The following is a 56,855-nucleotide window of genomic DNA, read 5'->3' as shown; positions in this document are numbered from 1 at the left end:
TCGCGTCGACCAGTTCCTCCAGCGTCCGCCGGGACTTCTCCCGCACCCGCTCGACACCCCGCGCCGTGAACGCGGCGGCGACCGTGCGGCGCAGCCGGGTGTGGTCCGGCGGGTCGAGGAAGCCGACCGCGCCGCGCGCCGGAATGAAGTGCGGCGCGAGCCGGGTGACCTGCCGGTCCATGACGGCCTCCCGGCCGAACCGCGGGTCGTTGGTCACCAGGCGCACGTCGTCGTGCCGGGTCACCAGCCAGGCCCAGCCCTCGCCGTTGGGCAGTTCGATGCGGGTGACCGGGCCCTCGGCCATCAGCTCCCGCAGCACCGGGTCGAAGTCGGTGCCCGGCAGGTCGAGCGCCGGCCAGTGCCGGACGGGCGGCAGGCTCTCGGTGAGCGTCTCCTCGGTCATCGGGTCGTCACGCCGCCCTCTCGTCGTCGCGGTGCCAGCGGCCCAGCGCCATCTCCGCGGTGATGCCGGGCCCGAACCCGGCCAGCAGTCCCCGCGCCATGTGCTCGGCGCCGCCGTCGTCGAACAGCCGCCGCAGCGCGTCCAGGACGACGGCGCTGGCGATGTTGCCGTACTCGGTGAGCGTCGCCCGGCTGAACCGGAACGCGTGCGGGTCGACCTCCAGGAACGTGCTGAGGTCGTCCAGGATGCGCGGCCCACCGGCGTGCACGATGTAGAAGTCCAGGTCGGACGCGTCCCAGTCGTGCGCCGCCGCCAGGTCCCTGAGCGCCGGCGCGAGCGGCTCCATGGTGGCGGGCACCCGCTTGTCCAGCAGGAAGTGGAAGCCGGTCGCACGGACGTCGTACATGATCCACTCCTCGGTCTTCGGGATCAGGTACGAGCCGTTGCGCTCCAGCCGGACGCCCTCGCCGCCCCGGCCGCGGACGACGGCGGAGGCGATGCCGTCCCCGAACAGGCCGTTGGACAGCAGCGATCCGACGCCGACATCGGTGGGCTGGTAGCACAGCGAGCAGAACTCGCAGGCGACGATCAGCGCGTTGGCGTCCGGATACGCGGTGCAGAAGTCGTGCGCCCGGTTGATCGCGGCGCCTCCCGCGGCGCAGCCCAGCTGGGCCATGGGTATCTGCCGGGTGGTGCTGTCGAAGCCCATGGAGTTGATCAGCCAGGCCGTGAGCGACGGCATCATGAAGCCCGTGCACGACACGTAGATGATCACGTCGATGTCGGTGGTGAGCAGCTCCGCGTCGTCGAGCGCGCGCTGCACGACCGCCGGGACCCGGGCCTTGGCCTCCGACTCGTAGAGCTTGTTGCGCTCCTCGAAGCCGGGGTGCTTGAGGGTCTCCTCGATGGGCTGCACGATGTGCCGTGTGCGGACACCGGTGTTCTCGATCAGCCGCAGGGCGAGGGGGAGTTGGGGGTGGTCGGCGTGACGGGAGCGGGCCAGCTCCAGCGTCTCCTCCATAGTGATCACATACTCGGGAACGGACACCGAGGGTCTGCACAACGTCGCCATGAACCGTGCCTGCTTTCGCGTTTCCCAGGGCCCCTTCGCCCCCGGTTCCGGAAGGGGTGGGTCTCGGAGAGGGTCGACTCCACGATCACCCGCCGGGGCGACGATCTCGCGCCGGACTACTCCATACCGGGGGCATGTGCCAGAGTCGAGAGCGGCAGTCCGCACCCGGCCCCAGGGAGGCCCCGATGACGCGTACGGCCCGGCAGTTACTGGAGACCACCACCCGCGCACTGGCGCCCGACCCCGCGGCGAACGCGCTCGTCGCGCGGATCGCCCGGGGCGAGGCCGGCCGGTCGACCACGCTCGCGGCCCTCGCCCTGGAGCAGTACGGGGTGATCGCCGCGGACCGCCGCGCGTTCCTGCACCTGGCGCGGCGCTGCGCCGACGCACCGGAGGTCGCCGCCTTCTTCACGACGCTGGCCGAGGGCGAGGCGCTGGCGGGGGAGCGGCTGACGGCCTTCGCGGCCGCCTGCGGAGTGGACGAGGAGCGGGCCCGCCGCCACGAACCGCTGCCGGGCTGCCAGGCCTACCCGGCGTACGTCGCCTGGCTCGCCCTGAACGGCTCACCGGCCGACGTCGTCCTGGCGCTGACCGCCAACTTCTCCGCCTGGGGCGGCTACTGCGCCACCATCGCGGCGGCCCTGCGCGAGCACTACGGCCTCAGCGACGAGAGCTGCGCCTTCTTCGACTTCTTCGCCGAACCGTCGCCCGAGCTGGACCGGCAGGCGGCGGAGGCGGTGGGGGAGGGACTGGACACGGGCCGCCTGGACGAACGTCTGGCGCACCGCTACGGCAGGCTGCTGCAGCACTACGAGGCGCTGTTCTGGTCGACGCTGGGGGAGACCGCCGGCAGTCCCTAGGGCGTGGTGCCGCTGCTGTGCGCGATGCAGGCCACGTCGATGCGGTCGGCGAGCTTCGCGAGCTCGATCGTGAGGGCGGCCACCGTGTCCTCGTCGAGCCCCTCCTCGCCGGCCTCCACCAGACGCAGCCACCGGCCGCCCACCGTGCGCAGCAGCTTGCTCACGTCGCTGGCGGCCACCTGCAAGGTACCGCGGTCGTCGACGATCAGAGGCAGAGTCACTTCGCGGTTCACAAAAAGGATCGTAGCCGCGGAACGCTCACGCTCCGTGCCATACGGTGGTGATGTTGCAGAACTCCCGGATTCCGTGTCCGGACAGCTCACGCCCGTACCCGGACCGCTTCACCCCGCCGAAGGGGAACGCCGGGTGGGAGGCCGTCATCCCGTTGACGTAGACGCTGCCGGCCTCCAGGTCCCGGACGAACCGGTCCACGTCGGCGTCGTCGCGCGTCCAGACGTTGGAACTCAGTCCGAACGGCGTGTCGTTGGCGATCAGCACGGCCTCGTCCAGGTCGGCCGCGCGGTACAGCGTGGCGACCGGGCCGAAGGCCTCCTCGCGGTGGATGCGCATCTCGCGCGTGATGCCCGCGAGGACGGTCGGCGGGTAGTACCAGCCCGGCCCCTCGGGACGTTCGCCGCCGCACAGCACCCGCGCGCCGGCGCGCACCGCGTCGTCGACGAGTTCCTCCAGGTCGGCGCGGCCCCGCTCGCTGGACAGCGGCCCGACCTCGGTGTCCTCGTCCGCCGGGTCGCCGACCTTGAGGGCCCTCATGCCCGCGACGAACCGCTCGGCGAACGCGTCGTAGACGTCGCTGTGCACGATGAACCGCTTGGCGGCGATGCACGACTGCCCGGTGTTCTGCACGCGCGCGTTCACCGCGACCTCGGCGGCCCGGTCGAGGTCCGCGGACGGCATCACGACGAACGGGTCGCTGCCGCCGAGCTCCAGCACCGTCTTCTTGATCATCTCCCCGGCGGTGGAGGCGACCGCCCGGCCCGCGGGCTCGCTGCCGGTGAGGGTGGCGGCCTTCACGCGCTCGTCGCGGAGGATGTCGTCGACGGCCGCCGAGCCGATCAGCAGCGTCTGGAAGCAGCCCTCCGGGAAGCCCGCCCGGTGGAACAGGTCCTCCAAATAGAGGGCGGTCTGCGGGACGTTCGAGGCGTGCTTGAGCAGGCCCACGTTGCCCGCCATCAGCGCCGGGGCGGCGAACCGGATCACCTGCCAGAGAGGGAAGTTCCACGGCATCACCGCGAGCACCGGGCCCAGCGGCCGGTAGCGCACCCGCACCCGGGCGGCGCCCGAGTCCCGCACGTCCGTGTCGGAGGGCTGCTCGTCGGCGAGCAGCTCGGCCGCGTGGTCGGCGTACCAGCGCATCGCCTTGGCGCACTTGGCGACCTCGGCGCGGGCCTGCTTGACCGGCTTGCCCATCTCGGTCGTGATCAGCCGCCCGAGGTCCTGCTGGTCCTTCTCCAGGAGGTCCGCCGCCTGCCGCAGCAGGCGGGCGCGTTCGTCGAAGCCCGTCGTGCGATACGTGCGGAAAGTGGCCTCGGCGAGCTGGAGCCGGCGCTCGATCTCCTCCTCGCCCATGGCCTCGTACGTCCTGAGCGTCTCGCCGTTCGCCGGATTCACCGTAGCGATGGGCATGACCGACCTCCCTGGGAGCGAACCGTGTTCCGACCTTCGCGTGCGGCAGGGGAGCGCGCAACGCGGTGCGGGCTGCAAGGGGGCGTCAGGCGCCCCCTACGGCGAGTGCTCCGCGAGGCGGTCGAGAAACGCGGTCTGCGCCGTGACGATCAGCGCGCGCGCCCGTTCCAGGCCGAGCCAGGCCACCCGGTCCAGTTCGGGGAACTCCTGGGTCCGGCCCGAGCGCGGCGGCCACTGCATGGTGAACGTGCCGGGCACCACCGCCGCCGGGTCCAGGTCGGCCTCGACCGCCCAGACGGTGACAGTCTTGCCGCCGCGCTGGCGGACCTCGCCGAGGGGGATCGCCTCCCCGTCGGGCGGCGGCACGCCCAGCTCCTCCCGGAACTCGCGGCGCGCCGCGTCCCAGGCCGGTTCGGCCGGGTCGTACTCGCCCTTGGGGACCGTCCACGCCCCGGCGTCCTTGCGGGCGAAGAACGGGCCGCCCATGTGGCCCAGCAGCACCTCCAGGCCGTCGGAGGTGTGCCGGAACAACAGCAGACCGGCGCTGCGGGCGCCCGTCACGGCCGGACCTCGGGGTGTGCCGCGAGCAGCGACTCCACCGTGTCGGCCTGCTCCGGGCGCTTGTCCTCGCGGTAGCGGACCACGCGGGCGAAGCGGAGGGTGACGCCGGCCGGGTAGCGGGTGGAGCGCTGCAGGCCGTCGTAGGCGATCTCGACGACGAGTTCGGGGCGGACGGTGACCACCCAGCCGTCGTCCTCGACGGCCAGTTCCCGCAGTTTCTCCGTCTGCCAGGTGAGCATCGCGTCCGTCATGCCCTTGAAGGTCTTGCCGAGCATCGCGAAGCCGCCGTCGGCGGTGCGGGCGCCCAGGTGCAGGTTGGAGAGCTTGCCGGTGCGGCGGCCGTGGCCCCGCTCGACGGCCAGGACGACCAGGTCGAGGGTGTGCACGGGCTTGACCTTCAGCCAGGACGCGCCGCGCCGGCCCGCGCTGTAGGCGGCGTCGAGGCCCTTGACGACGACGCCCTCGTGGCCGCGTGCCAGGGTCTCGGCGAGGAACTCCTCGGCCGCGCCCACGTCCTCGGCGCCGGAGACGAGGGCGCGGCGCACCCGCATCGGCTCCGGCACCAGCCGTGCCAGCTCGGCGTGCCGGTCGGTCAGCGGCAGGTCGAGCAGGTCGCGGCCGTCGACGGACAGCGCGTCGAAGAAGACGGGGGAGACCGGGACCTGGCGGGCCGCCGTGGCCACGTCCACGCGCGAGCCGACGCGCCCGGCGGTCTCCTGGAACGAGCGTGGCCTGCCGCCCGCGTCGAAGGAGATGACCTCGCCGTCCAGGATGAACCGCTCGCCCCGCAGCTCCAGCGCCGCGGCCCGCACCTCGGGCAGCCGGTCCGTGATGTCGTCGAGGGTGCGGGTGTGGATCCGCACGCTGTCGCCGTCCCGGTGCACCTGCACGCGGATGCCGTCGAGCTTCTCCTCGACCGCGCAGGCGCCCAGTTTGCCCACGGCCTCGGCGACCGAGGACGCGGAGTGCGCCAGCATCGGCAGCACCGGGCGGCCGACGGTGAGCCGGAACCGCTCCAGCGCCGCCGGTCCGTCCGCGAGCAGCGCCTCGGCCACGGCCGGCAGCGAGCCCGCCAGCATGACCGCCCGCCGCACATCCGCCGCCGGCACCCCGGCCGCCCGCGCCAGCCCTTCGACCGCGACGGCGTCCAAGGCGCCCTGCCGCACCTCGCCGGTGAGCAGCCCGACGAGGAACCGCTGCTCGTCCTCGGTCGCGGCGCCCATCAGCTCGCCCACCAGCCGGGCCCGCTCCGCCTGCGAACCGGCGCCGGACACCGCGCCGATCGCGGTGAGCAGCGCGTCCACCTCCCGCACGGACAGCCCCGGCTCGGGCGCGGGGTCCACCCGTCGGCTCAGCACCTTCCATCCGACGCCGAGCCGCCCCTGCGGCAGGCGTCCCGCCAGATACGGGATGACGACGGGCACGTCGTCGGGTTCCGCCTCCCGGAACAGCTCCGCGAGCAGGGCGATCTTCCGGGACCGCGCCGAGGTGGCGGCGACCTCCCGGGACACGTCGGCCAGCCGGGTCAGCAACATGCCCTCAGAGTGCACCGGAGGCGCCGCCTCCACACCCGCGGACGCTGCGCGGAGCCCCGCCGGCCCGGGGGAGGCCCGCCGCCCCACGAGCGGTGCGCCGACTCCGGCCGAGGGCCCACCCGGCTCCACGAGAGCCCACCCGGCTCCACGAGAGCGCGCCTGGTCCGCGAGAGTCTGCCCGGCCCTGACGGGCCGGCCCGGGGCTGCGACAGGTCCGTCTAGCCCCGTGACGGGTCCGCGTCCAGGCGGGACATCACCAGGTCGCCCACGATCGCCGACGCCGCGCGGTAGCCGCCGCTCGCCGCGTGGATCACCTGCTCCGCGAAGCCGATCGCGTTGCCGGCGGCCCACACGCCGGGCACCGTGGTCAGGCCCGTCGCGTCGACGACCGGGTACGCCCCGAACGGGGTCTCGTTCAGCTCCGCGCCCAGCCGCTCCAGGAGCCCGGTCCGCGGCACCGCGCGCGGGGCGACGAACAGCACCGAGCGGTCGTGCGTCGTGCCGTCCGCGAGCCGCACCCCGGTGAGCCGGTCGGCCTCGACCACGAGACCGGCGACCTCACCGGGCACGACCTTCACCCCGGCCGCGGCGAGGCGGCGCAGGTCCTGGTCGGACAGCTCCTCCTCGGCGACCTCGTGCAGGAAGAACGTCACGTCCTTCGACCACTGGGACACGATCAGCGCCTGGTGCACGCTCTGCACACCGCGGGCCAGCACGCCGAACGCCTCGTCGCGCACTTCCCAGCCGTGGCAGAACGGGCAGTGCAGCACGTCCCTGCCGAACCGCTCGGCCACCCCGGGCACCTCCGGCAGTTCGTCCTTCAGACCGGTGGCCACCACCAGCCGCCCCGCCCGCACCGTCCGGCCCGAGGCGAGGGCCACCACGAAGTCCCCCACACCTCCGGCGTCCCCCACACCTCCGGCGTCCCCCGCGCGGGTGACGTCCACCGCCCGGTCCCGGACCAGCTCCACCCCGTACCGGGCGATCTCCTCCCGTCCGGCGGCCAGGAACTCGGCGGGCGGCATGCCGTCCCGCGACAGGAACCCCTGCATGTGGGCCGCCGGCGCGTTGCGCGGCTCGCCCGCGTCGACGACCAGCGCCCGCAGCCGGGCCCGGCCCAGCACCAGCGCGGCCGACAGCCCCGCCGCGCCGCCCCCGACGACGACCGCGTCGTACACGCCGTCGTACGCGTCGCCGTGCTCGCCGTACTCGTTCTGCTTCTCGGTCACGGTGACCACCTCCACCACCGACGGTCGCCGACCGGCGAAGGATTGACAAATGCGTTTGCCGAAACTGCAATGGCCGGATGACAGACGAGACGGAAGACGTCCTCGCGGCCGTCGGGCCCCGCCTGCGCCGCATCCGCAAGGAGCGCGGCGCCACGCTCGCCGGGCTGTCCGAGGCGACCGGCATCTCGGTGAGCACCCTGTCGCGGCTGGAGTCCGGGCTGCGCAAACCCAGCCTGGAGCTGCTGCTGCCGATCGCGCAGGCGCACCAGGTGCCGCTGGACGAACTGGTCGGCGCCCCGCCGGTCGGCGATCCGCGCGTGCGGGCCAAGCCGATCGTGCACCACGGCCGCACCCACTGGCCCCTCACCCGCCAGCCCGGCGGGCTCCAGGCCTACAAGGTGCTCGAACCGGCCCGCCGGGCCGAGCCCGACCCCCGCACCCACGAGGGCTACGAGTGGATGTACGTGCTGTCCGGCAAGCTCCGGCTGGTGCTCGGCGAGCACGACGTGGTGCTCACGGCCGGGGAGGCCGCCGAGTTCGACACGCGTGTGCCGCACTGGTTCGGGTCGACGGGGGAGGGGCCGGTGGAGTTCCTGAGCCTCTTCGGGCCGCAGGGCGAGCGGATGCACGTCCGGGCCCGCCCCAGCAAGGCGTGACAGGGCGTGACAGGGGCGGCGTGACGCACGAGACTGTTCCCTGATCGGCAAGCGACCGCTTAGTATGCGGTGGACCGGTCGGACGACGCAGTCGACGTGGAGGCCCCGCATGCAGGCATGGCAAGTGCACGAGAACGGCGAGCCGAGCGAGGTGATGCGCCTGGCGGACGTGGCGCCGCCGACGCCGGGCGACGGCCAGGTCCTGCTCAGGGTGCGCGCCGCCAACGTCAATTTCCCGGACGCCCTGCTGTGCCGGGGCCACTACCAGGTCCGGCCCCCGCTGCCGTTCACGCCGGGCGTGGAGATCTGCGGCGAGACCGAGGGCGGCCGCCGCGTGATCGCCAACCCCGTGCTGCCGCACGGCGGTTTCGCCGAGTACGCCGTCGCGGACGCCGCCGCCCTGCTGCCCGCCCCGGACGCGCTGGACGACGCCGAGGCCGCCGCGCTGCACATCGGCTACCAGACGGGCTGGTTCGGCCTGCACCGCCGGGCCGGTCTGGAGGCCGGCGAGACGCTGCTCGTGCACGCCGCCGCCGGAGGGGTCGGCAGCGCGGCCGTGCAGCTCGGCAAGGCGGCCGGCGCCACGGTCATCGGCGTCGTGGGCGGCGCAGAGAAGGCCGCCGTGGCCCGCGAGCTGGGCTGCGACGTCGTCGTGGACCGGCGCGCCGAGGACGTCGTCGCCGCCGTCAAGGAGGCCACCGGCGGCCGGGGCGCGGACGTGATCTACGACCCCGTCGGCGGCGAGGCCTACGCCCAGTCCGCCAAGCTCGTCGCCTTCGAGGGCCGGATCGTGGTCGTCGGCTTCGCGAGCGGCGCCATCCCCAGCCCGGGCCTCAACCACGCCCTGGTGAAGAACTACTCGATCATGGGCCTGCACTGGGGCCTCTACAACACCAAGAACCCCAAGCTGGTCCTGCGCTGCCACGAGCAGCTCACCGAGCTGGCCGCGCGGGGCGCGATCAAGCCGCTGGTCAGCGAGCGCGTCGCGCTGGACGGTGCCGCCGCCGCCGTGCAGAAGGTCGCCGACGGCCTCACCACCGGCCGGATCGCCGTCGTCACGGAGGGGGCAGCATGACCGACGCCGCCGAACTGCGCCGCCGCACCCGGGAGTTCCTGGCCGCGCACCCGCCCGCCGGCACCGACCGCCTCGACTTCCTGCGGGCCCGCTTCGACGCAGGACTCGCCTGGGTGCACTTCCCCGAGGGCCTCGGCGGCCTCGGCACGGACCGCTCCCTCCAGGCCGTCGTGGACGCCGAGTTGGAGGCCGCGGACGCCCCCGACAATGCCCCGCGCCGCAACGGCATCGGCCTCGGCATGGCAGCGCCGACCATCCTGCGCTACGGCACCGACGAGCAGAAGCGCGCCTTCCTGCGGCCCCTGTGGACCGGTGAGGAGGTGTGGTGCCAGCTGTTCAGCGAGCCCGGCGCCGGCTCCGACCTCGCCGCGCTCGGCACGCGCGCGGTCCGCGAGGGCGACACGTGGGTGGTCAACGGCCAGAAGGTGTGGACGTCCGGCGCGCACAACTCCCGCTGGGCCATCCTCATCGCCCGCACCGACCCGGACGTGCCCAAGCACCGGGGCATCACCTACTTCGTCTGCGACATGACCGACCCCGGCGTCGAGGTCCGGCCGCTGCGCCAGATCACCGGCGAGGCCGAGTTCAACGAGGTCTTCCTCACCGACGTCCGCATCCCCGACGCCCACCGCCTCGGCGACGTCGGCGACGGCTGGCGCGTCGCGCAGACCACGCTGAACAACGAACGCGTCGCCATCGGCGGCATGCGGCTCCCCCGCGAGGGCGGCATGATCGGCCCGGCCGCGAAGACCTGGCGGGAGCGCCCCGAGGTGCGCACCCACGACCTGCACCAGCGGCTGCTGAAGCTCTGGGTCGACGCCGAGGTCGTCCGCCTCACCGGCGAACGCCTGCGCCAGCAGCTCGCCGCCGGACAGCCCGGCCCCGAGGGCGCCGGCATGAAGCTCGCCTTCGCCCGCCTCAACCAGGAGATCAGCGGCCTGGAGGTCGAACTGCGCGGCGAGGAAGGCCTGTTGTTCGACGACTGGACCATGCGCCGCCCCGAGCTGGTCGACTTCACCGGACGCGACGCCGGCTACCGCTACCTGCGCGCCAAGGGCAACAGCATCGAGGGCGGGACCAGCGAGGTCCTGCTGAACATCGTCGCCGAGCGCGTCCTCGGCCTGCCCGCCGAGCCGCGCACCGACAAGGACGTCGCCTGGAAGGACCTCGCCCGATGAGCACGACGAGCACGACGCCCGACCTGCTGTACTCGGAGGAGGAAGAGGCGCTTCGCGCCGCCGTCCGCGACCTGCTCACCGACCACTGCGACCCGGCGGGCGTCATCGCGCGCATCGAGTCGGACACGCCGCAGGACCTCGCGCTGTGGAAGTCCCTCAGCGAGGGCATGGGCCTCGCCGGACTGCTCGTGCCCGAGGAACTCGGCGGCCAGGGCGCCACCCACCGCGAGGCAGCCGTCGTCCTGGAGGAACTGGGACGGGCCGTCGCCCCCGTGCCGTACCTGACGAGCGCCGTCGTCGCCACCGAGGCGCTGCTGGCCTGCGAGGCGGGCGAACTGCTCGGCGAACTGGCCTCCGGACGGCGCCTCGGCGCCCTGGCCGTCGGACTGCACGTCGCCCCCGGCGCCGCCGTCGGGACCGCGCGCGTCGAGAACGGCACGCTGCACGGCGAGTTCACCGGCATCGCGGACGCGGCCGTCGCGGACGTCCTGCTCGTACCCGCCGACGACGGCGGCCTGTACGCGGTCGAGTCCGACGCCGCGATCGTCACGCCGCAGGTGTCCCTGGACCTGACCCGCCCCCTCGCCAAGGTCACGCTCGACGGTGCCCCGGGCCGCCGCCTCGGCGACGCCGAACCCGCCGTGCGCCGTGCCCTGCGCGCCGGGGCCGGGCTCCTCGCCTCCGAGCAACTCGGCGTCGCCGACTGGGCGCTGACCGAGACCGTGCGCTACCTGAAGGAGCGCAAGCAGTTCAACCGGCCCGTCGGCGGCTTCCAGGCGCTCAAGCACCGGCTCGCCCAGCTCTGGCTGGACGTCGCGGGACTGCGGGCCGCCGCCCGGAACGCGGCCGACGCGCTGTCCACCGGCCAGGACGCCGACGTGGCCGTCGCCGTCGCACAGGCCTGCGCGGCGCCCGTCGCGGTCCGCGCCGGCGAGGAGGCGGTCCAACTGCACGGCGGCATCGGCATGACGTGGGAGCACCCGGCCCACCTCTACCTGAAGCGGGCCAAGGCCGACTCGATCGCCCACGGCACGCCGGGCGCCCACCGCGAGGCACTGGCCGAACTGGTCGGTCTCCAGGCGCCCTGACCCCACCGCGCGAAAGCCGGCAAAGCCCGTCCCACCTGGGGCGGGCTTTCCCGTGCGCCCCGCGCCGCCGAAGTGAACGCACGGCGTCGGACCGGCCAACTCACGTGCCGGTACTGCTCCTTGGTCACCCCGGAACCTCATACTCACAGAGGTTCCGTACGGCACGACCAGGGAGGCAGCCATGGCCCTCACCACCCGACGCAGAGTTCTCACCACCCTGGGCGCCGCCCTCGCGGGCACGGTCGCCCTGCCCGCCGGCCGCGCGGCGGCGGGCGTAGACCGCCGCGGCCCGCGCCCGTTGTGGCGCGCCCACGCCCACAACGACTACGAGCACCCGCGCCCGCTCCTCGACGCCCTCGACCACCGCTTCGGCAGTGTCGAGGCCGACATCCACCTCGTCGACGGCCGACTCCTCGTCGCCCACGACCCCGAGGACCTCGACCCGGCCCGCACGCTGGAGTCCCTCTACCTCGACCCGCTCGCCGCCCGCGTCCGCGCCCACCACGGGTCCGTGTACCGCGGCCACCGCAAGCCGCTCCAGCTGCTCGTCGACCTCAAGACCGAGGGCGCGTCCACCTACCTCGAACTGGACCGCCATCTCGCCCGCTACAAGCACCTGTTCACGACCTACGCCCACGGCCGGGTCTTCCCCGGCCCCGTCACCGCCGTGATCTCCGGCGACCGCGCCGCCCGCGCGCCCATGGAGGCGCAGACCTCCCGCCGCGCCTTCTACGACGGCCGGCTCGCCGACCTCGGCAGCTCCGCGCCCGCCTCCTTCGTCCCGCTCATCAGCGACAACTGGAACAACCACTTCACCTGGCGGGGCGTCGGCGCCTTCCCGGCCGCCGAACGCCGGAAGCTGCACGACATCGTCCGCGCCGCCCACTCCCGCGGCCAACGCGTGCGGTTCTGGGCGACCCCCGACACGCCCGGCCCCGCACGGGACGCGCTGTGGACCGAACTGGTCGCCGCGGACGTCGACCACCTCAACACCGACGACCTCGCGGGCCTCGAAGCCTTCCTCGACGCCCACGACCCGGCGTAACACCACACGTTCGGAGGACAGGTCAGCCGCACGGACGAACCCTCCGCTACGCCACACTTGCGGCCGAACGCCGCGAAGCGGACGCGGCGGAGGAGGTTCGCGATGGCCGTGTCCATCTCTGTGGTGCTGTTGCTGTTCATCCTGGCGGTGATCTTCCTGCGCAGCGGGGGACTGAAGCTCTCCCACGCGCTGGTGTGCCTGCTGCTCGGCTTCTACCTGGCCAGCACGAGCATCGCCCCGACGATCCACGAGGGCCTCACGGCCACCGCCGACATCGTCAGCAGCCTGAGACCGTGAGGCCGTTCGGCCGCCCGGGGCACGGCGCCGAGAAGACGCCGATGCCGTACGGGACCGGGCGTCCGGTGCCGCCGCTCGGGTGGTTGCGCACCGAGACACCGGCCGCGCCGGGTTCCCGGGCGACCAGCGTCGTCGAACCGCCGCCGTCCAGGCCGAACGCGTCGTCCGCGCCCAGCCGCCGCAGGGTGTCGGCGACTTCGGAGATCGTCGGTCCCGTGCGGTACGCGGGGGAGCCGTCCACCGCGAGCAGCGGCAGGTGCCGCCCGCCGTCCGCGACGCCGACGGCGGTGCGCACCGCCGACGTCCGGGCGTCGGGCCCCGGCAGTGGCCGCCCGGTACTGATTGAGGCCACCCAGCGGCAGCAGCCCCTCGAGTCCGGCTACTCGATGAGACGCGAACGGATCAGGAACCGCACGCCCTCCGGTGCCTCCAGGGAGAAGCCGCTGCCGCGTCCCTCGACGACGTCCACGATCAGCCGGGTGTGGCTCCACACGGCGTACTGGCTGCGCGACATCCAGAACGGCACGCTCTCCTCGACCTGCTCCACCTCCAGCTCCGCGAGCAGCACGTCGGAGTCGCCCGTGCGGAACTCGCCCGCCTGGTAGCACATCGGGGCGCTGCCGTCGCAGCAGCCGCCGGACTGGTGGAACATCAGCGGGCCGTGCGTCGTGCGCAGCCGGCGCACCAGTTCGGCGGCGGCGGGCGTGAGCTCGACGCGCGGGGTCTCCTCGTACATGCCAACCGTCCCAGGGAAGCCGCGTCCGGGTCACCGGTCCGTCGTCGGGCCGGCACCGTGCAGCACACCACGGGCGAGGTTGCGAGGACGTTGCAACCGAGCCGAGCCGAACCGCGCCGCCGTCAGCCGCCCACGCTGTCGCGGTGGAGCACCGTGACGCGGTGGAAGTTGCAGCGGCCCAGGGCGGGTTGCTCCGGCCTGGGCGACGTCTGGTGGGCCTTCAGCGCGATGCTCACCAGGCTCATCAGCAGGGCCACGTCCGTGTCGCAGTCCAGGTGGACCGTCACCCAGCGCGAGCCGGGGACCAGGTGGATCGCGCTCGACCCCTGGAGGTCGTAGTGGAAGCGCTGGATGGCCCGCGGGGTGAGATGGAGGTCCACGTCGCGGTCGGAGTGGAAATGGACGATCTCCGCACGGGCGGTACGAAGTGCCCGCCCTGTGCCGCAACCGGCCGGTCCCGCCGAAAGGTCGGGCCAGGCCTCGAGTTGGTCCATGGCGCGCTGGGCCAGAGTCATGTGCACATCGTCGCTCCATCATCGCTTCGCAACCAGAGGTTGAGCGATTTGTAACCGTGCCGTGAGGTGGCCCGACGGCATGCGTGTGCCCGCCCCGGACAACGGGACGGGCACACGCGCGGCGCCGCCGGCACGGCTCGCGGAACTCGTCGAGTCGCCGCAGCCCCGGGACGGACGCCCGAGCCGGATGCAGGAACGGGACCGTCAGCGGGCGCCCGTCCAGTTGTGGGCGACGTCCACCACGATCCGGTCGGTCAGCGACAGCACCCGGAACGGCAGCCGGGCCCGGACGCCGAGGCCGATCTGGGTCTCGCCCTCGAAGCTGCCGGCGAACCGGGTGTCCCGGAAGGTGCGGTACCCGGTGAGGTCGACGCCCGGCAGCGGACGGCCGACCCGGCCCGGGTACGCCGCCGCGCCCGTCTCGTCGTAGGCGGGAGCGGCGACCCGGACCTCGATGACGGCCCCGCCCGCGACGGGGACGGGGCGCCCGGAGCCGTCCTGGTACACCTGGGAGACGTACCGCACCCAGTAGCCGACGCCCTGGCCGGCGCCGGGGACGTCGATGACCATCCGGTCGAAGCAGGCGTGCCGACCGGTCCTGATGTTCTTCAGAGGGTCCGAGGTGTGGGCGGCGCCCTTCTTCGCGAGGCTGCCCCAGCCGGTGGGGCAGGCCGTGGTCTGCGTGGCGGCGACCGGTGCGGCTCCGGCCGGAACGGCGGTGAACGCCAGCGCCGCGGTCATGAGCGCGGCCGTGGCCAGCGCCTTTCTGTTTCGTCCCATTGCGTCCCCCAGGGCGTCGATGTGCTGATATGCCATGAGACACCCCAGTTGGCTGAATGGTTGCGCTCACTGGCTCATTTCGTCGCGCCCCGGGCGAAGCCGTTGTAGATGTACCGCTGGAGGAACAGGAAGACGATCAGCGTCGGCACGATCACCAGCACGGTCCCGGCCGAGATGTGCTCCCAGTGCGCCCCGAACGGGCCCTTGAAGCGGAACAGGGCGGTGGAGATGGTGCCGAGATCCTCCGCCGGCATGTACAGGAACGGGATGTAGAAGTCGTTGTAGACCGTGATGCCCTTGATGATCACGACCGTGGCGATCGCGGGCTTCAGCAGCGGCAGGATGATCTTCCAGTAGATGGTGAGGGAGTTGGCGCCGTCCAGCCGTGCCGCCTCGTCCAGTGAGACCGGGATGCCCCGGACGAACTGGAGGAAGATGTAGATCGACACGATGTCCGTCCCCATGTAGAGCAGGATCGGCGCCCAGAGGCTGTTGAACAGGCCGAAGCTGTTGACCACCTGGAACGTCGCGACCTGCGTGGTGACGCCGGGCACCAGCGTGGCGATCAGGAACAGCGCCATCACGGGCTTCTTCAGCCGGAACCGGAACCGGTCCACCGCGTACGCCGTCATCGAGCCGATCAGCACGGTCCCGGTGATCGAGAACAGCAGGATGAACGCCGTGTTGGCGAACGCCGAGAGCATCTTGCCGTCGGTGAACGCGGTCGCGTAGTTGCCGAAGTTGAGCCAGTCGCCCGGCAGCGACAGCGCACCGCCGTCGGCCACCTCGGACGAGGTCTTGAGCGAGGTCAGGAAGACCACGGCGAGCGGCACCAGCACGACCAGCGACGCGAGGACCAGCGACAGGTAGGTCAGGGCCGGCGCGAGGCGGGGCCGGCGCCGCGCGGGAGCCGGCGCGGATCCGGAGACGGTCGTGGTCATACGAGGTCCACCTTGTCGTCGGGCACGAGGCGACGCTGGATCCAGGTGATCAGCAGGATGATCAGGAGCAGCACGACGGCGGCGGCCGAGGCCAGACCCGTCTTGTTGAACTGGAAGGCGAGCTTGACCGTCTGGATCACGAACGTCGAGGTGCCGGTCGCGCCGCCGGTCATGATGTACGGGATCTCGAAGACGGACAGGGACCCGGAGATCGCCAGGATGACGCTCAGGCCGATCACCGGCCGGATGCTCGGGGCGATGATGTGCCGGAACTGCTGCCACCGGGTGGCGCCGTCCAGCTGCGCCGCCTCGTAGAGCTCGCCGGGGACGGACTGGATCGCGCCGAGGAACAGCACGAAGTTCAGGCCCGTGAAGCGCCACACCGACACGCCCGCGAGGGAGGTGTTGGCCGAGGCCGGGTCGCCGAGCCAGGCGTGGTCCGGGTCGGAGCCGAACCAGGACAGCACCGAGTCCAGCGTGCCGCCGTCCTGGAAGAAGTACAGGAACACGAAACCGATCGCGACGCCGTTGATCAGGTAGGGGAAGAAGAGGATCCCCTTGAAGAAGTTCCGGAAGCGCAGGTCGAAGCTGAGGATCGTCGCGAAGTACAGCGCGATCGCGATCTGCGCGACCGACGCGGCGAGGTAGTAGACGCTGACGAAGAACACCCGGAACAGCTCGGACCGGGTGAAGATCTGGCGGTAGTTGTCGACGCCGGTGAAGTTCCGCTCGGGGCTGACGCCGTCCCAGTCGGTGAAGCTGAAATAGATCATGTTCGCCACCGGGACGTAGGTGAACGTGATCAGCAGGGTGAGCGGAACGGCCAGGTACAGCCAGGGCGTCAGGCGGCGCAGCAGCGGGCCGGACGGTGAACTCGCCGTCCGGGCGGGCCTTTTGGGCGGAGCCCCGTGGGGAGGGGCGGCGCCGCGCCGCGGCTTCGCGGGCGCCTTGGGGGTGGTCTCGGTCATCTCGGGCCTTTCGTCGTCCGCTGGGTGCGCGACGGGCGGTGGGCCCCGGCCGGCCGGCGCGGCCGGGGCCGGCTGACGGTCAGGAGCCGGCGGTCCGGGCCGCGTCGTTCCACCTCTTGTCGAGGTCCGCCAGGTAGGCGTCGAGGCTGCCCTTCTGTGCGCCGCGTGCGATGTCGACCAGCTTCTGGCGGTAGTCCTGCTTGTTCAGGCCGATCTCGGCCGCGTTGTCGATCGCGTTGACCTCACCGGTCTTCGCCTCGGACCGCTCCACGAACCTGACATCGTTGTCCACGAAGTCTCCGAGGGTTTCCGGCATGGGCGCGGACTTCAGGGTCGGCACGGCGCCCTCCTTCTCGGAGTAGCCGGACTTCTCCGTGAACCAGTCGATCCAGGCCCGCGCGGCGGCCTTGTGGTCCGAGTGGACGTTGACCGCCTGCTGGTAGTCGGAGCCGAGCGTCGCGCAGAACGTGCCGTGCTCCTGGGTGGGGAACGGCATGAACCCGATGTCGGCGGGGTCGGTGCCCGCCTTCTCGGCCGCGGCCCGCATCTGGGTGATCGCCCAGGACCCCAGGTGCATGGTGGCGATCTTCCCCTGGGCGATCATGCCCTTGGACGCCTCCCAGTTGGTGGTGCTCGGGTCCTTCTCGGACAGCCCGCCCTTCACGATGTCGTGCAACAGCGAGTCGATCACGCGCAGTTCGCCGCCCTCCTTCCAGGGCGAGACCGCGCCGGCGAGCCTGTCGCCCGCCTTGCCGTCGCAGTTGACCGTGCCGATGTTGTTGCTCCAGGCGGTCAGCGGCCAGCCGTCCTTGAAGTTCGTGTAGTACGGCACCGAGTCCGTCTTCGACTTGATCGCGCGCAGGTCCTGGAGGAACTCGGCCGGTGTGGTGGGCCAGTCGGTGATGCCGGCCTTCTTCCACACGGACTTGTTGTAGAGGAAGCCGTTGGCGGTGCCGAACTGGGCGATGCCGTACACCTTTCCGCCGACCTCGGTCTTGTCGCTGAACCGGTACTTCCCGCCGAGATCCGCGCTGGAGCCGAGCGGGGCGAAGAACTTCGGGTAGTCGTTCTTGGCGACCGCGCCGGGGATCATGAGGACGTCGCCGTAGTCCTCCGTGTTCATCCGGATCCTGACCTCGCCCTCGTAGTCCGTGAGGGCCTCGAACTCCACCTTCACCTTGGGGTAGGTCTTCCGGAACGCGGCCGCGTAGTCGTCCATCGTCCCGTCCTGGACGAGGTCGGTGCGGTGCGTCAGGACCTTGATCGTGCCCGAGACGTCGCCGGGCTCGGTGGGCGCCGTGGCGGTCTCGCCGGAGGCCGCGCCCTGGCCACTGCACCCCGCGACGGTCAGGACGGCGGTGGCCACGAGCGTGCCCGTGAGCGTCTTCTTCTTCCCCATGTGCCCAGCTCCTTCAGGAATGCGGCTCGGGTCCCCGGGTGGGATGTCGGCACTATGTCAGCGGTTGGTGAACCGGTAAAGCCGCGATTTCGAGCACGATGCCCAATCGTTACCGGGCGCGTCAAGAGTCCCGTGCCTGGGCAGGTACTTCACGAGATGAGTGGAGCCTGCATCTGACTAGACCGGTTTATGGACACGGGCTGGTCAGCGGGTTACGTTGTCCGCCGTTGTCCAACACCCCGGCCTGAGTCAGGCGATTGGAGCCGCACCATGAAGGACGTCACCCAGCTCACCGAGGGCTGGAGCCTGCGCCACGGAGACGCGCTGCTGCCGGCGCGGGTACCGGGCTGCGTCCACACCGACCTGCTCGCGGCCCAGGTCATCGAGGACCCGTTCATCGGCCTGGGCGAGACCGAGGTCGCCTGGGTGGGGCGCCGCGACTGGACCTACGTCCGGCCGCTCGCCCACGACAGCGCCCACGAGCGCACCGACCTGGTCTTCGACGGGCTCGACACCGCCGCCTCCGTCACCCTCGGCGGCCGGCCGCTCGGCACGACCCGCAACATGCACCGCCGCTACCGCTTCGACGTCACGGGCCTGGACGGCGACCTGGAGGTCACCTTCGCCTCCGCCTACGACGAGGCCGCCGCCGTCCGCGCCGTCACCGGCGAGCGGCCCAACGTCTATCCCGAACCCTCCCAGTACATCCGCAAGATGGCGTGCAACTTCGGCTGGGACTGGGGCCCCACCCTGGTCACCGCCGGCATCTGGCGTCCCGCGCGGCTGGAGCACTGGTCCACGGCCCGCATCGCCGACGTCCGCCCCCTCGTCACCGTCGACGGCACCACCGGCCGGGTCGAGATCCACGTCCGGGTGGAGCGGACCGCGCGCGGACAGGGGCGGTCCCTCACCGTCTCCGCGACGGCGGCGGGCACCCGCGCCCAGGCACACTTCACCGGCGACGAGGTGGTGCTCCGCCTGACCGCGCCCGACGTCGGCCTGTGGTGGCCGCGCGGCCACGGCGAACAGCCCCTGTACGACCTCGGTTTGACGCTCACCGACAGCCAGGGCGAGCCGCTCGACACCTGGCGGCGCCGGATCGGCTTCCGCACCGTCGAGCTGGACCGCTCCGCCGACGAGCACGGCACCGGCTTCACCCTCGTCGTCAACGGCGTCCGGATCTTCGCCCGCGGCGTCAACTGGATCCCCGACGACGCCTTCCCGTCCCGCGTCACCCCCGAGCGCTACCGCACCCGCCTCACCCAGGCCGCCGAGGCCAACATCGACCTCGTACGGGTGTGGGGCGGCGGCATCTACGAGGACGACGCCTTCTACGACGCCTGCGACGAACTCGGCCTCATGGTCTGGCAGGACTTCCTCTTCGCCTGCTCCGCCTACCCCGAGGAACAGCCGCTGCGCGGCGAGGTCGAGGCCGAGGCGCGGGACAACGTTGTCCGGCTGATGCCGCACCCCTCACTCGTGCTGTGGAACGGCAACAACGAGAACCTGTGGGGCTTTCGCGACTGGGACTGGGAACCCGCCCTCGCCGGCGACTCGTGGGGCGAGGGCTACTACCTCGGTCTGCTGCCCCGCGTCGTCGCCGAACTCGACCCCACCCGCCCCTACACCGCCGGCAGCCCCTGGTCCGGCTCCTGGGACCACCACCCCAACGACCCGGCGCACGGCACCCACCACTCCTGGGAGGTGTGGAACCGGCAGGACTACGCCGAGTACCGCGCGAGCGTGCCCCGCTTCGTCGCCGAGTTCGGCTGGCAGGCGCCCCCCGCCCTCGCCACCCTGCGCCGCGCCCTGCCCGGCGAGGACCTCGCGCCCGACTCCCCGGGCATGCTCCACCACCAGAAGGCCGAGGACGGCAACGGCAAGCTGCGGCGCGGCCTGGAACGCCATTTCCCCTTCCCCGACGGCGACTTCGACCGCTGGCACTACCTGACCCAGCTCGTCCAGGCCCGCGCCGTCGCCGCGGGCATCGAGCACTGGCGCGCCCACTGGCCGGTCTGCGCCGGCACGATCGTGTGGCAGCTCAACGACTGCTGGCCGGTCACCTCCTGGGCCGCCATCGACGGCGACGGCCGCACCAAGCCGCTCTACCACGAGCTGAAGCGGGTGTACGCCGACCGGCTCCTCACCGTCCAGCCCGCCCCCGGCGGCCTCGTCCTCGCCGCCGTCAACCAGTCCGCCGAGCCCTGGCACACCACGGTGCGGCTGCGGCGCCTGGAGGCGGACGGCACCACCCTGCACGAGCACACCCTCGACGTGGCCGCCGCACCCCGGTCCGTCGTGCGCGTCCCGGTGCCGGACGCGCTCGTGCCCGCCGAGCGGTCCACGAAGGAGTTCCTGGTCGCCGACGGCGACGGGCTGCGCGCCCTGCACTTCCCGGTCCCCGACAAGGACTTCGCCCACCCGGCTCCGCGCTACGACATCGACCTGGAACCGGTGCCCGGCCAGGGGGATAGAGTCGACGTCGTGGTGAGTGCCCGTACCCTCGTCAGAGACCTGCTGCTCCAGGCGGACCGGCTCGGCCCGGCCGCCGCGTGCGACGGCGGACCGCGGACCCTGCTGCCCGGCGAGCGGACCCGTTTCCGGGTGACCGGCGGCGGCCCCGTGGACCTCCAGGACGTCCGGTCCGCCCTCTTCTGCGTGGACACGGCGTGAGCAGCGGCCCGACGGAACGCGTCACCATCAAGGACGTCGCCGCCCGGGCCGGCGTGTCCAAGGGCGCGGTGTCACTGGCCTTCAACCACAAGCCCGGCGTCTCGGCGGCCACCCGAGAGCGGATCTTCGAGGCGGCCCGGGAGCTGGGCTGGGCGCCCAGCGCCACCGCCCGCAGCCTCTCCAACCAGCGCGTCGACACCGTCGGCCTCGCGCTGTGCCGGCCCGCCCGGCTCCTCGGCCTCGAACCCTTCTACATGGACTTCATCTCCGGCATCGAGAGCGTCCTGGCCGAGCGGTCCTGCTCGCTGCTGCTGCGCCTCGTGCGCGACCTCGACGAGGAGATCGTCCTGTACCGGGACTGGTGGCGGGGCCGGATGATCGCCGGGGGGATCCTCGTGGACTTCCGCGAGGACGATCCCCGGGTGCCCGCCCTGCAGGCCGTCGGGCTGCCCGCCGTCGCCGTCGGACACCCGTCCCTGACCGGGCCCTTCCCGGCGGTGTGGACCGACGACGCCTCCGCCGTCGCCGAGGCCGTCCGCTACCTCGCGGCGCTCGGCCACCGCCGCATCGCCCGCGTCGGCGGACCGGAGGACCTCGGCCACAGCGCCATCCGGGCCCGCGCGTTCACCGCGACGACGCGGGAACTCGGCCTGGAGGAGGCCCGGCAGATCGCGACCGGCTTCGACGAGAAGGAGGGCGCCCGCGCCACCCGCTCGCTGCTGCTCGCGGCCGACCGGCCCACGGCGATCGTCTACGACAACGACATCATGGCCGTCGCGGGCGCGGGCGTCGCCGCCGAGATGGGGTTCACCGTCCCCGACGACCTCTCCCTGCTGGCGTGGGACGACTCGCAGCTGTGCCGGATCACGCACCCCACGCTGTCGGCGATGAGCCACGACGTGCACCAGTTCGGCGCCGAGGTCGCGCGCGTCCTGTTCGACGTGATCAACTGCACGCACAGCGGCTCCCACCAGGTGCCGACGCCGTCGCTGACGCCGCGGGGGTCCACGGCGCCGGCGCCCGTCACGCCGGGCGGGTAGGAGCGCCGGGCGGACAGGAGCGGGCGGAACGCGGAAGGGCCGCGCCCCGGTCGGGGGCGCGGCCCTTCGTCGTCAGCCCTGTGCGCGGGCTCAATTCTTGGCGCAGGGCGTTCCGTTGAGCGTGAAGGACGCCGGGGCGGTGTTGGCGCCGGCGGAGGAGGCGCTGAAGCCGAAGCTCACCGAGCCGCCCGCCGGGATGGTCTCGGTCCATGGCTCGGGCGTGGCCCGCACCTGCTTGCCGGTCTGGGTGACCTTGGCGTTCCAGGCGGACCTCACGGTCTGCTCCCCGCCGAAGGCGAAGTCGAGCTGCCAGCCCTTCACCGCGGCGGTGCCGGTGTTGCGCACGGTCACGTCCGCGTTGAAGCCGCTGCCCCAGTCGTTGACCCGGTAGGAGACGGCGCAGCTGCCGGTCGTCGGGGTCTCGCCGCCGGAGAAGACGCTCGCCTCACGGGACGTCTGCTTGATGCCGTCGGCCCCGTGGAACATCCGCTGACCCCACGGGGTGAGCCGCGAGGCGTCGAAGCCGGTGGCCATGTCGAGGTACTCGACGCCGCCGCCGTTGCCGCTCCAGGACCAGCCCAGGTAGCCCAGGCCGAGCCGCTGGGTGGTGGCCATGATGGCGTCCTCGTCGGGATTGCCGTCCGAGTGGTCGTTGCCGAACTCCCCTACGACGATCGGGAGTTTCCTCGTGGCGAACCGGTTCAGGTAGTCCGACACCTCGGCCGCCGTGTCGAAGACGCCGTACATGTGGATCGAGAACACGGTGTTGCGGTCGGGGTCGGCGGCGAACACCTGCTCCGCGTTGTCCCGCATCGTGAACGACCAGTCCTGGCCCCAGTTGGGTGCGTCCACCATGATCGTGTGGTCGAATCCGGCGTTCCTCAGCCGCGCTATCGCGTTCTTCGTGTCCGAAGTCCACGAGCTGTAACCCGTATTGCCGTACGGCTCGTTGCCGATGTTGACGACGACGTACTTCTCCTGGCCCTTCACCGCGTCCTGGACCGAGAGCCAGTAGTCCACGGCCTGGGCCAGGGTGGCCGCGCCGCTCTGCTCGCCGTAGCCCGTGGTGTCGTGTGCCTCCAGGACGCACACGAGCCGGTTCGCCTTGCACTGGGAGACGACGGCCGCCACGTCCGCGGTGTCGTTCTTCGTCCAGCGCTGGCCGGAACTGAGCACGACGCGCACGGAGTTGGCGCCGAGTGCCTTGATGTCCTTCAACGCCTGCGGGGTCCGCGAGGTGTACCAGGTGTGCGCGTGGTTCACGCCGCGCATCACGAAGTCGTTGCCGTTCGCGTCCAGCAGCCGGCCGTCGCTGACGTGGAACCCCGCTTCGGCGGCCTCCTCCGCCTGGGCGGTCGACGGCGCGGCCAGCACCGAGGCCGCGACGGCCAGCAGCGCTCCCGCGGCGGTGGCCAGTTTCCTTCTCATTTCCTGCTCCCAACGTGGTCGCACGGGTGCCGAGAAGTGCGGCCCGTTTCCGTGCGGGGGAAACGGGCCGTCGTTCCGGCGTGGATTCCCGCTGTCGACCGGGCGTGAAGTGCGACTCACCCGGGACAGCGGGACGACAATTCGCCGAAAGAAATCCGCCGTTCATGCCTGGTAAAGCGAAGGGGCGGTCGTCGTGCGCGTTCCGATCGGCGACTGGGAGAGAGGCTAGAGCGAGAATGAGGGCGGGACAACCGCTCTGGCCAAACCGGTTAAGTTTAGCTGGAGTTCAGTTCCGGATCGCCGATGCGGCTCAGTTTTCGGGGAGGTTCGCCGGGGTGGGCAGCAGGGGTGACCAGATCTCCCGCAGCGGGCGCAGCGGGTCGCTCTCGGTGCGGGGCACGTCGTCCCAGATCCGGGTCGCACGGTCCCGGGTGGTGTGGCGCGGCCAGTCGGCGCCGGGGTCGAGGTCCCGTACGAACGCCACCCAGGCGCCGTGCACGGCGTCGGCGACGTGCTGGGGCGGGCGCGTGCCGAGGACGGGAGCGACGCCCTCGGCGCCGAGCAGGTCGAAGGCGAAGGGCAGGTCCGTGCAGTGGTGCGCGAGACCGGTGAACGCGGGGGCGGTGGACGGCCACCGGAACTCGTAGAGCCACGTGGGCCGTTCGCGCCGGGCGCGGGCCTCGGCGACGGCGACGGCGGGGAACCGGAACGTGGTGTCCGTGACGGCCTGGTTCAGCAGGTCGCCGGGGCCGCCGTCGTAGGTGTCCAGGAACCGCCGGACGTGCGTCTCGTCGAGGCCGTGCGCGGTGAGCATCACCCGGACGTCGTCGGGCGTGGTGTCGGGTTGCGGGATGCCGTTGAACTCGTGGGCGGTGCAGCCCAGCAGCAGTGGGACGTCCGCCCCCGCGTCGCCCGTGACGAGCGCCTCCGGTACCGGGCCCGGGACGAGCTCGCCGTCCGCGAAGGGAGCGAGGGCCAGCATGGGGAGCGCGGTGCGTTCCGGACCGGGTGCGTTCAACCGGTCCTGGTGGGCGAGGAGTTCGGCGTCGGTGAGGTCCCGCAGCGCGGCGGCCGTCGCCGGGACGCCGGTGAGGTCGGTGAACAGGCGCCGCACCGCGCCGGCCACGTCCCGCCCCTGCGGGCGCATCACGGCGCCGGACGCGGAGACGCCCGCCCGGAACAGGCCCCTGGCGGACGGCGTCGCCAGCAGCGTCAGCACGGCGCCGCCGCCCGCCGACTGGCCGGCCACGGTGACCTTGGCCGGGTCGCCCCCGAAGGCCGCGATGTTGTCGCGCACCCACTCCAGGGCGGCGATCCAGTCCCGTACGCCCCGGTTGTCCGGCGCGTCCGGCAGGCTCAGGAAGCCCTCGACACCGAGCCGGTAGCCGACCGTCACGACCACGACGCCGTCCCGGTTGAAGGCGGCGCCGTCGTACCACGGACTCGCCGCCGACCCGGCGACGAAGCCGCCGCCGTGGATCCACACCAGGACGGGCAGACCGGCGCCGGGGGAGGGGTCGGGCGTGAACACGTTGAGGTTGAGGATGTCCGGGCCCGGGACGGTCGGCTCCGGGATCGTCGTGACCTCCGCGAACGGCCGCCGCTGCGCGGTCGGCCCGTACGCCGTCGCGTCCCGCACCTCCGTCCAGGGCTCCGGCGGCACGGGCGCCGCGAACCGCAGCGGGCCGACCGGCGGCCGGGCGTACGGCAGGCCGAGGAACCGCACCCCGGTGGCCCGGCGCTCCCCGCGGACGGGCCCGTGGACCGTACGCACGACCGGGTGCGCAGGGCCACCGGGCGGCGGAGTGCGGTGCGTCATGGGGGTCCTTCCGGGCGTGCGGACGGGCGGGGCGTGCGGGACGGGCCGACCAGGGCTCGACACCGACCGGGAGTTCGACTCCGACCGGGGCTCGGCCCGGACCGGGGGTTCGACTCCGACCGGGGCTCGGCCCGGACCGGGGGTTCGGCTCGGCCCGGGGCTCGGCCCGGGGCGGCGCGTCAGGAGCCGCTGGGGGTGATCCTTCCCCGCCGAGGGCGGATCACCGCCCCGCGTGCCCACGGCACGCCGACAGCACACCGACAGCACACCGTGCCTGCGCGGTCTGCGGGTCCGTCGGCATGGGGGACCGCGCGGTCTGCGGGGCCGTCGGCATGGGGGCCGTGCGGTCAGCGGGCCCGCCGTCCCCGGTGACCGCGCGGTCTGCGGGCCGGCCCGGGTGAACGCCTCACGCGCCGGGGCCCGCTCGTCCCGGCGACGGCCCCGGAGCCGGATCGGGCCCCGGCCCCGTCACCCCTCGCCCGGCCCCCCGTCGCCCTCCCCGCGGAGGTCCTTCACCCGGCGGAGTTTGCCCACCGAGCGTTCCAGGGTCTCCGGGTCGACGACCGTGACCTCGACGCTCACACCGACGCCGTCCTTGACGCCCCGGGCGACGGCGAGGGCCGCCGCCTCCCGGTCGGCGGGGGCGGCGTCCGGCCTGGCCTCCACCTGGACCGTCATGTGGTCCATGCGGCCCCGCCGGGTCAGCCGGATCTGGAAATGCGGGGCGACGCCGGGCGTGCGCAGCACGATCTCCTCGATCTGGCTGGGGAAGACGTTCACCCCGCGCAGGATGATCATGTCGTCGCAGCGGCCGGTGATCTTCTCGATGCGCCGGAAGCCGGGCCGCGCCGTGCCGGGCAGGAGCCGGGTCAGATCACGCGTGCGGTAGCGGACGACCGGCAGCGCCTCCTTGGTGAGCGTCGTGAAGACGAGTTCGCCGCTGTCGCCGTCGGCCATGATCTCGTCCGTGACGGGATCGACGATCTCGGGCAGGAAGTGGTCCTCCCACACGTGCAGACCGTCCTTGGTCTCCACGCACTCCTGGGCGACACCCGGGCCCATCACCTCGGACAGCCCGTAGATGTCGACGGCGTGGATGTCCATGCGGTCCTCGATCTCACGCCGCATCTCCTCCGTCCACGGCTCCGCGCCGAATATGCCGACGCGCAGCGAGGTGGAGCGCGGGTCGACGCCCTGCCGCTCGAACTCGTCGAGCAGGGTGAGCATGTAGGACGGCGTGACCATGATGATCTCGGGCCGGAAGTCCTGGATGATCTGCACCTGGCGCGCGGTCATGCCGCCGGAGGCGGGGATCACCGTGCAGCCCGCGCGTTCGGCGCCGTAGTGCGCGCCGAGTCCGCCGGTGAACAGGCCGTAGCCGTAGCTGACATGGACCTTGTGGCCGGGCCGCCCGCCCGCCGCGCGGATCGAACGGGCCACCAGATCCGCCCACTCGGACAGGTCCCGCTCGGTGTAGCCGACCACGGTGGGCCGTCCGGTGGTGCCGCTGGAGGCGTGGACGCGGCGCACGTCCTCCATGGGGACGGCGAACATGCCGAAGGGGTAGGTGTCGCGCAGGTCCGCCTTGGTGGTGAAGGGGAACCGCGCCAGGTCCTCCAGGGTGCGGCAGTCCTCGGGCGCGACACCGGCCTCGTCGAACTTCTTGCGGTACAGCTCCACGTTGTCGTAGGCGTGCCGCAGTGTCGCCCGCAGCCGCCGGAGCTGGAGGTCCCGCACCTCCTCGCGGGTCAGGCGCTCGGCCTCGTCCAGCAGCCGCTCGGGCAGCGGCTCTCCGCGGCGGGGCGTGGCGGGCGTCGGGGTCGGTTCGCTGATCATGACGACTCCTGGCGTTCCGTGCTCCTGATGCTGCGGCTTCGGCCGCGGAACTCCGCGACGACCGTGTCACCGCGTACGACCGTCACGTCGTAGATGCCGCTGCGGCCGAACCGGGTCCGCTCCCGGGCCGTGGCCACCAGGACGTCGCCCTCGTACGCGGGCGCGACGAAGTCGATGTCGGCCCCGGCCGCCACGGTCACGGGACCGTGGCTGTTGCAGGCGCAGGCGAAGGCGCTGTCGGCCAACAGGAAGACGAACCCGCCGTGGGCGATCCGGTGGCCGTTGACCATCGCGGCGGTGACGGTCATGCGCAGCACGGCCGTCCCCTCGCCGTGCTCCAGCAGTTCGATGCCGAGGCTCCGGGACGCCTCGTCCGCGGCGAGCATCCGCTCGACCGGTCCCGGCCCCGGCCCCGATCCCGGCCCCGATCCCGGCCCTGGCCCCGGTGTCGCGTCCCTCGTCGCCCGCGTCACTGCGTCCACCACCGGTTCACCACCACCGTCCACCTGTTTACCGACCGAACATTCGGTTATCGTGCGGCGCAGTCAGGAAATCCGCCGGGTGCGGCGCCTGTCAAGGGCCCGGACGGGCCCGGACGGGCTGTTGCCGTCGACCGGGGTTGTCGGCATATCATGGACCGAACGAATGGTCGGTAGGGTTAGGTGGTACGGATGACCGCAGCGCACACCCGTTCCTCCACGGAGGACGAGGCTCCGCCGGAGCTCCAGGAGCATTTCGACCGCACCATCGCGCGCGACCAGCGCGTCGAGCCGCGCGACTGGATGCCGGAGGGCTACCGGAAGACGCTGATCCGGCAGATCGCGCAGCACGCCCACTCCGAGATCATCGGCATGCAGCCGGAGGGGGAGTGGATCACGCGCGCCCCGTCGCTGCGCCGCAAGGCGATCCTGTTCGCCAAGGTCCAGGACGAGGCCGGCCACGGGCTGTACCTGTACTCGGCGGCCGAGACGCTCGGCGCGGACCGCGCGGACCTCACGCGCCGCCTGATCGAGGGCCGCCAGAAGTACTCGTCGATCTTCAACTACCCGACACCGACCTTCGCCGACGTCGGTGTCATCGGCTGGTTCGTGGACGGCGCCGCGATCTGCAACCAGGTGCCGCTGTGCCGCAGCTCCTACGGGCCGTACGCGCGCGCCATGGTCCGCATCTGCAAGGAGGAGTCCTTCCACCAGCGGCAGGGCTACGAACTGCTGATGACGATGATGCGCGGCACCGAAGCCCAGCGCGAGATGGTGCAGGACGCGGTGAACCGCTGGTGGTGGCCGTCGCTGATGATGTTCGGGCCGCCCGACGGGAACTCCCCCAACTCGGCCGCCTCCATGGCCTGGAAGATCAAGCGGCACAGCAACGACGAGCTGCGCCAGCGCTTCGTCGACATGACCGTCCCGCAGGCGGAGAAGCTCGGCGTGACCCTGCCGGACCCCGAGCTGCGCTGGAACGAGGAGCGCGGCCGTCACGACTTCGGCACCCCCGACTGGGACGAGCTGACGCGCGTCATCTCCGGCGACGGGCCCTGCAACGCGCAGCGCGTGGACCGTCGCCGCACCGCACACGAAGAGGGCGCCTGGGTGCGCGAGGCCGCCGCCGCGCACGCCGCCAAGCAGGCCGCCCGGGCACGGAAGGAAGCCGTCGCATGAGCGAGTCGCAGGCACCACAGGCACCACAGGCATCGCAGGCGTCGCGTGGATCCCAGGCAGCCCGGGAGCCGCAGGTGTCCCAGGCCGACTGGCCGCTGTACGAGGTGTTCGTGCGCGGCAAGCGCGGGCTGAACCACGTCCACGTCGGTTCCCTGCACGCGGCCGACGACCGGATGGCCCTGACCCACGCCCGGGACCTGTACACCCGGCGCAACGAGGGCGTCAGCATCTGGGTGGTGCGCTCGCAGCACATCGCGGCCTCCACGCGCGACGAGAAGGACCCGTTCTTCGCACCCGCCGCCGACAAGGTGTACCGGCACCCCACCTTCTACGACATCCCCGACGACGTCCCCCACATCTAGGAGCCGGGCATGAGCGACGATCACGTCTACCTGTCCCTCGCCGAGGCCCACGACGAGGACGGGGGCGACGCGCGCTGGGCCTTCGGGACCGGCTTCGAGGACCCCCTGCACGGCGTGAGCACCGCCGTGCCCGACGGCGTGGACACCGTCGAACTCGCCGCCGCCTGCCTCGCCCTTGGCGACGACGCCCTCGTCTGCGCGCAGCGCCTGGCCGAGTGGACGACCCGCGCCCCCGAGCTGGAGGAGGAGGTCGCGCTCGCCAACATCGGCCTCGACCTGCTCGGCCAGGCCCGCCTGCTGTACGCGCGCTGCGGCCAGGTCGACGGCACCGGGCGCGGCGAGGACGCCTACGCCTACTTCCGCGACGCGGACGACTTCCGCAACGTCCGTCTCGCCGAACTGCCCAACGGCGACTTCGCGTTCTCCGTGGCCCGGCTGCTGGTGCTCTCCAGTTGGCGGCTCGCGCACTTCCAGCACCTCGCCGCCACCGCGGCCGACCCGGTGCTCGCCGCCGTCGCCGCCAAGGGCGTCAAGGAGCTGACGTACCACCGGCAGTACGCCGCGGAGTGGGTCGTGCGGCTCGGCGACGGCACCGACGAGTCCCACCGGCGCATGACGGCCGGGCTGGAGCGAGTCGCCCCCCACCTCGGCGAGTTGTTCGCCGCGTACGACGCCCGCGAGGAGGTCGTCGCCGTCCTGGAACAGGTCAGCGAGGCCGCGGGGCTCACCCTGCCCGAGGCGGCGGCGCTGCCCGGCTCCGGACGCGACGGCACGCACACCGAGCACCTGGCCCCGCTGCTGGCCGAGCTGCAGAGCGTGGCCCGCGCCCACCCGGAGGCGACATGGTGACCACCCTGACCGACGCACGCCGCGCCCGCCGCGTCGCCGAGCGGGTCCCGGACCCCGAGCTGCCGATGCTGACGCTCGCCGACCTCGGCGTGCTCAGGGACGTGCGCGTCGAGGCCGACGGCACGGTCGTCGCCGACCTCACCCCGACCTATTCCGGCTGCCCGGCCATGTCCGAGATGCGTGCCGACGTCGCCGCGCGGCTGCGGGCCGCCGGATACGAGCGGGTCCGGGTCCGCACGGTCCTGGACCCGCCGTGGACGACGGACTGGATCACTCCGGAGGGCCGCCGCAAGCTCGCCGAGCACGGCATCGCCCCGCCAGGACCCGCCCCGCGCCCGGCGCCCGGACCGGTGCCGCTGGTGCTCTCCGCCACCCGGCGCACCGTGCCCTGCCCGCGCTGCGGCTCGGCGGACACCGAGGAGACGTCCCGCTTCGGCGCCACCTCCTGCAAGGCGCTCTGGCGCTGCCTGGCCTGCCGCGAACCCTTCGAGTACGTCAAGGAGATCTGATGGAGGACGTGCTGGCCCCCACCACGGCCGCCGCGCCCCGCGTGCGCCGCCGCCCGGCCTTCCACACCCTGCGCGTGGCCACCGTCCAGCGGCTGTGCGCGGACGCGGTCGCCGTCGGCTTCGACATCCCCGCCGAACTCGCCGACGAGTTCGCCTTCGCGCCGGGCCAGTCGCTGACCCTGCGGCGCCAGGTGGACGGACGCGACGAGCGGCGCTCGTACTCCATCTGCTCGCCCGCCGGTTCGGCGCCGCGCATCGGTGTGCGGGAGGTGCCCGGCGGCCTGTTCTCCGCCTGGCTGGTCCACGAGGTCCGCCCCGGCGACGCCGTCGAGGTGATGGCGCCGATCGGCGCGTTCACGCCCGACCTGGGCACGCCCGGCCACCACGTCCTGGTCGCCGCCGGCTCCGGCATCACGCCGATGCTGTCCATCGCCGAGTCCGTCCTGACCGCCGACGACCGCTCCCGGGTCACCCTGCTGTACGGCAACCGCCGCACCGACACGGTGATGTTCGCCGACGAACTCGCCGACCTGAAGGACCTCTACCCGACCCGGTTCCAGCTCGCCCACGTGCTGTCCCGCGAGCCGCGGGAGGCCGACCTGCTGTCCGGGCGCCTCGACGCCGACCGGTTCGCCGCCCTCGTGGACGGACTGGTCGACGTGCGCGGCGCCGACCACTGGTGGCTCTGCGGACCGCACGGCATGGTCCGCGACGCCCGCGACGTCCTCACCGGTCTCGGCGTGCCCGAGGAGCGCGTCCACCAGGAGCTGTTCTACGCCGACGACGAACCGGTGCGCACCGTGCGCCACGAGGAGCCCCGCGCCGACGGCCCGGTCAGCGAGGTCACCGTCGTCCTCGACGGCCGCTCCACCACCTCCGCCCTGTCGCGCGAGTCCACCCTCCTCGACTCCGCCTCCCGGGTCCGTCCCGACCTGCCGTTCGCCTGCAAGGGCGGCGTCTGCGGCACCTGCCGGGCGCTCGTCACCGACGGCAAGGCCGACATGCGCCGCAACTACGCCCTGGAACGGGCCGAGGTCGACGCGGGCTACGTCCTCACGTGCCAGAGCTTCCCGGCGTCGGACACGCTCACGGTCGACTTCGACAGCTGAGAGGGGGGCGACTGGGCCTCGGCGTCCTTCGCCCCGGCCACGATTCCACCCCTACTTAAGTCAAGGCCGAAGAAAAGTGGTGTCAGGCTTCTTGACCGGCACCCGGCGCGCGGGCATGGTGCGGGAGAGCGCTCTCCCGCATCCTGGCGCATCCCCTCAACTCCCCTTACGAGGAGACACCTTCATGCCCGCAGTCGGCCCCACCGCGGCGAGACCGCCGCGCAGACCGCACCCCGTGCCCGCCGCCCGGAGGGGGATCGCCGGCGTCGTCGTCGCCGCCCTCCTCGGCACGCTGCTCGCCCTCCTTCCCGCGTCCGCGGCGCAGGCCGCCCCGGTGCTGCTCTCGCAGGGCAAGCCGGTCACGGCCTCCAGCCAGGAACACGCCGGAACCCCCGCCGGCGACGCCGTCGACGGCAACACCGCCACCCGCTGGTCGAGCGCCTTCTCCGACCCCCAGTGGATCCGCGTCGACCTCGGCGCCACCGCCTCCGTCCAGCAGGTCGTCCTGCGCTGGGAGGCCGCCTACGCCAAGGGCTACCGCATCGAACTGTCCGCCAACGGCACCGACTGGACCACCGCCCATTCCACGACGACCGGCGCCGGCGGCACCGAGACGGTCAACGTCTCCGGCGACGCCCGCTACGTCCGCATGTACGGCGTGACCCGAGCGACCCAATACGGCTACTCCCTCTGGGAGTTCCAGGTCTACGGCACCACCGGCGACGGCGGCCCGACGCTGCCCGGCGGCGGCGACCTCGGCCCCAACGTGCACATCATCGACCCCGCCACGCCCGACATCCAGGGCAAGCTGGACGCGGTCTTCCGCCAGCAGGAGTCCGCGCAGTTCGGCACCGGCCGCCACGCGTTCTTCTTCAAGCCGGGCACGTACAACAACCTCAACGCGCAGATCGGCTTCTACACCCAGATCGCCGGACTCGGCCTGCGCCCCGACGACACCACCATCAATGGTGACGTGACCGTGGACGCGGGCTGGTTCAACGGCAACGCCACCCAGAACTTCTGGCGGGCCGCCGAGAACCTCGCGCTCAACCCGGTCAACGGCACCAACCGCTGGGCGGTCTCCCAGGCCGCCTCCTTCCGCCGCATGCACGTCAAGGGCGGCCTCAACCTCGCCCCGGCGGGCTACGGATGGGCCAGCGGCGGCTACATCGCCGACACCAAGGTGGACGGCACCGTCGGACCGTACTCGCAGCAGCAGTGGTACACCCGCGACAGCAGCGTCGGCGGCTGGACCAACAGCGTCTGGAACATGACGTTCTCGGGCGTCGAGGGCGCGCCCGCCAACTCCTTCCCGGAGCCCCGCTACACCACGCTCGACACCACGCCCGTCTCCCGCGAGAAGCCGTTCCTGTACCAGGACGGCGGCGAGTTCAAGGTGTTCGTCCCGGCCAAGCGCACCAACGCGCGCGGCGTGAGCTGGGCGGGCACCCCGCAGGGCGAGTCCATCCCGCTGAGCCGCTTCTACGTCGTCAAGCCCGGCGCCACCGCGGCCACCATCAACACCGCGCTCGCGCAAGGGCTGCACCTGCTGTTCACGCCGGGCATCTACCACGTCGACCAGACCATCAACGTCAACCGCGCCAACACCGTCGTGCTGGGGCTCGGCCTCGCCACGATCATCCCCGACAACGGCGTCACCGCCCTGCGCGTCGCCGACGTGGACGGCGTCAAGCTCGCGGGCTTCCTCGTCGACGCGGGCCCCGTCAACTCCCCGACCCTGATGGAGATCGGCCCCGCGAACGCCTCCGCCGACCACGCCGCCAACCCGACCAGCATCCAGGACGTCTACTTCCGGATCGGCGGCGCGGGCCCCGGCAAGGCCACCACCAGCCTGGTCGTCAACAGCGACGACACGATCGTCGACCACACCTGGGTGTGGCGCGCCGACCACGGCGAGGGCGTCGGCTGGGAGACCAACCGCGCCGACTACGGCGTCCGCGTCAACGGCGACGACGTCCTGGCCACCGGCCTGTTCGTGGAGCACTTCAACAAGTACGACGTCGAGTGGTACGGCGAACGCGGCCAGACCATCTTCTTCCAGAACGAGAAGGCCTACGACGCCCCGAACCAGGCCGCCATCCAGAACGGCACCACGAAGGGCTACGCCGCCTACCGCGTGGACGACTCGGTGAACACCCACGAGGGCTGGGGCATGGGCAGCTACTGCTACTACAACGTGGACCCGACGATCCGTCAGGACCACGGCTTCAAGGCCCCCGTCAAGCCGGGCGTCAAGTTCCACAGCCTCCTGGTCGTCTCCCTGAGCGGCAACGGCCAGTACGAACACGTCATCAACGACACCGGCGCACCGACGTCGGGCACCTCGACCGTCCCGTCGACGGTGACGTCGTATCCGTGACGGCATGCTGAGTGAGTGAGCCAAGGGGGGCGTCCGACGGGCTTCGGCCGGTCGGGCGCCCCCTGCCCTGACGGTGCGCGCCGGGTGTCGCGCCACCTGCCTCGTTCGCCACACCTGAAACACGCGCCGAGAGCAACCGATTGCCCGGCCGAGCGGCCACTCCGCGGTCCGCGAAGCGCGGACCAGTGGTTCACCCGTCCCACCGGCGTCGTAGAGTTCCTCCGGCGTATCAGCAAGCACGAGACGGGGGACTCGATGAGCCGCACGCTGACCCTGGGCTACGCGACCCTTGACGGGGGTGCCGCTCCGGCGCCGGTGGCCCGCGCCATCGGCCTCCTGGAAGGCAAGCGGGGGCCCTACCACGAGGTGGCCCACGTGGAGCGGGAGTTGCCGCCCGGTGGCGAAAAGGCCTATCTCGCGGCCAGGCGCGACGGCACGCGTTCCTTCGTCCTGTGGGCGGACGCGCAGCGCACGTCCCGGGTCGCGACCGTCTCGACCGTCGCGTCCGGGAAGGGCTCCACGGCGTATCAGGTGGTGGGTGGGCAGGGCTAGTTCATCGGCACGATCGTGCGCCGGCGCCGGTTCAGGCGGGGCCTTCGTGTCCGCTGGACCGTCGGCGGTCCCGGTCAGGCCGACGCGGTGGGGTACAAGGGGCGGATCGCCTGGTGGGGCGTGTGGTGGCTAGTGTTCCCGCTGACGATATTCGTGGGCGTCGCCACCGCGCTCGGCGGGAGCGACATTCCCCACGCGCCCGCCCGGATCATCTGGCGCCAGGGCGACAGGACGCCGCTGGAATACAACGCTCACTCCAAGGCCGTGCTCCTCCACGCGCCCGACGCGGACTGGCGTCTCGGCGCCGCCCTGCTGGCTCTGGTCCGCTCGTACGAGGGCTGGCTGGGAGCCTGGGACCGGACCGAGAAGTAGCCGCGCCCCGTCGGAGTGGTTCTGCCGAAGCGGCGCCGCCCTGAAGGCCCTCGGGGCGGCGCCCTTCGCCCGTCACGCGACGGCGGTGCCGTCGAGTTCGACCAGTTGGCCGGGGACCGCCAGTCGCGTCACCCCGAGCATCGTGGAGGCCGGCGCCACCCCGGCGGCGCCCAACCGTGCCGCCAGCACGCCGTAATGCCGGAGGAGCAGGTCGACGTCGGTTGTATAGACGTTGAGCCGGACGATGTCGGCGAGAGACATGTCGGCCTCGCCGAGCACGGCCTCCAGGTTGTCGATGCTCAGCGCCAACTGCGCCGCCATGTCGCCGTCGTGCCGGGGCCTGCCGTCGCCGCTCATCGCGGTCTGCCCCGAGATGTACAGCGTCCGTGTCTGCCCGGAGACGACCTCACCCTGGTTGAAGCCCATCTCCACCGACCACGGCACGGGGTTGACCGCTGTTCGTTCCACTGCCACATCAGCTCCAGTCGACTCGTCGGAGGTACGCACGCCTTTCGGCTCGGCGCCGCCGGCATCCGACGCCGCCTTCAACGAGCCTCGCAGCGAATCACGACACCCTCGGTCACGTATTCCCCTACGGTCCTCGTATGCGCGCCGATCGGCTGGTCTCACTGGTGCTCCTGCTGCGCCGGCACGGTCGGCTGACGGCCGGCGCGCTCGCCCGTGAGCTGGAGGTGTCCACCCGCACCGTGCTGCGCGACATCGAGGCACTGTCCGCGGCCGGTGTTCCCGTCTATACCGAACGCGGCAGGCACGGCGGTTTCGCGCTGCTGCCCGGATTCCGGACCGAACTCACCGGACTGAACCACGACGAGGCCCTCGCCCTGCTGACCGCGGGGTCGGGGCGCGGCGAGCAGGTGTTCGGCCTCGGCTCGGCGCTGGCCTCGGCGATGCGGAAGGTGGTCGACGCACTGCCCGACAGCCACCGGACCTCCGCGAGCGACGCGGCTCAGCGATTTCTCGTCGACCCGGAGACCGACCTCCTCGCGCGCCGGCCGGTCACCGAGGAGGTCTCCGGCACCGCGATGGCCGAGGTCCGGCGCGCCGTGCTCGCCGGACACAAGCTGCGCAACCACTACGCGGCATCGGGCCAGGCACCGCGGTGGCGCACGGTGGACCCGATCGGCCTGGTCACGGTGCGCGACCGGGGCTACCTGCTGGCCACGAGGGCCGGCGAGGACCGCACCTACCGGCTGTCGCGGGTACTGGCCGCGGAGGAACTTCCCGAAGCGGCACAGCGACCGGGCCGGGTCGATCTCGACCGGATCTGGAGGGAACGCTCCACGCGGTTCCTCTCCGACGGCGACCACATCACCGTGCGGATACGGGTGAACCCGGTACGGCGGGAGGAACTGCTGGACACCGCGCTGGCCGTCCGCGCCGAGGAACCCGACGCGGACGGCCGGCTGCGGCTGGAGGTGACGTTCCAGGACTTCCGGCACGCCGAATGGGCGCTGTGGCAGCTCGGCACGGACGCGGAAGCCCTCGCCCCGCAGTCGTTGCGCGCCGCCTTGCACGACCGGGCCACCGCGCTCGCCGAACGCTACGCGGGCCCGTCCGCCTAGAAGAAGCCCAGCTTCTTCGGCGAGTAGGACACCAGCAGGTTCTTCGTCTGCTGGTGGTACACGCCTGACCTCGCTCCTGACCTGCGACAAAGAGTGGAAACGTCGAGTGCCAGGCTGATTCGGTCCGCACCTGGTCCGGATCTTGATGAGTGGTACGTGGTGCTAGCGAGTGGGCAGCGGTACCACATGGCACAGGTTGTAAAGACCGTCCATGGGCGTCCACGTCAGTCCAGGGCAGGTGCGTAGTAGCAGGTCAGGGCATCGCGGTCCGGGGGAGTCGGTGTAGTTGGTGACAGACTTGTGAGAGCGCCGGTGATACGGCGAAGCCCCGTCGGAAACATCACGACGGGGCTTCCGCATGGAGGGGGCTATGACAGAGTGCGGCGTCCGGCAGCACGGGCACTGACGCTTGGACTCCCGGCTCTGGAGCACCGGGAGCAAGGATGCCGGGCGTGGTAGGGCCTGGCCGACCACACGGCACACACGTTCGCTCAGCCCGCCGAACGGCTTTGCCTTCGCGAATGTGGCGAGTCCCTCGACTGGCCAGTGTGCCTTCAGAGCGCGACCAGGAGGCGGTGTCCAAACCATCGACGGAAGATCGCGGTGCCCCGTCATAGGGGCAATGCGGCCAGCGTTGCTGCCGTTCGGCGTGGCGGCCTCATCTTCGAGGCCGCCACGCCGAACGGCTCGGAGCCGTCCCGGTATCTACAGGTCGGTGCCGCTGGCTTCCTTCAGGATTTCCATGCTCTCAGGGTCCTTCGGCTCGGAGCGTCGGTACTGGGGGTGGCCAAGGTCCATCTGAAGCGCGGCGTGGAGCGGGGCCGGGTATCGCGTCCGGTCTGACCAGGAGAGCGCCTGGTGACAAAGCCGCGCCGCGGCAACCGCGAGAATCTCTCGGTCGTAGCCGTCCCGCGTGTGCATCGGGGTGATCTCCCTGGTGGTCATGCTGTACCAGGGTGCGTTCAGTTCGTTCTCCTTGCGCTCGTCGGCATTCTTCGATGCTTTCCCCGGGTCGGCGCGCCAGCGGGTCTTCCACTGCCCATGGCGCTTCTTGCCGTAGTTGCGGGGTTCGGTGAACAGGAACCAGGGGTGGCCTTCGGGCCGGGCTTCCGGGTAGTAGAGGTCGCTGGAGGTCTTGAGCGGGACGGTCTTGCCGTTCTTCTGCTTCTCGGTGACGGCGACCAGACGGGGCATCTCCGCCTGCGCGCAGTTCATGCGGATGATGCTGACCGGATTCCAGGACGGGGGCAGTCCGCTTGCGGGGAGCCAGAGGCGCGGGTCCCCGGGATCTTTTCCGAGGCCCTGCTTGTTGTTGTGGAGGCCGGGCCATACACGGCGGCTGGCGTGACCGTCGATCATCAAGGCGTAGGGCAGGCCGTCGAGTTCGTCGTGGAGCTCTTGGAGGGCGGTGCGGACGTCTTCACCGGCCTGTGCCCAGCGCTGGATTTCGCCGTCGCCGTTTTCAGTGTGAAGAGGGTAGTTGGCGGCGTGGAAGTTGCTCTGTGCGAGGGCGTAGTGCTCCCACTGCGGGTGGATGTTGCTCCAGCCGATCATGCGCCACGGGCCGCCGGGTTCAGAGGAGGGGATGATCACGCTGGCAGTGATGATCCTTTTGGGCTGGCCCTTGTACTTGCGGTCCGTGGCCTGCTTGCGGATGTGGATGCCGCAGAAGGCCATGCGGGGCAGCGGGTAGGGGTCGTCGCCGGGGTAGAGGGCGCGCTCGAAGCGGTCGTCCACGACACCGCACGAACGGTACAGGTCCAGCAGACCCATGTAGACGCGGTGATCCTCGAAGGCTTTCGCGGGCCTCTTGATGATGGTGAAGGTCTTGGTGAACGGGTCGTACTCGCGGCCGACGAGGAATTGGGACGGCACTGCAGCCTTGGCGAGCTCCCGGACGACTTGGTGCTTGGCGTCGTTCTCCGCCAGGGCGGTCTTCACTTCGGCGGGCTTCATGCCCTCGTGTTCCTCGCCGCGCACCGGGATCTCTGTTTCACACCAGGCGGCGAGGAGGACGCCGGGTTCTGCGAAGGTGCCGGCGATCCTTTGGGCGTCAGTGGCGCGCTGAGTGCCGGGGCCGTGCTCCAGCAGGGCTTCGGCGTTGCAGAAGACAGCTTCGATGCCGTCCGCGAGCGGGAAGGACTTCTTTCCGCCAGGGTCCGGATCGATGCCCTCCGGGTCCAGCCCGTAGGGGTGGGCGAGACCGTGGATCATCCGCGTGAGGGTCACGTCGCGGTACCACAGGCACAGGATGCGGAGTTTCTTGTATCCGGCCGCTTCGATGGAACGGCGAATACCCTCCGGGGAGGGCTTGCCGATGAGATCGACGTATTCGCCATCCTGCTTCTTCTGTTTCTTCTCTTTCTCCTGGGCAGCGGTGGCGGGCTCGTGGGAACGCTTGCCGAAGACATTCCCCTTCGACTTCAGGTCGAGCAGGGAGACGGCGTCACCGAAGACTCGCTGGATGTGTTCCCGCAGCAGGGAGAGATGGTAGATGCCGGCGCCGGTACCGACAGCGAAGGAGTCCGTCTTCGGCATGGTCGGCCTGACCGCGCCAGGAGGAGGAGTCAGGATGTCGATCCTCTTGCCATTTTCGTCCCTGGCGTTCAGGCGGCTGCGCTCACCGGCGACGCGTTCCTCGATGGCGTTGAGCGATGACCGGTCGGCGTCCATCTTCGCCAGGATTTCCAGCGCATGCTTGTTCGTCTGCCGCAGACCGCGCCCATCCAGGGACACAGACATGATCGGCCGGTCTGTTCCCTGGTCCACGAGAACGGTGCTGGCGTGGATCACCGTGTTGTTGATGCGCCGGATGTGAGCGTCAAGATTTAGGACGGGGTTCGGCTCGGCCGTGTAGGTGGCCATCTTCACCGACAGGCGGGACAGCGCGTACTGGACTTGACTGCGGGTGGGGTTCTCGGGACGGGCCTTGAGCGCTTCCGCGAGGTCGACCGGGTGGGCGAGGGTGGCGAAGACCGGGCCGATGGGCTGTTCCCAGGCGATCAGGTCACCGTTGCTGATGGGCCGGTACTGCACGGCCGCGACGTTGTCGGAGGGCTGCCAGCCGACGGTCCTGTGTTTCACCTGGCCGTTCGTCGCCTCGTACGCCTCACGGACCGGCTCGACTTCCCGGTCGAGGAAGGGCTTTGCCGCCAGCTTCTTGGCGATGTGCCACTTCACCGCCTCATAGGCCCAGCTGTCCGGACTGGCGGGCTTGCTGTCTTCCTCTTGGAGGATGTTCTCAGCCAGGCTTCGGCGCTCAGGAGCGACGTCCGCGACCAGTCGGGCCAAGGTGGGTGGATCCATGAAGGGGATCTCATCCAGAGGAATCCGGCGGACGATGCCTTCCAGGTAAGTGAAGACCGTCCTGAGGGCGTCGGGTTCCACGGGGTTGAGCGTCACCATGAAGGCCAGGTACTTGTCCAGGTAGACGTAGCCATCGGTGATCTGCTGGAGCACGGTGACAGCGATGGAATAGGGGACCAGGAAGGGGTCGGATTCCTGGACATCCTTGATCCATTTCGCGTTCTTTGAGGCCGTGCTCCCCAAATCCCGCCAGGCCGTGCGGATGGGCGAGTGGTAGTCGCCGAAGTCCCAGACCAGGGCGGTCATGCCGTCCAGGAGCTCGGGGGTGCACCGGATCGATGTGGTGTGCGCGGTGAGATCCCGCTGCGTGTTGCTTCGCCCCATGAGCGGGGGTACCTCGTCTCTCGGTCTCTCCGTTTGGGAGAGGATGCGGGTCCGTCTCCGCCGCGGCAAAGCGGAGACGGGAGTGGTCAGTTCAGAGCATCTCGCGGTCGAGCCCTGCATAGGTCAGGAATGCCTGAAGCGCTTGACCGTAGAGCTCATTCATGATGTCGCGCTGTTTCGGAGTCCAGTCGCGGTAGATCTGTTCGATGATCGTGGCCAGGTCGGAGCTGAACTTCTTGTCGTGGATGGAGTGGTCCACGATGTGGAGGGTCATGTCGGTCTCGCCCCGCCGGGCACGGCCGGCGAGCTGGATGAGCAGGACGAGCATTCCTGCGACGAGTTCCTTGCGCAGGTCGTGGTCCATGTTGGAGAACCGGGCCGGGGAGCGAAGGATCTTGGTGAGTTGCTTCCAGGAGGCTTCGCCTGCTGCGCGCAGGACGGCCAAGGGCTCGTCGCTGCCGCCGGCGGGAAGGGTGTTGTAACCGGCGGCGTTGACGCTTGCGTGCAGCCAGTCGGTGTCCTCGATGCTCAGGACAGGCCGGACGCACAGATAGATGTCGCGGACTGCCGAGCGCGTTCCGACGACGATGTTCAGGCCCCGGCCGATGACGGCGAGGGGGGCGATAAGGATCTCTCCGCGGTCGGGGAACTCCTTGAGCTCTTCGCGGACCATCCGGTCCACGTGGGCAGGTAGGTGCTCCTCGTAGTTCTGTTTCTCCGGCTTCTTCACCAGCAGGCAGATCCGGTGGTTCAGCCCGTCGGCCTGTGCCACCCCGGAGGCGAGGTAGGCGGCCTGCTCATAGGAGTTGACGGCGAGGATGACGCGGGCCCGTTCCGGTTCGTGCTTCTCCAGGCGGGCCAGGCGCTTGGCGAGCTGCTGCTCGTACAGGCCCCGGCCGAGATCGCGCAGTGCGTTGGGCTTCAGCTCTGGCGGGAGACCCCCGATCCTCATGGCATCCCCGCTGCTGCCCCGTACAGGCGTGGCGAGGGTGACGATGGACTCCGGACGGGTGTCGGGGAGCCACCAGCGGACCGGGGCATGGATGTGTTCCTGTACGGCCTGTGGTAGGTAGGCGGTGGCGGACAGGCCCATGACGGGACGCTGCACGCCGGCCGCCAGCAGGGCGGTGAGGCCGCCGAGTTCGCTGACGAAGGTGTGCGGATCGCCGCCGAAAGAACGTGACAGGAGTTCCGCTTCCTGCTCCTTTTTGTCCATGCCCTTGACCTGGTAGCCGTGGATGGAGCGGCCCAGCATGGCCAGGGGGTAGAGGGTGGCGACCGTGCTGCTGCGCATGCTTTCAAGGATCTTGCGGACCGATCCCAGGTCGAGATAGCGCAGGGTCTGGGCCTGCATGCGCAGCTCGTCTAGCGCGCTGTCGAGTTCCCGTAGCACGGTGCGGGTGATCAACAGGTTCACCACGGCGGCCTGCTGATGCGCATCGGGCACGAGCTCACGCAGGAGCGTGCGCATCGCGTCGCGAGTGTCGGTGAGGTGGTCCTGGCCGCGCTGCGCGGTGAGGATCGTCAGGGCTGTTTGGATGGCGTCCCAGTCGGCTCCGTCGGGAAGCTTGGCCTCCTCATCCGGTCCGGCCGCGTACCAGCGGGCGGGCATGATCTCGTCGAGGAAGGCGAACAGCTCGGGCGGAACGTCGGCGGCCGCGGTCTGGTGGGGGAACAGGAGCTGAAGGATTTCACGGTCCCTCGAGCGGGCCAGGCGCCAGCCGGTGTTGTCGCGGCTGGCCCCGTCAGGGCTGTCCGCCTCGTTGCCCGGGTTCAGCCTGAGCCCGCTGCCTGAGCAGAGCCACAGCAGCAGCATCTCGGCCATGAGCCGCGCGTGGCTGACCGGCGCTGCAAGGGACATCTCATGGACGACGGGCAGGTTCCTGGCGTCCGAGTCGATCTCCCGCAACGCGGTCGTCCGTTTCCGGGAAGCCAGAGTGAGCTCCGAGGTACAGCGGCTGATGGCGGCCGTCTGGAAGGCATCGATCTCATCGATCACCAGCGCATCGCAGGCGCGCAGCGTCATCTCCAGCACGCTCATGCCCCTGGTGCCACGTGCCTTGCCGCGGAACTCCTGCCCGTCCAGGACGACACCGATGCGTGTGCGGCCTTCTAGGAGGTTGGCGTGGTTGGTGACGATCACGGCCGCGTCGGTGGCCCGGTAGAACTGCTGGAACTTGCCGCACACCGGGGCGAAGGAGCAGGTGAGCCGGGTGGAGCCGGTGGCCGGAGAGGTCAGCGAGGTGCAGTTCTCCTCCCCGTACGGATACAGGGTGGGCGGGTCCATCAACGCCCGCTGCGCGCAGCCGGCCGACAGCAATGCGATGTCGGTCCTGGCGCGCCGGTCCCATTCGTCGATCTGGGTGGAGGTACCCAGGGCGGCGTAGTCCATGGCCCGCCGGTGCATGCTCGACGGGGACATCAGCGGAGTGCAGTGAGCGGGCTCGGCTAGGTGCTTGTTCTTGTGCAGATAGGCCAGGTCGTTGTTGATGTCCCAGGCCATGTCCAGGGTGGCGCGGACATCGGTGACGGCGAGGGCGATTCGCCGGTCGTTGAGCGCTGCCCAGGACGCCATGACCCGTACGAGTACCGTTTTGCCGCTTCCCGTGGGGGCGTTGAGGACCTGCAGGTCTCCGGACGTCAGGTCCAGTTCGGTCAGCTCGCCGTCGGTCGTCTTCATTGCCTTGAAGAAGCGCTTGAGCACCTTGTGCAGGTAGGCGACGCTCTTGTCCTGGCCGCTAAGGATCTTGGCGACATCCAGGAGTTGGTTCACTGTCGGCGCGACCCGGTCGCGCTGCGGGCGAGTGTGCACCTGCGGGAGCACCTCGTGGCCGGGCGCTTCAAGGAAGCCGGGAGTCGCCTGGATATGGATCTCTCTACTGGTCGTGCCGTGCTCTTGGCCCAGGTAGGCCGTCCTCGTCTTGAGGGTCCCTGGGCCCGCGAACGCCTGTGCCTTGGGGCGCTTGCCGAAGGTGAAGAACGGCCCGGTGACGCGTTGTGCGTAGCCGAGGAAATCCCCTCCCACCCTGGGGATCACCGCCTCGGCCAGCTGTGGGTCTCCGGCCGGCAGCCGCAGCGAACCTCCCGACCTGTCCGCGAGGTCGGGATCGGGGGCCAGGGTGCCTAGGAGCGCGAGGACGGCGGCCTTGAGTTTCTTCTCATCCGTCCATTCGGGAGCCATCAAGGCCATCACCTGACGGATCAGGTTCCGCTCGGCCACTGGCAAGCTCGCCCACTCCGACCATGCCTGCGGCTTGCGGTGGGCGAAGAACGTGGCTTCTTCGAAGCCGGCCAGGATGCGCCCCTCGTCGTCCTTGCGGGGAAAGTAGTGCGCGGCCAGAGCGAGTGCTCCAGCCAGGCCGGCTTCCTTACCCGTCATCTCCCCGCTCACGCCTTGCCCTCCTTGATCTGCGTGATGACCATCTCGAGGTAGTCCGTCGCGGTCATCGCCGCCTTCATCCTGTATGTGCGGCACACCGCGTGGAGCTGGGCCACCTGGTCCTGGCGATGGTCGGGCACTACCAGGTACTCGGCGCCGCCCTTATCGCCGCCGTCCATATGAAGTTTGCTGACCAGGTGATTCGGCCAGGTGTAGTCCTTGAAGTCAGCAGGAAAGTGCGGCTGTTCGCTTCCTTCGCGGGTGATCCACAGGTCACACTGGTCCCCGTTGGGCCACAGATGTGATGTCCAGGCGGTTCCCTCCAGGGCCGCCGCGGCGGCTCGGTGCAGGGCCAGTTCGGGTAGGCCAGGGATGACGGTGTAGCGCCACACCGGCCGTACCAGCGCCATGTACTCTGCGGCCGGCTTAGCCTGCGGCACGTGCGGTACGGCCCCGGTCCATAGGCGTGCGAACCGGCCGGACGGGACCCGGCATTCGAACGTCGGACTCAGTTCGGGGGCCGACTTCTTCCGGGCGGTCACGACGAACTCGTACGACGCGCCCGTCTCCTCGTGCCAGGGGTACAGACACCGCACCCTTCCCCTTGTGCGCGCGCCGGTGCGGGCAGTTGTCACCTTCATCGGCCACTTGCAGGCGGGGCAGGGCCACCACCAGCCGTTGAACTGCGCGTACTGGGCGATCGGCTTGTAGAAGTCGTTCGCCCGGGAGGGCAGCTTGAGCTCCGTGAGACTGCCCGTCGGCACCGTCGGGTTCTCAACCAGAGTGGTGCGGTGCCTCTGGTAGAAGGAGCCCTTGATCGCGCTGAAGACGGCTTCCTGGCTGTACTCGTCATCCAGCTTCGGTTTCGTTACCTGCCCGGTGAACTTCCCGACCTTCTGCGCGGCCCGCAGGACGCGCTGGGCTTCGTGCCGGAAGTCGAACCCGTCCTCCGTGGCAACGCCCTCGCTGTCCATGAGCCGCACGCCAGCGAGAGCCTCGCTGTCGATCCAGTCGGGCAGCAGCCCTTCCAGGGAGCCAGCCCGGTCGCCAGTGAGCCTGCCCATCAGTTCGTCGAACAGGATCAGGTGCCCCGGGCCGCATGCCGCCATCAGGATGCCGTGGGCCTCCATGAGGCGGTCCAGGCGTCTCGGCCCGTCCAGTCCCTCGCCGACCATCGCGTGCTCGCACACGGCGAACGCCTTGACGATTTCCAGCAGTGCGTGAGTCTGCTGAATGTCCGTTGTGTCGTCAGCTTGCATCACGTGCCGGACCATACGGCAGGCCACTGACAATGGGCCCTGGGAATCCGGAGGGGAGTTCAGCCAGAGCTCTCGTCGAGGCCCTCGGTGTCGATGCTGGGATACAGGCCGCGGTAGGCGTCGAGGTGGTCGGCGATGTGGCTTCGCCCGGAGTCGGTGAGGAACCACCGGTACGGTCCGTGAGTCACTCCGCCGGGGTGCCGCAACACGATGAAGCCCCGGCTCGGGGTCCGTCCATCAGGGCTTTGCCCCACCGCCAGGTAATGCGGCCCACGCCCGGCGAGGCTGCCGTCCACCCCCTGCGCTCCGGCGCGCGCGACCCGGACCATGATCTTCCAGAGCCACAACGACAGCAGCGGCGCAGGTGGTCCTGCTTCCCGGGGAGCCCCGAGGGCCGCACGGGCCACCGCTCGCCCGTGCCGGGTCATCTCCACCCGGGTACGGGGGATATCCCCCAGACCGTCGACATACAGCCGGTCCCGGTACACGACGATCAGGCCACGCCGCTCCAAAGCGGCCACCGACGATCCAGCTCCTGGGTCATGTACCCCCGCTGCGCGCAGCCCCTCCTGAATGCGGGTGTACCCGACTACATCAGACGAGGCGGAGACCGCCAACGTCATGCGCCGCCACTCGGCTGCCGGTCGCTGTTCCGCTCCCACCAAGCGGGCCTGCCGCTGTTCTTCCTCTACCTCCTGATCGTGACGGAAGATGCACGTCAGATAGGTACGTTGCCGCTTGTTGAGGGCCCTCCATACAGCCATCGACTCCTCGGAAGGCTGACGGGGACGTCGGACGGGAAGCACTGGAAGGGGGTCCTCCGGGCGGCTGCGGCGCCAGGCATCCATTACCACCCGGTCGGGGACTTTATAGACCTGGGCGATCATGTGCGCCACCCTCCCCAGGGTCTCGGGAGATCCCCACATCCAGCCGCGCACACGTCTGCCGCGTTCAAGATCGCGGATCTTCTCGGCGCTGATACGTAGGCCGTGCGCACCACGCTTGCGTCGTAGAGCTGAGGCGGCTTCTTCCGTGCTCAAGCCAGCATCACGACGCAAGTCGGCCAGATTCTCGGTACCCGGTTCGCGCCCTGTCAGATCCTGCGCACCACATCGCAGAACCTCTAGCAATCGGCCGAAAGCTCGGTCACCAACAGTCCGTGTTCCCGCTTCCCAGTGGCGTACAGCGCGTGGCGTAACCCCTACAGCGTCGGCGAGCTGTTCCACGCTCATGTCTCTGAACAGTCGTTGGCGTTGCAGGGCCTGGGGGCGGAGGGACTGTGCCATACCGGAAGCAAAACGTAGTGAACAGTTCACTGCAACTATTCACGACGGGGCGATCCTGATCCCGGCCAAGGCGGTTGCGGGCAACGACCGTCCAGAGCTTGGGGCCATCGCTGGTCGCCCCTCAGGACGCGCGCGGTCTGTGCCTCTCGGTCGCAGGGCCGGCCAGCGAAGGAGCCGCGGTGCACGACAGGGTGGCGAGGTCGCTCCGGTCTTCGCCGTCGTCGGCCACGCCGAAGGGGACCGGCGCGGGAGTAGTCGAGGTGGGTGCCGGCGGGATACACGGCCTCCACCAGCCTGCGATGCGGCGGCCGTTCGTTGTCAGACATGGAAGCGCTGTAGGAGGCGGCACTGACAGCACGGGGGCGAAGCCACCATCGCGTGAGTGACGCCGAAGGCGCCCTTGGCGGGGAGCCCCGGCTGGACACGGGGGAGGCGGGCGACTCCGCCACCTCAGAACAGTGCCGTTTTCTGATCGGGAGCAAGAGCTCGGCAGGCCAAGCCAGAAGTCCAAGATCATTCACGAAATCGCGGCCAGAAGCAAATTCAAATAGCCCCATCAACCCGAACCGGGCAGGCGCCGGTCGCGCAGTCCTCGTCCGTGGAGTCCTCGATCGAGGTCAGCTCGTAGGCCGCGAACTCCTCAGCGGAGATCCGCTCGTACGGCGCCAGGGGTCGGGTGCCGTCGACCATGATCGTGGTGCCCTTCAGGGTACCGGCGCGCCGCCGGCTCGGTCAGCGCTCCTCGGTGGCTCGCTCGTTATGGAGACCTCGTGGGCGGGCGCCCAGTCGAGCAGACTGGACGCCCGTTCCAGCGATGGCTTGGGTTCGGGCGACCGTCAGCAGCAGAACCCGCGAGTCGTGGCCCGGGGCTCGACGTCCGTGTAAGGCTTGAACCACTCGTCCCACAGGTCTTCTTCGGCCACGTCTGCTTCCAGGAAGTCGTGCGCCCTGTCGCTGACGTCGAGCAGCCCGCTCTCATTAGCGAGGAACTCCCAGTCAAAGTCGAACCGAGAGGTCGGAAGGGTCTGATAGACCTCGTCCGCGTGGACGGACTCGATACTGAACCCGCCGATGCCATCCACGGCGTAGCCGAATAGCACGCTCTCGGCCAGACAGCGCGGCTCCGGGATACCGCCGGCAAGTAGATCGGCCGCGAGGTCGTCGTACGCGCGAGCGCAGTGAAGAAGGAACCAGTCCGACTGAGTCCCCGCGCTGACCGGAACGCTGTGCTCCCAGAAGTCGGGGTCATAAGCGGCACGGTACGTCTTGTCCGCAAGGTCCCTCAGCTGCCGATGGAGAACGAATGCGGTCCTGGGCGTTACCCCAACGCTGCCGCAGTCCCCACAGCCGCGGCCCCGAGGGGACGAGCCGCAGACGGCGCACTTCGCGCAGTCCTCGGCAACATTGCAGCCGCAGCTTAGGCAGCTCCCGCAGTCGGATGCGCTGAAAAGCGAGAACACGGCCGCGTTGAGCTGTCCCAGGTTCTCCGTGACGGCCCGCGCGGCCCTGCGCGCAGCCCGGGCTCGTGGAGCGTCACGGTGTGTGTGCTCGATCTCATCCGCGATGTCAGTGATCGCCTTCCTGAGGGGGCCAGGCAGGGAAGCTGAGCACCCGTGAACCTTCGCGAGGGCGCCTACTCCTCCCTGGAGAGCCGCGTTGAGCGTGGCGGCGAGCAGCTGGGATTCGTCGTGATCTTCGAACGTCCCGATCTTCGAGAGTTCCGGTCCGCGGGGTGTCCCCCGCATGCTGAAAAGGATGGCACCGTTGCCCTTGGGCTGGGGCAGGAAGAAGAGATGCGACGGTGCGGAATGTGCCGGCATGGCTGAGCCTCCGTGTGGTGCACGGGCAACGAGTGCGGGCATGGTAGGGAACACCGCCGCAGACTCGTGCCTGCTACGTGAAAGATGAGGTGAGAGACAAGCCGGTGGCCGGGGTGCGTCCGCAGACTCCTTGGCTAAAGCGCAGCTGGTGATCTGGCTACGAGCGAGATCCCGTTGCTGGCACGCGGAAGCCTGCCACAGAAGATGCCGGGGATGCCACTGAGTTCGCGAAATCCTGAAGTCGGGGCGGGGTTGCCCGGTACCTCAACTCCTGCCCCTGCCTACCTGATGTCCTGGTTCCAGGCGCTGCTCCGGCCGTTCGGCCTCGTATTGCAGACCGTGTGTTCACAACCCCAATATGAGGTGGTCCCTCGCGCCCCGCGATGTCAGTGCGGCGGGATACCGTCCTCTTCACGCTGAGGTGAGGGGAGGACCATGGCGAGGAACGCCCGGGCCGAGCAGCTGCGGGAGTACGGCCGTTCCGTGCTGGAGGGGGCCCGTTCGGAGCAAGTCCTGCGCATGGCACGGCAGGTGAACGCCGTGTCGTACACGAGCGCGCGGGAGTACGCCGGCCGTTCGCTCTTCGAGTTGCTGCAGAACGGCTACGACGCGCATCCGGAGGACCGCCGCGACGGACGGGTCCACGTCCTGCTGGACGAGGCGGAGGGCGAGTGGGGGACGTTGTACGTCGCCAACGGCGGCACACCCTTCACCTGGCGGAACGTCGAACGGATCTGCGAGCTCGCCCAGAGCTCGAAGGAGGTCGGCGAGGGCATCGGGAACAAGGGCGTCGGGTTCCGCAGCATCCTGTTGATCAGCGAGGCACCCGAGATCTACAGCGCGGACCCCGACAGCCCGCTCGGCCCGGAATTGGACGGGTACTGCTTCCGCTTCGCGCAGAGGGCCGACGTGGAGGAGTTCCTCGCCGGTGAGGACAACGCCCATGAGGTGGCTGCCAAGTATCCGCCGCTCCAGGCGCCGCTGCCGCTGGACGATGTGCCCGCGACCTGTCGGCAGCTCGCTGCCCAGGGGTACGTAACCATCGTCCGGCTGCCCTTGCTGAGCGAGGCCGCCCGGGCCGAGGTCCGGCTGCGGATGCGCGAGCTCGCGGAGGCGAAGGTACCCGTGATGCTGTTCCTCGACCGGCTGGCTGGCCTGACGCTGGAACGGCGGGCCGCCGGTGGCGAGGCAGGCGAGTTGGACGACGGTCACGAGACGCTCGAGCTGCACGAACTGACCCGCTCCGAGGAGCGCTTCGCCGTTGCGCAGGACGGCGCAGGGCACGGATTCACCGTCTCCTGCGCGACCGTGGACCTGGGGCCGTCCGGCACCTTTCTCGTAGCCCGGGGCACCGTGGAGAAGGAACGGCTGAACAGCACCCTCGCCGAGGCCGTGGGTTCCGGACTCCTCGACGACACGTGGCAGGAGTGGAAGCGGTCCGCTGTCGTCGAGGTCGCACTCCCGCTGCCCGCCCTGCGCCGACCGCTACGCGGGCAGATCTACACCTTTCTGCCGATGGGCGAGGACCAGGCCGCGCCGTTCCGGGACACGTGAACGCCCCGTTCTTCACCAAGTTCGATCGCACCGGGCTTCCCCCCGACAACCCCCTCAACGTGCTGCTGCTCGACGCGGTCGCCGAGACCTGTCTGGAGGCCGCCGCGGTACTGCGTACCGTGCCCGAGTTGTCTATGCGGCAGCTGGCCGTGGACTTGGTGAGCTGGGAGAGTGAGAAGGGCTCGGCGGGGCGGCTCCGCACGGCGGCTCTGCGTGTGCACGGGAGCGAACTTGCCGACGTACCGCTCGTGCCCGTCCTCGCCGCGGACGGCGCCCCGCCGGAGGCGGGCTGGGCGCCGCCTCGGGGCGCGGTCCTGTGGTCGGACCTTGACCTGACCGTTCTCACGGCACACCGCGCGCACGAGGCCGGGATCGTGGTGGCGGACCCTGAGATCGGCGGGGGCCGGCTGAAACGGCTGGCCACCCTGTGCAAGGCCCTCGCGTGCCCGTGGGAGCCGGGCCCGGAGATTTTCGCCGAGTACGTGGAACGGATCGTCGGGGGCCTTCCCCTACCCCGGCCCGGTGAGTCCCCAGAGCAGTGGAGCGCGCTCTACGAGGATCTGGCCGCCCTCTTCGAAGACGACGGGCATGTCCTGCACGGCAGGCAGTTGCTGCTCGCGGAGGACTGCACACTGCGGTACACCAACCGTCCCCTCGGCAGGGCGGGTACGGGCACAAGTACCCGTACACAGGGCAAGCCGAGCGGTCAGGGTGTCCGCCGTGAGGCGTTCTTCCAGCCGGTGCGTACGGAGGCGAACCCGACCGAGGCCCCGTCCGTCCCTGCCCTGCTCGGCAAGCGGTTGTTCTCTCTGCACCCCGGGCTGGTCTGGAAGGACCGCGGCGAGCGTACGCGCGGGCGGTCCGCCCGCGCCTTCCTCGAGCAGGAGGGGCTCGTCCGGCCGTACGACACGAGGGGCTTGCTGGACCACGTACGGCAGGCGCTCAGCGCGAGCACCGATCGTCGGCTGCGGCTCCAGACCCTGCGGTTCGTCTTCCGGCTGTGGCAGCCGCGGCGTTCGCTGGGCGGGACGGAGATCTCCTCGCTCGGACTGTACGTACCGTCGGCGGACGGCCGGCTGATCAAGGCGAGCGGCGCCGTCTTCGGCCGGGGCTGGGGCCGCGTGTCCATAGGTGAGGACCTGACGGCGGTGGTCGCCGCCGGGCAAGACGTGTCGAAGAGCCTCAAGGCGATCGCCGGACGCCTCCTTGCCGCGCCCGAGGAGTTCGCCAAGCGGGGCGAGATTGAGGAGTGGCGGGCGTTCCTGCTGGAGGCCGGGGTGGCCGATGGGCTGGTCCCGGTCACGTCCTCCGACGCCTTGAGCTGGGTAGAGCAAGGTCGGGAGCTCAGCGCTCGGCAGCTGGTCCGCATGGCGAAGGTGTCTGCCGAGGTGCAGGAGCAGTGGGAGCCGTACGTCCACTGGCCCGGTGTCTGCTACCCCCGGACGCCGTACCGGGGAACCTCCGCCTGGCAGCTCCCCGGCCAGGACATCGTCGGACGCCTCGGCCAGGCGGCCCGGCTGGCGTACGCACGGCTTGTCCTGCATGGCCTGGCCAGCTGGAACGACGCGAGGTTCGCCAGCATCTGGACCAGTGCCGGCAGCCAGAGCTCCCCGGACAGGGAACGGGTCCCGACCCCGCTCGGCGCCTTCGTCCAGGAGCAGCCGTGGCTCCCGGTGCGGGGCCGCGACCGGGCCGTCCGGTTCGTCCGGCCGGCCGACGCCTGGCACTGCCCGCCCGGGCTGGAGGAGGAGCCCTCGTACGCGCCGACCGTCGACCATCGGCTGCGCCACCTTCTGGAACGCGGGAAGGCGGGCGACCGCCTGCGGGAAATGCGGCTGCCGACCTGGGACGACCCCCGGGACAGCGACCGCCTCATCGCCGCGCTGGGACGGCTCGCGGCGGAGGGCGCGCTGGGGACCGAGGACCGGCCCGCCGCGCAGCGCGCCAACGAACGCGCCTGGAGGCACCTCGTACGGCGGCCCCGTCCCGCACTGCCCGAGGGCGCCAGTCTGCTCGCTGAGTCCGAGGACCGGCTGATCAGCGTACCGCTGTCCGCCCTGGACGGCAGGGAGAGCGATGGCGATGGTGATGCCGGGACCGTGCTCTACATCAGCGGTGAACGCGACAGCCTGACGGCCCTGCTGATACGGGAGATGGCGCGCCCCCTGCTCACCCTTCCCGGTGTCTCTGCGAAAGCCGCCGAGCTGCTGACGGCCGACCACCCCACTACCGTCCGGCACACCGACGACCTGATGTTCACGGTGATCGTGGACGGTACACGGGTTAACCCCGCAAGCATGGGAGAACGACTGGCCCAGCAACTGCCCTGGCTCACGCTGGCCGTGGGCGTCCTGTGCGACCACCTGGCGCGTGGTCCCCGGGCGAGCGAGGCCGAGCTGAGCGAGCTGACGTCCCTGGTCCGGAGCGTACGTCTGCACCGCTACCGCTCCTGGGACATCGAGCTCGACGGCCGGCCCGTGACGTTGCCGGGCCGCCTCGGCGGAGTCCTGCCGCTGCCCGATCCGAAGCATCCGCTCGTCCTCGCCCCGGCAGGCGAGCCGGCCTGGTCCGAGACCACCCGCATCGTGGTGGCGGTCGCCGAGCTGCTGGGACGGCGGGAGTTCGGCGACCGGCTGCGCCTCGCCGCCCACCAGCTCGCCTCCCGCCACGCCGACCTGCGCGACCCGGGCCAGGAGGAGCTCGCCGACGCCCTGGAAGTCACAGTCCACCAGGTCGAGGAGACACGCCGCCGGATCGACGGTGCCATCGGCGTGGTCCTGGAGCGCTGCCGGCCCTTCCTCGTCCACCTGCTCGGCACGGAGACGGCGAACTCGCTGCTCCTGCCGCCGCCGGGCGACACCCGGGACTTCCAGACTCACCTCGAGGAGTACGCCGCCAAGCTCCCGGTCCCCGCATCCGAATTCATCGCCAGAGCCCGCGCGGCCCGCGGTACGGACGAACTGCGGCGCGACCTGGGCATCGGTTTCGCCGAGCTGAACGACACCCTGCCCACGATGAGCCCACCCCTGGAACCGATCAGCCACGCCGCCGAGCACGGGGAGGCGCTTCGCACCTACCTGGACCTGCGCAAGAAGGAGCTCGTCAACTGGCTGCGCTGGGCAGTGTTGGAGGACTTCGACGCACGCCGTCCGATGCCCGACTGGCCCTCGGTCCGAGCCCTGGACTGGATCACCGCGCCGGAGGCATGGGCGTACACCGTGGACACGGCCGACACGGGGATCCTGGAGGCGCACGTGGAGGAGCAGCTGGCGCTGCGCATGGGCCGCCCGGTGCCGTTGCCCCGGTCCGGCGAACGCCTGCCCGCCCTCGACCAGGTACGCGGCGCGAACCTTCGTACGATCACCGGCCTGGCCGCCGACCTCGCGGTCCTGGTCAGGGCGGCCGGACACTCGTTGCCCGCGGCCCTGACCGGAGCCGAGCCCGCCGAGGAGGTCACCACGCGGCTGGAGGCCGCGGGCGCGCTGGACTTCCGACCTCTGTCCCCCATCGACGTCGTCGGCTGGCTGGCGGCCCTCGGCCAGTGGCCCGACGGGATGGCGGTGGCGACGGATCCCGAACGGCACGGGCTGTCCGAGGCCGACCTGGACCGGGTGCGCAACGCGGCGGAACACGAGCGCCGCGAACGGGAGCGAAAACGGAGGTCGATCTCCGTCGGCGGCCGCGACTTCGACGTGTACTCCGGCGACTTCACCGCCCTCACCCGCGAACTTGACCGGGTCCTGCAGAGCGGCTCGGCGCCAGGCATCACCGCCGCCGGGCCTCTCCGCTTTACGGACCCCCGTCCCCAGACCGGGCGCACCCAGGCCACCGGTCGCACGCGCGGGCTGCGGTATGGGGGCAGCACGGACAGCGGGCTGACCACGGCCCAGCGGGAGGCCATCGGGTACGTGGGCGAGTGGTACGCGTACCAGTGGCTGTGTGCGCGCTACCCGGACCGCGTGGACGAGACTGCCTGGGTGTCGGGCAACCGCCGCAAAGCCTTCCCCGGCCCGTCCGGCGACGACGGCCTAGGCTTCGACTTTCGGGTCGGCTCCGGCAGTCGGCCCTACCTGTACGAGGTGAAGGCGACCGCAGGCGAAGGCGGCCGCTTCGAGCTGGGAGAGAGCGAGGTCCGCGCGGCCCGCCAGCACGCGGGCAACGACCGCTGGCGCCTCCTGGTGGTCACACACGCCCTCACCCCTAGCAAGATGGTCATCCAGATGCTCCCCAACCCCTACGGAAAGCGCGGCCGGGGCCGCTACCGCGAGGACGGCGGGGCACTGCGCTTCTCGTACCTGCTGTGACTTTGACGTTCAACCTCAGCGCGAGTTGAGGCGGGGCTGCACGTCAAGGTCAGAACGGGCCGAGACGAATCTGGTAGCAGTCGCTGGACGAGGGCGCCGGCCGGGTCGCAGAAGGTACAGACGCCTTCGTGGGTCGATCCGCAGTCGAAGCAGGTTCAGGAGTTCTCTTCCGGTGAGTTGGCTATCGGGGTGCTGATCACGGAGTAGGAGCCGCAGCTGCCGCAGCCGGTTAGGTCACCACCTCCTTGCGTGACGCCTCCCCGTCAATACGCCAAGGACTCCGCGGTCAAGTCCCACACTCAGGCGATCAACGAGCTCAAGGCCGTCCTGGTCATAGCCGACCCCGCCCTGCGGGAACGGCTGTCGACCCTCGGCAACGCCGAGCTGTTGCGTACCTGCGCGCGCCTCAGCCCACCCGACGGTGGGGAGACGAGGACGCGGTGGCCCAGGCCGCCCACATGACGTTGCGCATGCTCGCCGAGCGCATCGAACAGCTCACCGTGCAGATCGACGAGCCAAACCAATGCCTGGCCCGGCTCGTCGAACGCCACCCCCAGAGCTACTGGTACCGGTGGGCATCAGCCCGGACAGCGCAGTCACGCTGCTGATTACCGTGGGAGACGAACCCGAGCGGCTGGGCACGGAGACGTCGTTCGCTGCGCTGGGGAGAAGCGACTGCTCCGCCTCACCACATAGGACACCGTCTTAGGACGTTGGGCGGCATCCGGCGCGGGCATCGTTATACTCCGGATCTCCGCTTTCGAGGACGCGGAGTAGGGACGCCGTGACGACACGCGTCTTACGGCCGATGCGTAGCACACGGCACGGAAACTGCCCGCTGCGGATCAGCTCATATCCCTTGGCCCGTGAGAATCCAAGCGCCCTTGAGGCATCCTCCACGCTCCCAGTTCCGCCCCAGGTGGCGCGGATGCAATCCGTGCTATAGCGAGGGCCCAGAGTCCCTTCGATCTTCGTGTGCATTCCGAGTTCTTTCTCTTGGCGGGTAGCCCGTGCCGGCTCACGGACGTTGCACGCGCAGTTCATCGCGGTGACCGTCAATCCTCCGCGCTATTGCCGGTTTGGCTAACCGGCGACTCGGAGCTATGCAGCCCCGCTGCTCTGGTTCCCGTCCCCTCACGACTGGGGCACCTGCATCCGATGGTGACCGCGCTCAAAGACGACGAGAGCCGGTTGGTGATGCCATCAGCATTGCGCCGGAGGTCGCTCCTGCTGTTGCGGGAACTGGCGGCTGAGGCAGTCCGGCGAGGCCACGAGGTGCGGAAGGCCGGGTCGTCCTTCTACCCGCGCGAAGGGGGAGTGGATGTCGCTGTGGACGACTTCGCGTACACCGTCACCGTCAGGCGGGAGCTCCCGGAGTCCACAGATCCGGAGCGCTCCGCTCGGCTCGTCGTAGAGATCGCCCATGGCCTGACTGATCGGCCCGGTCGCTGGCGGGATCGGAAGACCCGGACGCTTGGAGAAGCCCTGGGTGTGATCCTTGGAGAGATCGAGGCACGATCGGGGGAGGACACTCGGCGCAGGCAGGATGAACAGCAGGCCAGGGCAGAACGTGAGGTCCGCTGGCAGGTTGCCATGAACATAGCGAGGGAACAGGCTGTCCGCGAGCAACTTGCCCAGGTGCTTCGTGAACAGGCCGGGTGCTGGCAAGAGGCCGCCGTGCTCAGTGCGTACTGCACGGCATTGGAACGCCGTATCGGCGAGTTGGATGGTGCTGCGGACGAGTCGGCTCTGGAATCGGCCCGACGCTGGCTGCAATGGGTAAGGGGGTACGTGAGGTCGATCGACCCCTTGTGCAGGCTCCCAGAGATGCCGCACACACACGAACCCACGCCGGAGGAACTCAAGCCGTACCTCAGGGGATGGAGCCCCCACGGACCGCAGTAACCGACCCCGCGAGACCCTTCGCTGGCAGACCCCAGCCCTTGCCTTCGCTAGCGCTCTCGCGCCATCAACCCTGCAACGTTGCGACGACCACGCGAAATGTCCCCCCGGCCAACGGGTGAAGCAACGGGAACACCAAGGTTCTTTCCCCCCGATAGAGTCTCGTTGGCCAGGAGCGTTGACGGGAGTGGGGCATGAGTAAACTGCACGTCGGGTACGTCCGCAAGGCGATCGAGGAGCGCTTCACCGGCCTCATCGACATGACGGACCAAGCACGGTTATCCGACGAGAAGCGGCATCAAGCTTTCCTTAGCCGAGGGTTGGCCGCACTCGCCGTCCAGATCGAGCACCCGTGCAGTGACCGTGCCGCGGCAGTCAGCGTCTTCGACGGCCAGGATGACCGCGGCCTGGACTCCATCGCCGTGGAACTGAGATCCGCCCAGCCACGAATCTGTCTGGTGCAGGCCAAGTGGAGCGACCAGGGCAAGGGCGGATTCGGTGAGGCCGAGGTTCACAAGATGATCCAGGGCCTGAACCTGATGCTCGACCGTCACTTCAGTAAGTTCAACAGCCGGTTCCAGCCATTCGTCCCCGACATCGAGCGGGCGTACGAGGTCGGCACGCCGAAGATCACGCTTGTCCTCGCGTTAATGCGGACGGCTCCTATCAGCCAGGACGTCCGCGAGCTCCTGGAGGAGAAGGTCGCGGAGCTGAACCAGGTCGAGGAAATGGTCGAGTACAAGATCCTCGACCTTCGTGACTTCCACCGTGCCATCCTCGGCGACGCTGCGGCGCCGAGGATCGACGCCAAGGTTCGACTGGACGGCTTCGTGCAGGAGTCGACTCCGTACAAGGCCCTGTACGGCACCATGACCGTTCCCGACCTTGCGGACCTCTACGGTGAGCACCGGCGCGGCCTCTTCGCGCGGAACATCCGTGACTCCCTGGATCTGACCGACGTCAACATCAAGATCAGGAACACTCTGCTTGAGCAGCCGGAGCACTTCTGGTACTTCAGCAATGGCATCACCATGCTTTGCGAGACGATCAAGCCGGTCGGCAAGGCGGTGCCCGGCAAGGTCGGGGACTTCCAGCTCACTGGGGCCAGCGTGGTCAACGGTGCCCAGACGGTGAGTGCCATCCATCGGGCGTACACCGCCGACCCCGACACCGCACAATACGGCCGGGTGATGGTGCGTCTGATCTCCCTGGAGGACTGCCCTCCCGGTTTCGGCGATCATGTGACCACGACCACGAATACGCAGAACCCGATCGAGGAACGCGACTTCAAGTCCCTCGACAGTGCACAGGTCTGACGGCGGAAGTGCAAAGCTCCCCGCAGGCGGTCTGATCGGCTCCCCGCTGGCGGACACGAGATGTCCCCGCTGATGGACGCGCGATCCCTCTTGGCTGTCTAAGGGCTGTCCCGTAACGGCTGGCCACGGCTGAGATGATCTTGCGGTGTCTGGTGTGATCACGGCGTCGGAGTCGTCTTGGATAGCCCCGTTT

General features: G+C 70.5%; 48 protein-coding genes and 2 pseudogenes (1 of these 50 running past the window's edge). 23 read left to right on the top strand and 27 right to left on the bottom strand.

What is annotated here, in order from left to right:
- Positions 1–403, bottom strand: the beginning of a protein-coding gene (locus ACZ7D7_RS29600; RefSeq protein ID WP_470828270.1) for a cytochrome P450. 809 nt of this gene lie to the left of the window's left edge; only the first 403 of its 1,212 coding nucleotides appear in the window; its start codon is at positions 401–403; its stop codon lies beyond the left edge, outside the window.
- 7 nt (positions 404–410) lie between these two features.
- Entirely contained in the window at positions 411–1,475 is a 1,065-nt protein-coding gene (locus ACZ7D7_RS29595; RefSeq protein ID WP_470828268.1) for a type III polyketide synthase, read from the bottom strand.
- A 185-nt stretch (positions 1,476–1,660) separates the two neighbouring features.
- Between ACZ7D7_RS29595 and ACZ7D7_RS29590 the strand changes: the two genes are divergently transcribed.
- Complete coding sequence (locus ACZ7D7_RS29590; RefSeq protein ID WP_470828266.1) at positions 1,661–2,335, top strand: thiaminase II/PqqC family protein; 675 nt, start codon at positions 1,661–1,663, stop codon at positions 2,333–2,335.
- Here the strand turns inward: ACZ7D7_RS29590 and ACZ7D7_RS29585 are convergent.
- From ACZ7D7_RS29585 to ACZ7D7_RS29565, 5 genes are all read right to left on the bottom strand, one after another.
- A complete protein-coding gene (locus tag ACZ7D7_RS29585; RefSeq protein WP_279547632.1) occupies positions 2,332–2,568 on the bottom strand; it encodes a DUF6213 family protein in 237 nt (78 codons plus the stop codon). The two genes, ACZ7D7_RS29590 and ACZ7D7_RS29585, sit on opposite strands and share 4 nt — an antisense overlap.
- Before the next feature lie 25 nt (positions 2,569–2,593).
- Positions 2,594–3,979 (bottom strand): NADP-dependent succinic semialdehyde dehydrogenase, encoded by a 1,386-nt coding sequence (locus tag ACZ7D7_RS29580; protein ID WP_470828264.1) that lies wholly within the window; start codon positions 3,977–3,979, stop codon positions 2,594–2,596.
- A gap of 96 nt (positions 3,980–4,075) precedes the next feature.
- Positions 4,076–4,540 carry an NUDIX hydrolase gene (locus tag ACZ7D7_RS29575; protein ID WP_470828263.1) on the bottom strand — a complete coding sequence of 155 codons (465 nt, stop codon included), beginning with the start codon at positions 4,538–4,540 and terminating at the stop codon, positions 4,076–4,078.
- A complete protein-coding gene (locus ACZ7D7_RS29570) occupies positions 4,537–6,075 on the bottom strand; it encodes an ATP-dependent DNA ligase (RefSeq protein ID WP_470828261.1) in 1,539 nt (512 codons plus the stop codon). Before ACZ7D7_RS29570 ends, ACZ7D7_RS29575 begins: the two co-directional genes overlap by 4 nt.
- A 218-nt stretch (positions 6,076–6,293) precedes the next feature.
- A complete protein-coding gene (locus tag ACZ7D7_RS29565) occupies positions 6,294–7,319 on the bottom strand; it encodes an NAD(P)/FAD-dependent oxidoreductase (RefSeq protein WP_470828260.1) in 1,026 nt (341 codons plus the stop codon).
- A gap of 62 nt (positions 7,320–7,381) precedes the next feature.
- Between ACZ7D7_RS29565 and ACZ7D7_RS29560 the strand changes: the two genes are divergently transcribed.
- The 6 genes from ACZ7D7_RS29560 (at position 7,382) to ACZ7D7_RS29535 (ending at position 12,643) form a co-directional block, all read left to right on the top strand.
- Positions 7,382–7,960 (top strand): helix-turn-helix domain-containing protein, encoded by a 579-nt coding sequence (locus ACZ7D7_RS29560; RefSeq protein WP_470828259.1) that lies wholly within the window; start codon positions 7,382–7,384, stop codon positions 7,958–7,960.
- A gap of 109 nt (positions 7,961–8,069) precedes the next feature.
- Complete coding sequence (locus tag ACZ7D7_RS29555) at positions 8,070–9,035, top strand: NADPH:quinone oxidoreductase family protein (protein ID WP_470828257.1); 966 nt, start codon at positions 8,070–8,072, stop codon at positions 9,033–9,035.
- Positions 9,032–10,213, top strand: a complete 1,182-nt coding sequence (locus ACZ7D7_RS29550; RefSeq protein WP_470828256.1) for an acyl-CoA dehydrogenase family protein — start codon at positions 9,032–9,034, stop codon at positions 10,211–10,213. The genes ACZ7D7_RS29555 and ACZ7D7_RS29550 overlap by 4 nt, the downstream gene beginning before the upstream one ends.
- A complete protein-coding gene (locus ACZ7D7_RS29545) occupies positions 10,210–11,301 on the top strand; it encodes an acyl-CoA dehydrogenase family protein (protein ID WP_470828254.1) in 1,092 nt (363 codons plus the stop codon). The genes ACZ7D7_RS29550 and ACZ7D7_RS29545 overlap by 4 nt, the downstream gene beginning before the upstream one ends.
- A 181-nt stretch (positions 11,302–11,482) precedes the next feature.
- Entirely contained in the window at positions 11,483–12,346 is an 864-nt protein-coding gene (locus tag ACZ7D7_RS29540) for a phosphatidylinositol-specific phospholipase C/glycerophosphodiester phosphodiesterase family protein (RefSeq protein WP_470828252.1), read from the top strand.
- Between the two features lie 102 nt (positions 12,347–12,448).
- On the top strand, positions 12,449–12,643 hold the full coding sequence (locus ACZ7D7_RS29535) for a hypothetical protein (protein WP_470828250.1): 195 nt from the start codon (positions 12,449–12,451) through the stop codon (positions 12,641–12,643).
- Here the strand turns inward: ACZ7D7_RS29535 and ACZ7D7_RS29530 are convergent.
- From ACZ7D7_RS29530 to ACZ7D7_RS29500, 7 genes and pseudogenes are all read right to left on the bottom strand, one after another.
- A pseudogene (locus ACZ7D7_RS29530) lies at positions 12,624–12,977 on the bottom strand (phosphodiester glycosidase family protein); the annotation flags it as partial. The gene ACZ7D7_RS29535 and the pseudogene ACZ7D7_RS29530 overlap by 20 nt on opposite strands.
- A gap of 45 nt (positions 12,978–13,022) precedes the next feature.
- Positions 13,023–13,379 (bottom strand): DUF779 domain-containing protein, encoded by a 357-nt coding sequence (locus ACZ7D7_RS29525; protein WP_470828249.1) that lies wholly within the window; start codon positions 13,377–13,379, stop codon positions 13,023–13,025.
- A 122-nt stretch (positions 13,380–13,501) separates the two neighbouring features.
- Positions 13,502–13,894, bottom strand: coding sequence for a luciferase domain-containing protein (locus tag ACZ7D7_RS29520; RefSeq protein WP_470828248.1), 393 nt, complete (start codon positions 13,892–13,894; stop codon positions 13,502–13,504).
- Positions 13,895–14,098: 204 nt separating this feature from the next.
- Positions 14,099–14,674, bottom strand: coding sequence for an AMIN-like domain-containing (lipo)protein (locus ACZ7D7_RS29515; protein ID WP_470828246.1), 576 nt, complete (start codon positions 14,672–14,674; stop codon positions 14,099–14,101).
- Positions 14,675–14,748: 74 nt separating this feature from the next.
- Positions 14,749–15,615 carry a carbohydrate ABC transporter permease gene (locus tag ACZ7D7_RS29510; protein ID WP_470828245.1) on the bottom strand — a complete coding sequence of 289 codons (867 nt, stop codon included), beginning with the start codon at positions 15,613–15,615 and terminating at the stop codon, positions 14,749–14,751.
- Positions 15,612–16,583, bottom strand: coding sequence for a carbohydrate ABC transporter permease (locus tag ACZ7D7_RS29505; RefSeq protein WP_470828243.1), 972 nt, complete (start codon positions 16,581–16,583; stop codon positions 15,612–15,614). Before ACZ7D7_RS29505 ends, ACZ7D7_RS29510 begins: the two co-directional genes overlap by 4 nt.
- A 79-nt stretch (positions 16,584–16,662) precedes the next feature.
- Positions 16,663–17,982, bottom strand: coding sequence for an ABC transporter substrate-binding protein (locus tag ACZ7D7_RS29500; RefSeq protein ID WP_470828242.1), 1,320 nt, complete (start codon positions 17,980–17,982; stop codon positions 16,663–16,665).
- A 270-nt stretch (positions 17,983–18,252) separates the two neighbouring features.
- On the opposite strand from ACZ7D7_RS29500, the gene ACZ7D7_RS29495 reads away from it, so the two are divergent.
- Positions 18,253–20,655, top strand: a complete 2,403-nt coding sequence (locus tag ACZ7D7_RS29495; protein ID WP_470828240.1) for a glycoside hydrolase family 2 protein — start codon at positions 18,253–18,255, stop codon at positions 20,653–20,655.
- Complete coding sequence (locus ACZ7D7_RS29490; RefSeq protein WP_470828238.1) at positions 20,652–21,695, top strand: LacI family DNA-binding transcriptional regulator; 1,044 nt, start codon at positions 20,652–20,654, stop codon at positions 21,693–21,695. Before ACZ7D7_RS29495 ends, ACZ7D7_RS29490 begins: the two co-directional genes overlap by 4 nt.
- 90 nt (positions 21,696–21,785) lie before the next feature.
- Here the strand turns inward: ACZ7D7_RS29490 and ACZ7D7_RS29485 are convergent, their stop codons facing one another.
- The 4 genes from ACZ7D7_RS29485 to paaI all read right to left on the bottom strand — a co-directional run bounded on the left by ACZ7D7_RS29485 (position 21,786) and on the right by paaI (position 27,164).
- Positions 21,786–23,123 (bottom strand): cellulase family glycosylhydrolase, encoded by a 1,338-nt coding sequence (locus ACZ7D7_RS29485; protein WP_470828237.1) that lies wholly within the window; start codon positions 23,121–23,123, stop codon positions 21,786–21,788.
- A gap of 310 nt (positions 23,124–23,433) precedes the next feature.
- On the bottom strand, positions 23,434–24,942 hold the full coding sequence (locus tag ACZ7D7_RS29480; RefSeq protein ID WP_470828236.1) for a carboxylesterase/lipase family protein: 1,509 nt from the start codon (positions 24,940–24,942) through the stop codon (positions 23,434–23,436).
- Between the two features lie 468 nt (positions 24,943–25,410).
- Positions 25,411–26,778, bottom strand: coding sequence for a phenylacetate--CoA ligase PaaK (gene paaK / locus ACZ7D7_RS29475; protein ID WP_470828234.1), 1,368 nt, complete (start codon positions 26,776–26,778; stop codon positions 25,411–25,413).
- Entirely contained in the window at positions 26,775–27,164 is a 390-nt protein-coding gene (gene paaI / locus ACZ7D7_RS29470) for a hydroxyphenylacetyl-CoA thioesterase PaaI (protein ID WP_470828233.1), read from the bottom strand. The genes paaK and paaI overlap by 4 nt, the downstream gene beginning before the upstream one ends.
- Before the next feature lie 285 nt (positions 27,165–27,449).
- Here paaI and paaA point away from each other — a divergent pair, with 285 nt between their 5' ends.
- From paaA to ACZ7D7_RS29430, 8 genes are all read left to right on the top strand, one after another.
- Positions 27,450–28,436, top strand: coding sequence for a 1,2-phenylacetyl-CoA epoxidase subunit PaaA (gene paaA, locus ACZ7D7_RS29465; protein ID WP_470828231.1), 987 nt, complete (start codon positions 27,450–27,452; stop codon positions 28,434–28,436).
- 74 nt (positions 28,437–28,510) lie between these two features.
- The gene (gene paaB / locus ACZ7D7_RS29460; protein WP_470828474.1) at positions 28,511–28,798 is read left to right on the top strand and encodes a 1,2-phenylacetyl-CoA epoxidase subunit PaaB; all 288 of its coding nucleotides are present in this window, start codon (positions 28,511–28,513) and stop codon (positions 28,796–28,798) included.
- 9 nt (positions 28,799–28,807) lie between these two features.
- Entirely contained in the window at positions 28,808–29,647 is an 840-nt protein-coding gene (gene paaC / locus ACZ7D7_RS29455; protein ID WP_470828230.1) for a 1,2-phenylacetyl-CoA epoxidase subunit PaaC, read from the top strand.
- A complete protein-coding gene (gene paaD / locus ACZ7D7_RS29450) occupies positions 29,641–30,156 on the top strand; it encodes a 1,2-phenylacetyl-CoA epoxidase subunit PaaD (RefSeq protein WP_470828229.1) in 516 nt (171 codons plus the stop codon). The genes paaC and paaD overlap by 7 nt, the downstream gene beginning before the upstream one ends.
- Positions 30,156–31,265: a 1,2-phenylacetyl-CoA epoxidase subunit PaaE gene (gene paaE, locus ACZ7D7_RS29445; protein ID WP_470828227.1), complete on the top strand. Its 1,110-nt coding sequence runs from the start codon at positions 30,156–30,158 to the stop codon at positions 31,263–31,265. Before paaD ends, paaE begins: the two co-directional genes overlap by 1 nt.
- Positions 31,266–31,449: 184 nt before the next feature.
- Positions 31,450–33,645, top strand: a complete 2,196-nt coding sequence (locus ACZ7D7_RS29440) for a galactose-binding domain-containing protein (RefSeq protein ID WP_470828226.1) — start codon at positions 31,450–31,452, stop codon at positions 33,643–33,645.
- A gap of 255 nt (positions 33,646–33,900) precedes the next feature.
- The gene (locus ACZ7D7_RS29435; protein WP_470828224.1) at positions 33,901–34,197 is read left to right on the top strand and encodes a hypothetical protein; all 297 of its coding nucleotides are present in this window, start codon (positions 33,901–33,903) and stop codon (positions 34,195–34,197) included.
- Between the two features lie 87 nt (positions 34,198–34,284).
- Positions 34,285–34,569, top strand: a complete 285-nt coding sequence (locus tag ACZ7D7_RS29430) for a hypothetical protein (protein WP_470828223.1) — start codon at positions 34,285–34,287, stop codon at positions 34,567–34,569.
- Between the two features lie 72 nt (positions 34,570–34,641).
- On the opposite strand, the gene ACZ7D7_RS29425 is transcribed toward ACZ7D7_RS29430, so the two are convergent.
- Positions 34,642–35,037: a RidA family protein gene (locus ACZ7D7_RS29425; protein ID WP_470828222.1), complete on the bottom strand. Its 396-nt coding sequence runs from the start codon at positions 35,035–35,037 to the stop codon at positions 34,642–34,644.
- A 137-nt stretch (positions 35,038–35,174) separates the two neighbouring features.
- Here ACZ7D7_RS29425 and ACZ7D7_RS29420 point away from each other — a divergent pair, with 137 nt between their 5' ends.
- Positions 35,175–36,152: a helix-turn-helix transcriptional regulator gene (locus ACZ7D7_RS29420; protein WP_470828221.1), complete on the top strand. Its 978-nt coding sequence runs from the start codon at positions 35,175–35,177 to the stop codon at positions 36,150–36,152.
- A gap of 705 nt (positions 36,153–36,857) precedes the next feature.
- On the opposite strand, the gene ACZ7D7_RS29415 is transcribed toward ACZ7D7_RS29420, so the two are convergent.
- From ACZ7D7_RS29415 to ACZ7D7_RS29385, 7 genes and pseudogenes are all read right to left on the bottom strand, one after another.
- The gene (locus ACZ7D7_RS29415) at positions 36,858–39,842 is read right to left on the bottom strand and encodes an RNaseH domain-containing protein (RefSeq protein ID WP_470828220.1); all 2,985 of its coding nucleotides are present in this window, start codon (positions 39,840–39,842) and stop codon (positions 36,858–36,860) included.
- Positions 39,843–39,933: 91 nt separating this feature from the next.
- Complete coding sequence (locus tag ACZ7D7_RS29410; RefSeq protein ID WP_470828219.1) at positions 39,934–43,233, bottom strand: hypothetical protein; 3,300 nt, start codon at positions 43,231–43,233, stop codon at positions 39,934–39,936.
- Positions 43,230–44,480 (bottom strand): restriction endonuclease-related protein, encoded by a 1,251-nt coding sequence (locus ACZ7D7_RS29405; RefSeq protein WP_392708826.1) that lies wholly within the window; start codon positions 44,478–44,480, stop codon positions 43,230–43,232. The genes ACZ7D7_RS29410 and ACZ7D7_RS29405 overlap by 4 nt, the downstream gene beginning before the upstream one ends.
- 59 nt (positions 44,481–44,539) lie before the next feature.
- Positions 44,540–45,001, bottom strand: coding sequence for a hypothetical protein (locus tag ACZ7D7_RS29400; RefSeq protein WP_470828482.1), 462 nt, complete (start codon positions 44,999–45,001; stop codon positions 44,540–44,542).
- Between the two features lie 588 nt (positions 45,002–45,589).
- Positions 45,590–45,766: pseudogene (locus tag ACZ7D7_RS29395) on the bottom strand (helix-turn-helix domain-containing protein); the annotation flags it as partial.
- Positions 45,767–46,309: 543 nt separating this feature from the next.
- Positions 46,310–46,456 (bottom strand): hypothetical protein, encoded by a 147-nt coding sequence (locus ACZ7D7_RS29390; RefSeq protein WP_402424615.1) that lies wholly within the window; start codon positions 46,454–46,456, stop codon positions 46,310–46,312.
- A 146-nt stretch (positions 46,457–46,602) separates the two neighbouring features.
- Positions 46,603–47,586, bottom strand: a complete 984-nt coding sequence (locus ACZ7D7_RS29385; protein ID WP_470828218.1) for a hypothetical protein — start codon at positions 47,584–47,586, stop codon at positions 46,603–46,605.
- Positions 47,587–48,021: 435 nt separating this feature from the next.
- Between ACZ7D7_RS29385 and ACZ7D7_RS29380 the strand changes: the two genes are divergently transcribed.
- From ACZ7D7_RS29380 to ACZ7D7_RS29370, 3 genes are all read left to right on the top strand, one after another.
- Positions 48,022–49,140 carry a sacsin N-terminal ATP-binding-like domain-containing protein gene (locus ACZ7D7_RS29380; protein ID WP_470828217.1) on the top strand — a complete coding sequence of 373 codons (1,119 nt, stop codon included), beginning with the start codon at positions 48,022–48,024 and terminating at the stop codon, positions 49,138–49,140.
- Positions 49,137–53,444 (top strand): protein NO VEIN domain-containing protein, encoded by a 4,308-nt coding sequence (locus tag ACZ7D7_RS29375; protein WP_470828215.1) that lies wholly within the window; start codon positions 49,137–49,139, stop codon positions 53,442–53,444. Before ACZ7D7_RS29380 ends, ACZ7D7_RS29375 begins: the two co-directional genes overlap by 4 nt.
- A gap of 440 nt (positions 53,445–53,884) precedes the next feature.
- The gene (locus tag ACZ7D7_RS29370; protein ID WP_470828214.1) at positions 53,885–54,052 is read left to right on the top strand and encodes a hypothetical protein; all 168 of its coding nucleotides are present in this window, start codon (positions 53,885–53,887) and stop codon (positions 54,050–54,052) included.
- A gap of 97 nt (positions 54,053–54,149) precedes the next feature.
- Here ACZ7D7_RS29370 and ACZ7D7_RS29365 read toward each other — a convergent pair whose 3' ends face one another.
- Complete coding sequence (locus tag ACZ7D7_RS29365; RefSeq protein WP_470828213.1) at positions 54,150–54,425, bottom strand: helix-turn-helix domain-containing protein; 276 nt, start codon at positions 54,423–54,425, stop codon at positions 54,150–54,152.
- A gap of 177 nt (positions 54,426–54,602) precedes the next feature.
- Between ACZ7D7_RS29365 and ACZ7D7_RS29360 the strand changes: the two genes are divergently transcribed.
- On the top strand, positions 54,603–55,349 hold the full coding sequence (locus ACZ7D7_RS29360) for a hypothetical protein (protein ID WP_470828211.1): 747 nt from the start codon (positions 54,603–54,605) through the stop codon (positions 55,347–55,349).
- A gap of 191 nt (positions 55,350–55,540) precedes the next feature.
- Complete coding sequence (locus ACZ7D7_RS29355; RefSeq protein ID WP_470828210.1) at positions 55,541–56,662, top strand: AIPR family protein; 1,122 nt, start codon at positions 55,541–55,543, stop codon at positions 56,660–56,662.
- Positions 56,663–56,855 lie beyond the last annotated feature (193 nt).

Source organism: Streptomyces sp. NPDC037054 (genome assembly GCF_055606745.1).
This window is presented reverse-complemented; position numbering and strand designations above follow the sequence as displayed.

Excerpts from the sequence above, each read along its gene's own strand:
- ACZ7D7_RS29595 (WP_470828268.1), bottom strand. The coding sequence starts at position 1,475 with ATGGCGACGTTGTGCAGACCCTCGGTGTCCGTTCCCGAGTATGTGATC.
- ACZ7D7_RS29590 (WP_470828266.1), top strand. The coding sequence starts at position 1,661 with ATGACGCGTACGGCCCGGCAGTTACTGGAGACCACCACCCGCGCACTG.
- ACZ7D7_RS29580 (WP_470828264.1), bottom strand. The coding sequence starts at position 3,979 with ATGCCCATCGCTACGGTGAATCCGGCGAACGGCGAGACGCTCAGGACG.
- ACZ7D7_RS29570 (WP_470828261.1), bottom strand. The coding sequence starts at position 6,075 with ATGTTGCTGACCCGGCTGGCCGACGTGTCCCGGGAGGTCGCCGCCACC.
- ACZ7D7_RS29560 (WP_470828259.1), top strand. The coding sequence starts at position 7,382 with ATGACAGACGAGACGGAAGACGTCCTCGCGGCCGTCGGGCCCCGCCTG.
- ACZ7D7_RS29555 (WP_470828257.1), top strand. The coding sequence starts at position 8,070 with ATGCAGGCATGGCAAGTGCACGAGAACGGCGAGCCGAGCGAGGTGATG.
- ACZ7D7_RS29550 (WP_470828256.1), top strand. The coding sequence starts at position 9,032 with ATGACCGACGCCGCCGAACTGCGCCGCCGCACCCGGGAGTTCCTGGCC.
- ACZ7D7_RS29545 (WP_470828254.1), top strand. The coding sequence starts at position 10,210 with ATGAGCACGACGAGCACGACGCCCGACCTGCTGTACTCGGAGGAGGAA.
- ACZ7D7_RS29540 (WP_470828252.1), top strand. The coding sequence starts at position 11,483 with ATGGCCCTCACCACCCGACGCAGAGTTCTCACCACCCTGGGCGCCGCC.
- ACZ7D7_RS29535 (WP_470828250.1), top strand. The coding sequence starts at position 12,449 with ATGGCCGTGTCCATCTCTGTGGTGCTGTTGCTGTTCATCCTGGCGGTG.
- ACZ7D7_RS29525 (WP_470828249.1), bottom strand. The coding sequence starts at position 13,379 with ATGTACGAGGAGACCCCGCGCGTCGAGCTCACGCCCGCCGCCGCCGAA.
- ACZ7D7_RS29520 (WP_470828248.1), bottom strand. The coding sequence starts at position 13,894 with ATGACTCTGGCCCAGCGCGCCATGGACCAACTCGAGGCCTGGCCCGAC.
- ACZ7D7_RS29515 (WP_470828246.1), bottom strand. The coding sequence starts at position 14,674 with ATGGGACGAAACAGAAAGGCGCTGGCCACGGCCGCGCTCATGACCGCG.
- ACZ7D7_RS29510 (WP_470828245.1), bottom strand. The coding sequence starts at position 15,615 with ATGACCACGACCGTCTCCGGATCCGCGCCGGCTCCCGCGCGGCGCCGG.
- ACZ7D7_RS29505 (WP_470828243.1), bottom strand. The coding sequence starts at position 16,583 with ATGACCGAGACCACCCCCAAGGCGCCCGCGAAGCCGCGGCGCGGCGCC.
- ACZ7D7_RS29500 (WP_470828242.1), bottom strand. The coding sequence starts at position 17,982 with ATGGGGAAGAAGAAGACGCTCACGGGCACGCTCGTGGCCACCGCCGTC.
- ACZ7D7_RS29495 (WP_470828240.1), top strand. The coding sequence starts at position 18,253 with ATGAAGGACGTCACCCAGCTCACCGAGGGCTGGAGCCTGCGCCACGGA.
- ACZ7D7_RS29485 (WP_470828237.1), bottom strand. The coding sequence starts at position 23,123 with ATGAGAAGGAAACTGGCCACCGCCGCGGGAGCGCTGCTGGCCGTCGCG.
- ACZ7D7_RS29480 (WP_470828236.1), bottom strand. The coding sequence starts at position 24,942 with ATGACGCACCGCACTCCGCCGCCCGGTGGCCCTGCGCACCCGGTCGTG.
- paaK (WP_470828234.1), bottom strand. The coding sequence starts at position 26,778 with ATGATCAGCGAACCGACCCCGACGCCCGCCACGCCCCGCCGCGGAGAG.
- paaI (WP_470828233.1), bottom strand. The coding sequence starts at position 27,164 with ATGCTCGCCGCGGACGAGGCGTCCCGGAGCCTCGGCATCGAACTGCTG.
- paaA (WP_470828231.1), top strand. The coding sequence starts at position 27,450 with ATGACCGCAGCGCACACCCGTTCCTCCACGGAGGACGAGGCTCCGCCG.
- paaC (WP_470828230.1), top strand. The coding sequence starts at position 28,808 with ATGAGCGACGATCACGTCTACCTGTCCCTCGCCGAGGCCCACGACGAG.
- paaD (WP_470828229.1), top strand. The coding sequence starts at position 29,641 with ATGGTGACCACCCTGACCGACGCACGCCGCGCCCGCCGCGTCGCCGAG.
- paaE (WP_470828227.1), top strand. The coding sequence starts at position 30,156 with ATGGAGGACGTGCTGGCCCCCACCACGGCCGCCGCGCCCCGCGTGCGC.
- ACZ7D7_RS29440 (WP_470828226.1), top strand. The coding sequence starts at position 31,450 with ATGCCCGCAGTCGGCCCCACCGCGGCGAGACCGCCGCGCAGACCGCAC.
- ACZ7D7_RS29435 (WP_470828224.1), top strand. The coding sequence starts at position 33,901 with ATGAGCCGCACGCTGACCCTGGGCTACGCGACCCTTGACGGGGGTGCC.
- ACZ7D7_RS29420 (WP_470828221.1), top strand. The coding sequence starts at position 35,175 with ATGCGCGCCGATCGGCTGGTCTCACTGGTGCTCCTGCTGCGCCGGCAC.
- ACZ7D7_RS29415 (WP_470828220.1), bottom strand. The coding sequence starts at position 39,842 with ATGGGGCGAAGCAACACGCAGCGGGATCTCACCGCGCACACCACATCG.
- ACZ7D7_RS29405 (WP_392708826.1), bottom strand. The coding sequence starts at position 44,480 with ATGCAAGCTGACGACACAACGGACATTCAGCAGACTCACGCACTGCTG.
- ACZ7D7_RS29390 (WP_402424615.1), bottom strand. The coding sequence starts at position 46,456 with ATGGTCGACGGCACCCGACCCCTGGCGCCGTACGAGCGGATCTCCGCT.
- ACZ7D7_RS29385 (WP_470828218.1), bottom strand. The coding sequence starts at position 47,586 with ATGCCGGCACATTCCGCACCGTCGCATCTCTTCTTCCTGCCCCAGCCC.
- ACZ7D7_RS29380 (WP_470828217.1), top strand. The coding sequence starts at position 48,022 with ATGGCGAGGAACGCCCGGGCCGAGCAGCTGCGGGAGTACGGCCGTTCC.
- ACZ7D7_RS29365 (WP_470828213.1), bottom strand. The coding sequence starts at position 54,425 with ATGCACACGAAGATCGAAGGGACTCTGGGCCCTCGCTATAGCACGGAT.
- ACZ7D7_RS29360 (WP_470828211.1), top strand. The coding sequence starts at position 54,603 with ATGGTGACCGCGCTCAAAGACGACGAGAGCCGGTTGGTGATGCCATCA.
- ACZ7D7_RS29355 (WP_470828210.1), top strand. The coding sequence starts at position 55,541 with ATGAGTAAACTGCACGTCGGGTACGTCCGCAAGGCGATCGAGGAGCGC.